The organism is Aquimarina aggregata (assembly GCF_001632745.1).
Taxonomy (GTDB): Bacteria; Bacteroidota; Bacteroidia; order Flavobacteriales; family Flavobacteriaceae; genus Aquimarina; species Aquimarina aggregata.
In genome coordinates this window covers 288,358-346,028 of the sequence record NZ_LQRT01000058.1, presented here as the reverse complement: position 1 = coordinate 346,028, position 57,671 = coordinate 288,358, and the positions used below count along the sequence as shown (strand labels likewise).

At 32.6% G+C, this 57,671-nt stretch carries 54 protein-coding genes (2 of these 54 only partly in view); 28 read left to right on the top strand and 26 right to left on the bottom strand.

Annotated features, from left to right (window positions below; translation table 11 throughout):
- From AWE51_RS24635 to AWE51_RS24585, 11 genes are all read left to right on the top strand, one after another.
- A protein-coding gene (locus AWE51_RS24635) for a hypothetical protein (protein WP_147405081.1) crosses the window boundary here: on the top strand, window positions 1–474 show its 3' portion. It extends 153 nt beyond the left edge of the window; only the last 474 of its 627 coding nucleotides appear in the window; its start codon lies beyond the left edge, outside the window; the stop codon is at window positions 472–474.
- A 122-nt stretch (window positions 475–596) separates the two neighbouring features.
- The gene (gene scpA / locus AWE51_RS24630; protein ID WP_066319623.1) at window positions 597–2,729 is read left to right on the top strand and encodes a methylmalonyl-CoA mutase; all 2,133 of its coding nucleotides are present in this window, start codon (window positions 597–599) and stop codon (window positions 2,727–2,729) included.
- A gap of 73 nt (window positions 2,730–2,802) precedes the next feature.
- A complete protein-coding gene (locus AWE51_RS24625) occupies window positions 2,803–3,684 on the top strand; it encodes an SDR family oxidoreductase (RefSeq protein ID WP_066319622.1) in 882 nt (293 codons plus the stop codon).
- 141 nt (window positions 3,685–3,825) lie between these two features.
- Window positions 3,826–4,590, top strand: coding sequence for a ParA family protein (locus tag AWE51_RS24620; protein ID WP_066319620.1), 765 nt, complete (start codon window positions 3,826–3,828; stop codon window positions 4,588–4,590).
- Window positions 4,591–4,596: 6 nt separating this feature from the next.
- On the top strand, window positions 4,597–5,505 hold the full coding sequence (locus tag AWE51_RS24615) for a ParB/RepB/Spo0J family partition protein (protein ID WP_066319618.1): 909 nt from the start codon (window positions 4,597–4,599) through the stop codon (window positions 5,503–5,505).
- Entirely contained in the window at window positions 5,495–6,133 is a 639-nt protein-coding gene (locus AWE51_RS24610; protein WP_232517451.1) for a DUF5683 domain-containing protein, read from the top strand. Before AWE51_RS24615 ends, AWE51_RS24610 begins: the two co-directional genes overlap by 11 nt.
- Before the next feature lie 30 nt (window positions 6,134–6,163).
- Window positions 6,164–6,868 carry a 4-hydroxy-tetrahydrodipicolinate reductase gene (gene dapB, locus AWE51_RS24605; protein ID WP_066319617.1) on the top strand — a complete coding sequence of 235 codons (705 nt, stop codon included), beginning with the start codon at window positions 6,164–6,166 and terminating at the stop codon, window positions 6,866–6,868.
- 51 nt (window positions 6,869–6,919) lie between these two features.
- Complete coding sequence (gene lepB, locus AWE51_RS24600) at window positions 6,920–8,491, top strand: signal peptidase I (protein ID WP_066319616.1); 1,572 nt, start codon at window positions 6,920–6,922, stop codon at window positions 8,489–8,491.
- Window positions 8,492–8,527: 36 nt separating this feature from the next.
- The gene (locus tag AWE51_RS24595; RefSeq protein ID WP_066319608.1) at window positions 8,528–9,151 is read left to right on the top strand and encodes a WbqC family protein; all 624 of its coding nucleotides are present in this window, start codon (window positions 8,528–8,530) and stop codon (window positions 9,149–9,151) included.
- Window positions 9,151–9,459, top strand: coding sequence for a DUF6122 family protein (locus tag AWE51_RS24590; RefSeq protein WP_066319606.1), 309 nt, complete (start codon window positions 9,151–9,153; stop codon window positions 9,457–9,459). Before AWE51_RS24595 ends, AWE51_RS24590 begins: the two co-directional genes overlap by 1 nt.
- Before the next feature lie 228 nt (window positions 9,460–9,687).
- The gene (locus AWE51_RS24585) at window positions 9,688–10,449 is read left to right on the top strand and encodes a M949_RS01915 family surface polysaccharide biosynthesis protein (RefSeq protein ID WP_066319604.1); all 762 of its coding nucleotides are present in this window, start codon (window positions 9,688–9,690) and stop codon (window positions 10,447–10,449) included.
- A gap of 14 nt (window positions 10,450–10,463) precedes the next feature.
- On the opposite strand, the gene AWE51_RS24580 is transcribed toward AWE51_RS24585, so the two are convergent.
- From AWE51_RS24580 to AWE51_RS24550, 7 genes are all read right to left on the bottom strand, one after another.
- Window positions 10,464–11,483 carry an endonuclease/exonuclease/phosphatase family protein gene (locus AWE51_RS24580; protein WP_066319597.1) on the bottom strand — a complete coding sequence of 340 codons (1,020 nt, stop codon included), beginning with the start codon at window positions 11,481–11,483 and terminating at the stop codon, window positions 10,464–10,466.
- Window positions 11,484–11,493: 10 nt separating this feature from the next.
- Complete coding sequence (locus AWE51_RS24575) at window positions 11,494–12,390, bottom strand: rhomboid family intramembrane serine protease (RefSeq protein ID WP_066319592.1); 897 nt, start codon at window positions 12,388–12,390, stop codon at window positions 11,494–11,496.
- A gap of 1 nt (window position 12,391) precedes the next feature.
- Entirely contained in the window at window positions 12,392–13,144 is a 753-nt protein-coding gene (locus tag AWE51_RS24570; RefSeq protein ID WP_066319591.1) for a rhomboid family intramembrane serine protease, read from the bottom strand.
- A 7-nt stretch (window positions 13,145–13,151) separates the two neighbouring features.
- Complete coding sequence (gene mutL, locus AWE51_RS24565; RefSeq protein ID WP_066319590.1) at window positions 13,152–15,032, bottom strand: DNA mismatch repair endonuclease MutL; 1,881 nt, start codon at window positions 15,030–15,032, stop codon at window positions 13,152–13,154.
- The gene (locus tag AWE51_RS24560) at window positions 15,032–15,373 is read right to left on the bottom strand and encodes a riboflavin synthase subunit beta (protein ID WP_317041854.1); all 342 of its coding nucleotides are present in this window, start codon (window positions 15,371–15,373) and stop codon (window positions 15,032–15,034) included. The genes mutL and AWE51_RS24560 overlap by 1 nt, the downstream gene beginning before the upstream one ends.
- A gap of 72 nt (window positions 15,374–15,445) precedes the next feature.
- Entirely contained in the window at window positions 15,446–15,949 is a 504-nt protein-coding gene (gene ribH, locus AWE51_RS24555) for a 6,7-dimethyl-8-ribityllumazine synthase (RefSeq protein WP_066319588.1), read from the bottom strand.
- Window positions 15,950–16,004: 55 nt separating this feature from the next.
- Window positions 16,005–16,778 carry a tetratricopeptide repeat protein gene (locus AWE51_RS24550; protein ID WP_066319587.1) on the bottom strand — a complete coding sequence of 258 codons (774 nt, stop codon included), beginning with the start codon at window positions 16,776–16,778 and terminating at the stop codon, window positions 16,005–16,007.
- Between the two features lie 136 nt (window positions 16,779–16,914).
- Here AWE51_RS24550 and recF point away from each other — a divergent pair, with 136 nt between their 5' ends.
- The 3 genes from recF to AWE51_RS24535 are packed head-to-tail and all read left to right on the top strand — an operon-like array spanning window position 16,915 to window position 18,760.
- Complete coding sequence (gene recF, locus AWE51_RS24545; RefSeq protein WP_066319586.1) at window positions 16,915–18,021, top strand: DNA replication/repair protein RecF; 1,107 nt, start codon at window positions 16,915–16,917, stop codon at window positions 18,019–18,021.
- On the top strand, window positions 18,018–18,464 hold the full coding sequence (locus AWE51_RS24540; protein ID WP_066319583.1) for a lipocalin-like domain-containing protein: 447 nt from the start codon (window positions 18,018–18,020) through the stop codon (window positions 18,462–18,464). Before recF ends, AWE51_RS24540 begins: the two co-directional genes overlap by 4 nt.
- Window positions 18,464–18,760, top strand: coding sequence for a DUF721 domain-containing protein (locus AWE51_RS24535; protein ID WP_066319581.1), 297 nt, complete (start codon window positions 18,464–18,466; stop codon window positions 18,758–18,760). The genes AWE51_RS24540 and AWE51_RS24535 overlap by 1 nt, the downstream gene beginning before the upstream one ends.
- 109 nt (window positions 18,761–18,869) lie before the next feature.
- On the opposite strand, the gene AWE51_RS24530 is transcribed toward AWE51_RS24535, so the two are convergent.
- The 3 genes from AWE51_RS24530 to AWE51_RS24520 form a co-directional block, all read right to left on the bottom strand.
- Complete coding sequence (locus AWE51_RS24530; protein WP_066319579.1) at window positions 18,870–20,309, bottom strand: hypothetical protein; 1,440 nt, start codon at window positions 20,307–20,309, stop codon at window positions 18,870–18,872.
- Window positions 20,310–20,523: 214 nt separating this feature from the next.
- The gene (locus AWE51_RS24525) at window positions 20,524–21,930 is read right to left on the bottom strand and encodes a hypothetical protein (protein WP_066319576.1); all 1,407 of its coding nucleotides are present in this window, start codon (window positions 21,928–21,930) and stop codon (window positions 20,524–20,526) included.
- Between the two features lie 404 nt (window positions 21,931–22,334).
- On the bottom strand, window positions 22,335–23,507 hold the full coding sequence (locus AWE51_RS24520) for a hypothetical protein (RefSeq protein WP_066319574.1): 1,173 nt from the start codon (window positions 23,505–23,507) through the stop codon (window positions 22,335–22,337).
- A 176-nt stretch (window positions 23,508–23,683) separates the two neighbouring features.
- On the opposite strand from AWE51_RS24520, the gene AWE51_RS24515 reads away from it, so the two are divergent.
- The 3 genes from AWE51_RS24515 (at window position 23,684) to AWE51_RS24505 (ending at window position 27,777) form a co-directional block, all read left to right on the top strand.
- Window positions 23,684–24,205, top strand: a complete 522-nt coding sequence (locus AWE51_RS24515) for an RNA polymerase sigma factor (RefSeq protein WP_066319572.1) — start codon at window positions 23,684–23,686, stop codon at window positions 24,203–24,205.
- Window positions 24,206–24,314: 109 nt separating this feature from the next.
- The gene (locus AWE51_RS24510) at window positions 24,315–25,220 is read left to right on the top strand and encodes a FecR family protein (protein WP_066319571.1); all 906 of its coding nucleotides are present in this window, start codon (window positions 24,315–24,317) and stop codon (window positions 25,218–25,220) included.
- 4 nt (window positions 25,221–25,224) lie between these two features.
- The gene (locus tag AWE51_RS24505; protein WP_066319569.1) at window positions 25,225–27,777 is read left to right on the top strand and encodes a FecR domain-containing protein; all 2,553 of its coding nucleotides are present in this window, start codon (window positions 25,225–25,227) and stop codon (window positions 27,775–27,777) included.
- 74 nt (window positions 27,778–27,851) lie between these two features.
- Here AWE51_RS24505 and AWE51_RS24500 read toward each other — a convergent pair whose 3' ends face one another.
- Both AWE51_RS24500 and AWE51_RS24495 read right to left on the bottom strand, forming a co-directional pair.
- Window positions 27,852–28,271 carry a nucleoside-diphosphate kinase gene (locus AWE51_RS24500; protein WP_066319568.1) on the bottom strand — a complete coding sequence of 140 codons (420 nt, stop codon included), beginning with the start codon at window positions 28,269–28,271 and terminating at the stop codon, window positions 27,852–27,854.
- A 169-nt stretch (window positions 28,272–28,440) separates the two neighbouring features.
- Window positions 28,441–29,475 (bottom strand): alkaline phosphatase D family protein, encoded by a 1,035-nt coding sequence (locus tag AWE51_RS24495; RefSeq protein WP_066319565.1) that lies wholly within the window; start codon window positions 29,473–29,475, stop codon window positions 28,441–28,443.
- A gap of 151 nt (window positions 29,476–29,626) precedes the next feature.
- Between AWE51_RS24495 and AWE51_RS24490 the strand changes: the two genes are divergently transcribed.
- The 3 genes from AWE51_RS24490 to AWE51_RS24480 are packed head-to-tail and all read left to right on the top strand — an operon-like array spanning window position 29,627 to window position 32,331.
- Window positions 29,627–30,634 carry a DHH family phosphoesterase gene (locus AWE51_RS24490; protein WP_066319563.1) on the top strand — a complete coding sequence of 336 codons (1,008 nt, stop codon included), beginning with the start codon at window positions 29,627–29,629 and terminating at the stop codon, window positions 30,632–30,634.
- Window positions 30,631–31,182, top strand: coding sequence for a gliding motility-associated peptidyl-prolyl isomerase GldI (gene gldI / locus AWE51_RS24485; RefSeq protein ID WP_066319560.1), 552 nt, complete (start codon window positions 30,631–30,633; stop codon window positions 31,180–31,182). Before AWE51_RS24490 ends, gldI begins: the two co-directional genes overlap by 4 nt.
- Window positions 31,183–31,194: 12 nt before the next feature.
- Entirely contained in the window at window positions 31,195–32,331 is a 1,137-nt protein-coding gene (locus AWE51_RS24480) for a peptidylprolyl isomerase (RefSeq protein WP_066319558.1), read from the top strand.
- Between the two features lie 87 nt (window positions 32,332–32,418).
- Here AWE51_RS24480 and AWE51_RS24475 read toward each other — a convergent pair whose 3' ends face one another.
- Window positions 32,419–33,879, bottom strand: coding sequence for an aminoacyl-histidine dipeptidase (locus AWE51_RS24475; protein ID WP_066319551.1), 1,461 nt, complete (start codon window positions 33,877–33,879; stop codon window positions 32,419–32,421).
- Between the two features lie 191 nt (window positions 33,880–34,070).
- Between AWE51_RS24475 and AWE51_RS24470 the strand changes: the two genes are divergently transcribed.
- Complete coding sequence (locus tag AWE51_RS24470) at window positions 34,071–35,129, top strand: DUF3810 domain-containing protein (RefSeq protein ID WP_066319549.1); 1,059 nt, start codon at window positions 34,071–34,073, stop codon at window positions 35,127–35,129.
- 10 nt (window positions 35,130–35,139) lie between these two features.
- Here the strand turns inward: AWE51_RS24470 and AWE51_RS24465 are convergent, their stop codons facing one another.
- Window positions 35,140–35,832 (bottom strand): hypothetical protein, encoded by a 693-nt coding sequence (locus AWE51_RS24465; RefSeq protein ID WP_066319547.1) that lies wholly within the window; start codon window positions 35,830–35,832, stop codon window positions 35,140–35,142.
- A gap of 146 nt (window positions 35,833–35,978) precedes the next feature.
- Here AWE51_RS24465 and AWE51_RS24460 point away from each other — a divergent pair, with 146 nt between their 5' ends.
- Entirely contained in the window at window positions 35,979–38,969 is a 2,991-nt protein-coding gene (locus tag AWE51_RS24460) for an amidohydrolase family protein (RefSeq protein WP_066319546.1), read from the top strand.
- A gap of 10 nt (window positions 38,970–38,979) precedes the next feature.
- Entirely contained in the window at window positions 38,980–40,278 is a 1,299-nt protein-coding gene (locus AWE51_RS24455; RefSeq protein ID WP_066319545.1) for an amidohydrolase family protein, read from the top strand.
- 218 nt (window positions 40,279–40,496) lie between these two features.
- Here the strand turns inward: AWE51_RS24455 and AWE51_RS26745 are convergent, their stop codons facing one another.
- The 9 genes from AWE51_RS26745 to tgt form a co-directional block, all read right to left on the bottom strand.
- Window positions 40,497–40,652, bottom strand: coding sequence for a hypothetical protein (locus AWE51_RS26745; protein WP_157766218.1), 156 nt, complete (start codon window positions 40,650–40,652; stop codon window positions 40,497–40,499).
- A 360-nt stretch (window positions 40,653–41,012) separates the two neighbouring features.
- Window positions 41,013–42,134 (bottom strand): pyridoxal-phosphate-dependent aminotransferase family protein, encoded by a 1,122-nt coding sequence (locus AWE51_RS24450; RefSeq protein WP_066319543.1) that lies wholly within the window; start codon window positions 42,132–42,134, stop codon window positions 41,013–41,015.
- A gap of 289 nt (window positions 42,135–42,423) precedes the next feature.
- Window positions 42,424–43,221, bottom strand: a complete 798-nt coding sequence (locus tag AWE51_RS24445; RefSeq protein ID WP_066319541.1) for a DUF6503 family protein — start codon at window positions 43,219–43,221, stop codon at window positions 42,424–42,426.
- A 69-nt stretch (window positions 43,222–43,290) separates the two neighbouring features.
- Entirely contained in the window at window positions 43,291–44,547 is a 1,257-nt protein-coding gene (locus tag AWE51_RS24440) for an asparagine synthetase B (RefSeq protein WP_232517450.1), read from the bottom strand.
- 109 nt (window positions 44,548–44,656) lie between these two features.
- Entirely contained in the window at window positions 44,657–46,201 is a 1,545-nt protein-coding gene (gene dnaB / locus AWE51_RS24435) for a replicative DNA helicase (RefSeq protein WP_066319538.1), read from the bottom strand.
- A gap of 168 nt (window positions 46,202–46,369) precedes the next feature.
- Window positions 46,370–47,323: an acetyl-CoA carboxylase carboxyltransferase subunit alpha gene (locus tag AWE51_RS24430; protein WP_066319535.1), complete on the bottom strand. Its 954-nt coding sequence runs from the start codon at window positions 47,321–47,323 to the stop codon at window positions 46,370–46,372.
- Window positions 47,324–47,374: 51 nt separating this feature from the next.
- A complete protein-coding gene (locus tag AWE51_RS24425) occupies window positions 47,375–48,307 on the bottom strand; it encodes a DMT family transporter (RefSeq protein ID WP_066319534.1) in 933 nt (310 codons plus the stop codon).
- Entirely contained in the window at window positions 48,294–49,364 is a 1,071-nt protein-coding gene (locus AWE51_RS24420) for an LptF/LptG family permease (protein ID WP_066319532.1), read from the bottom strand. Before AWE51_RS24420 ends, AWE51_RS24425 begins: the two co-directional genes overlap by 14 nt.
- Before the next feature lies 1 nt (window position 49,365).
- A complete protein-coding gene (tgt, locus tag AWE51_RS24415) occupies window positions 49,366–50,496 on the bottom strand; it encodes a tRNA guanosine(34) transglycosylase Tgt (protein ID WP_066319530.1) in 1,131 nt (376 codons plus the stop codon).
- 177 nt (window positions 50,497–50,673) lie between these two features.
- On the opposite strand from tgt, the gene AWE51_RS24410 reads away from it, so the two are divergent.
- Together AWE51_RS24410 and AWE51_RS24405 are read left to right on the top strand one after the other, a co-directional pair.
- Window positions 50,674–51,519: a transketolase gene (locus tag AWE51_RS24410; protein ID WP_066319523.1), complete on the top strand. Its 846-nt coding sequence runs from the start codon at window positions 50,674–50,676 to the stop codon at window positions 51,517–51,519.
- Between the two features lie 22 nt (window positions 51,520–51,541).
- A complete protein-coding gene (locus AWE51_RS24405) occupies window positions 51,542–52,495 on the top strand; it encodes a transketolase family protein (protein WP_066319520.1) in 954 nt (317 codons plus the stop codon).
- An 87-nt stretch (window positions 52,496–52,582) separates the two neighbouring features.
- Here the strand turns inward: AWE51_RS24405 and AWE51_RS24400 are convergent, their stop codons facing one another.
- Window positions 52,583–54,127, bottom strand: coding sequence for an RICIN domain-containing protein (locus AWE51_RS24400; protein ID WP_066319517.1), 1,545 nt, complete (start codon window positions 54,125–54,127; stop codon window positions 52,583–52,585).
- A gap of 384 nt (window positions 54,128–54,511) precedes the next feature.
- Between AWE51_RS24400 and AWE51_RS24395 the strand changes: the two genes are divergently transcribed.
- The gene (locus tag AWE51_RS24395) at window positions 54,512–55,120 is read left to right on the top strand and encodes a porin family protein (protein ID WP_066319516.1); all 609 of its coding nucleotides are present in this window, start codon (window positions 54,512–54,514) and stop codon (window positions 55,118–55,120) included.
- Window positions 55,121–55,178: 58 nt separating this feature from the next.
- On the opposite strand, the gene AWE51_RS24390 is transcribed toward AWE51_RS24395, so the two are convergent.
- Window positions 55,179–56,366 (bottom strand): FKBP-type peptidyl-prolyl cis-trans isomerase, encoded by a 1,188-nt coding sequence (locus AWE51_RS24390; protein ID WP_066319513.1) that lies wholly within the window; start codon window positions 56,364–56,366, stop codon window positions 55,179–55,181.
- An 86-nt stretch (window positions 56,367–56,452) separates the two neighbouring features.
- On the opposite strand from AWE51_RS24390, the gene AWE51_RS24385 reads away from it, so the two are divergent.
- Window positions 56,453–56,842 carry an RNA-binding S4 domain-containing protein gene (locus AWE51_RS24385; RefSeq protein ID WP_066319511.1) on the top strand — a complete coding sequence of 130 codons (390 nt, stop codon included), beginning with the start codon at window positions 56,453–56,455 and terminating at the stop codon, window positions 56,840–56,842.
- 147 nt (window positions 56,843–56,989) lie between these two features.
- Window positions 56,990–57,490, top strand: a complete 501-nt coding sequence (locus AWE51_RS24380) for a phosphoribosyltransferase family protein (protein ID WP_066319509.1) — start codon at window positions 56,990–56,992, stop codon at window positions 57,488–57,490.
- Here the strand turns inward: AWE51_RS24380 and AWE51_RS24375 are convergent.
- Window positions 57,482–57,671, bottom strand: the 3' portion of a protein-coding gene (locus AWE51_RS24375; protein ID WP_066319507.1) for a shikimate kinase. It continues 332 nt past the right edge of the window; 190 of the gene's 522 nt are visible here — the last part of the coding sequence; the start codon falls outside the window, past its right edge; the stop codon is at window positions 57,482–57,484. The genes AWE51_RS24380 and AWE51_RS24375 overlap by 9 nt on opposite strands.

Sequence of the window (57,671 nt, the reverse complement as noted above, 5' to 3'; positions counted from 1 at the left end):
TATTACAAATTTGGGAATGACTCTATAAAGACATATAGAACTTTTTTAGCAGAAGTTGCTAGTTTATCATTAGACTTAAGAAAGCTTCCGTCGACTAATTCAATTCAGTTAGCAAGAGAGTTTAAGAAAATTGCAAATAATAAAAATTCTCTTTGGATAAAATTAAGCGAATACGAGAATCAAGAAGCTACAAAGAAATCTGGTCCTTCTACTTCTGGTAAAAATCAAGAAGAAGTTTTAATTTTTAATTACAGAGGAGGCTTTATACAATGCTTAAAAAACACAAGTGACAGTGACGACTTCAAAGACATTGTAAATACTTTAGAAGAAGATGGAAATGTTAGTACTTCATTAATCTCACAAAGAATATACTATATACCAGATAAAGAGTTTTGCGCAATCGAAATCAAAAACTTTATCGCCTTTGACGTATATTACTCCATCTTAATGGTTATCGAAAAAGCGTTTGGATAGTTTTTTATGATATTCATATTAAAAACAGCAAATAGAATCCATTTTTTGAATAAAAATCATTTCTAAAACCTTAATTTTATAGCCTTGTTAATTTAACATGATTTAAAGTGAAGCTTTAAGTAATGAATAGAAAAGACATTCAAGGGATAGAATTACCCAAAAAATCAAAAGTCCACAGTACTCAAAAAAGTTCTGTTTTTACTACTTCCGAAGGAATAGCTATTAATTCATCTTATAATCAGGATGATATTAAAGATTTAGAACACATTAATTTCTCGGCAGGGCTACCTCCTTATTTAAGAGGTCCATACTCAACAATGTATGTTCGAAGACCCTGGACAATACGGCAATATGCTGGTTTTTCTACTGCAGAAGAAAGTAATGCCTTTTATCGCAGAAATTTAGCTGCAGGTCAAAAAGGACTTTCTGTTGCCTTTGATTTGGCAACTCATAGAGGATATGATAGTGATCATGAAAGAGTATTTGGAGATGTAGGAATGGCAGGAGTTGCCATTGATACTGTAGAAGACATGAAAGTACTTTTTGATCAGATCCCTCTAGATAAAATGTCTGTCTCTATGACAATGAATGGTGCTGTATTGCCTATTATGGCATTTTATATCGTAGCTGCAGAAGAGCAGGGTGTTTCAAAAAACCTTCTGTCTGGAACTATTCAAAATGATATTTTAAAGGAGTTCATGGTACGTAATACCTATGTATACCCTCCTACTCCATCTATGCGCATTATCGGAGATATCTTTAAGTATTGCTCTAAGAATATGCCTAAATTTAATCCCATCAGTATTTCCGGATATCATATGCAAGAGGCCGGCGCTACTTGTGATATAGAACTGGCATATACTTTAGCAGATGGCTTAGAATATATAAGAAAAGGAATAGAAGCCGGTATGGATGTTGATGCTTTTGCTCCAAGATTATCCTTTTTCTGGGCCATAGGGATGAATCACTTTATGGAAATTGCAAAAATGAGAGCTGCCAGAATGCTTTGGGCAAAATTAATTAAACAATTTAATCCGCAAAATCCTAAATCCTTAATGCTACGAACGCATTGTCAGACAAGTGGATGGAGTTTAACCGCACAAGACCCTTTTAATAATGTTGCTCGTACATGTATAGAAGCTAGTGCTGCAGCTTTTGGAGGTACCCAAAGTTTACATACTAATGCCTTAGATGAGGCCATAGCGTTACCTACAGATTTTTCTGCCAGAATAGCAAGAAATACTCAAATATATTTACAAGAAGAAACGCAAATAACTAAAACTGTTGACCCATGGGCAGGAAGCTATTATGTAGAATCTTTGACTAATGATATTGCCCAAAAAGCATGGGAACTTATTCAAGAAGTTGAAGAATTAGGTGGAATGACTAAAGCTATCGAAGCTGGTATTCCTAAAATGAGAATCGAAGAGGCTGCCGCTCGCAAACAAGCCAGGATAGATAGCGAACAAGATGTTATTATAGGCGTTAATAGATACGCTTTAGAAGAAGAAGAGGCTATTAGTACTTTAAAAGTTGATAATAATGCCGTTCGATCACAGCAAATAGCAGGTTTAGAAAAAGTAAAAGCATCAAGAGATAATGACGCTGTTCAAAACGCCCTACAAAACCTTACAAAAGCTGCAGTTAATGAAGATCAAAATTTACTAGAGTTAGCCGTAGAAGCTGCTAAATTAAGAGCAACTTTAGGTGAAATCAGTGATGCTCTAGAAAAAGAATTTGGAAGACATAAAGCGCAAATAAAAACATTTACAGGTGTGTATGCTAAAGAAATAAAAAATGATGAATCTTTCGAAAATGCTAGGAAGCTAGCCAATAAATTTGCCGAATTAGAAGGTCGTAGACCAAGAATTATGATTGCTAAAATGGGGCAAGACGGTCACGATCGTGGTGCAAAAGTTGTAGCAACAAGCTATGCTGATGTTGGATTTGATGTAGATATTGGACCACTGTTTCAAACTCCATCTGAAGCAGCAAAACAAGCTGTAGAAAATGATGTACATATCGTAGGAGTCTCCTCTCTTGCAGGAGGACACAAAACACTTGTACCTCAAATTGTGGCAGAGCTTAAAAAATATGGTCGAGAAGATATTATGGTTATAGTAGGAGGAGTAATTCCTCCTGATGATTATGAATACTTATTTGAAGCCGGAGCAGTAGCTATATTTGGACCTGGAACAAAAATTAGTGATGCAGCAATTACAATTTTAGAAATTTTAATCTCAACCTTTGAATAAAAAATACTATGCACGCATAGTATATATAAAGTATTAATTGTAACTTTCACCAAATATTGACAATCATTCACTTATGAGTTATACAGACAAAATGCTTCGCGATGGGGCTCTAGAAGGAAAAAATATAGTTGTTACCGGTGGCGGTAGCGGTTTAGGAAAATCAATGACAAAATATTTCCTTGAACTCGGGGCTAAAGTAGCCATAACATCCAGGAATCTGGAAAAATTAGAAAACACTGCGAAAGAACTCGAAGCAGAAACAGGAGGTACCTGCTTAGCTGTGCAATGTGATGTAAGAGAATATGATCAGGTTGAAGCAATGAGAAATAAGGTTATTGAAACTTTTGGTACCGTAGATGTACTACTTAACAATGCAGCAGGAAACTTCATCTCCCCTACAGAACGATTATCACATCGCGCTTTTGATATTATTATTGATATTGTATTAAAAGGAACTAAAAATTGTACGCTAGCTTTCGGAAAACACTGGATAGATACGAAATACACTAATACCTCTGTACTTAACATAGTTACTACCTACGCATGGACAGGTTCTGCATATGTTGTTCCAAGTGCTACTGCAAAAGCTGGTGTTCTGGCAATGACAAGATCCTTAGCTGTTGAATGGGCAAAATACGGTATGCGTTTTAATGCTATTGCTCCAGGTCCTTTTCCTACCAAAGGTGCTTGGGATAGATTAGTACCCGGTGACTTGGCCGAAAAACTCGATTTCGCCAAAAGAGTACCATTAAGCCGTACAGGTGAACATCAAGAACTTGCAAACCTTGCCGCTTATCTAGTATCCGATTTTTCAGCCTATGTAAACGGAGAAGTAATTACAATAGATGGTGGTGAGTGGATCAAAGGAGCTGGACAATTTAACCTGTTAGAACAAGTACCCGAAGAAATGTGGGATCAATTGGAAGCAATGATACGTGCTAAGAAAAATAAATAACTATTTATTAACAATTCATAAAGTACACTAGACCATTCCTAAAGGGGGATGGTCTTTTTTAATTTCAACTGTTAACATTTTTCATTTTTATAATATATAATTAATTGTATTTTTATCGCTTGTAAATCCAAATCTTCCCCTATGGGTAAAATAATAGCAATTGCCAATCAAAAAGGTGGTGTAGGTAAAACTACTACCTCAGTTAATTTAGCAGCTTCTTTAGGTGTTCTAGAGAAAAAAGTATTACTTATCGATGCAGATCCGCAAGCAAATGCAACTTCGGGACTGGGATTAGATGTTGATACCATAGAGAAAGGTACATACCAAATTCTGGAACATACAGTAAAAGCAGAAGATGCAATTCTGGAAACTAGTGCCCCTAATGTAGATATTATTCCTGCGCATATTGATTTAGTTGCAATTGAGATTGAACTTGTAGATAAAGATTCTAGAGAGTATATGCTAAAAAAAGCAATGGACAATCTAGTATCTAAATACGATTACATTCTTATTGACTGTGCTCCTTCTCTAGGATTGTTAACACTTAATGCTCTAACAGCAGCTAACTCTGTTATTATTCCTATACAATGTGAGTATTTTGCATTAGAAGGATTAGGAAAACTATTGAATACTATTAAAAGTGTACAAAAAATACATAATAAAGAATTAGATATAGAAGGATTATTACTTACAATGTATGATTCTCGATTAAGATTATCAAATCAGGTAGTAGAAGAAGTACAAAAGCATTTTAGCGAAATGGTTTTTAAAACCATTATACAAAGAAATATAAGATTAAGTGAAGCTCCTAGCTATGGTGAGAGTATAATTAATTATGACGCCGCTAGTAAAGGAGCTAGTAATTACTTAAGTTTGGCTCACGAAATTATTAAGAAAAATAGTTAAGGATTCATGGCGAAGGCAACAAAAAAACAAGCATTAGGAAGAGGTTTATCAGCACTTTTAAAAGATCCCGAAAATGATATAAAATCGGTTGAAGATAAAAATGCAGATAAAGTAGTGGGTAATATTATCGAATTAGAACTCGAGAGTATAGATGTTAACCCATTTCAACCACGTACTAGTTTTAATGATGAAACTCTTAGAGAACTTGCAACCTCGATAAAAGAAGTTGGCGTTATCCAGCCCATAACGGTTAGGAAATTAGATTTTAACAACTTTCAATTAGTCAGTGGAGAAAGACGATTTCGTGCATCTAAATTAGCTGGATTAAAAACAATTCCTGCCTATATCCGTATTGCTAACGACCAAGAGTCTTTAACAATGGCTTTGGTAGAAAACATCCAAAGACAAGATTTAGATCCGATCGAAATAGCATTATCTTATCAAAGACTTATTGACGAAATTAGCTTAACACAAGAGCAGCTAAGTGATCGCGTAGGTAAAAAAAGATCAACTATAGCCAATTATCTTAGATTATTAAAATTAGATCCAATAGTACAAACAGGAATGCGTGATGGATTTATATCTATGGGGCATGGACGCGCACTTGTTAATGTTGACGACCAACAACAACAGCTTGAAATATATGAGAAAATTATAGGAAATTCTCTATCTGTTCGTAACACTGAGAGTTTAGTACGGTCTTTAAATAACAAAACTGAAATTTCTGATACCGGAAAACCCGAAAGTTCAGCTGCTCCCAAATATATTTTAAAAGGAGTTAAAGAATTTTCTGAGTACTTTGGTGCTAAAATTGATGTAAAAGTGACTAGTAAAGGAAGTGGTAAGCTCATTATACCATTTTCTTCGGAAGAAGATTTTAAACGTATTAAGAAACTCATCGATAGTGAAAATTAAATGTTGCTATATCATCCTATTTTTTATACTTTTTTCATTTCAAAGTATACATTCACAGGAAAATGACGAATTAAAGGTCACCTCCGAGGAAGTGGCTGTAAAAAAGAAAAAAAGAAAGAGAAAAAAAGAAAAGAAAAGAAATAAGGTTCGTCCATATGAACCATTAGCACCAGCTAGAGCAGCATTTTACTCTGCAGTACTTCCTGGTTTAGGACAGATTTATAATGGAAAAGGATTGTACTGGAGGTTACCAGCAGTTTACGGAGCAATTGGAACAGGCATTTATTTCTACGTTCAGAATAACAATAGATATAATGAATTTAGAGACATCTATAAACGTAGACTAGCAGGGTTTACAGATGATCGATTTATAGATCAAACTACAGGAGAAATATTAGTTTCTAATGATCAATTAATTGATGTACAAGATCGATTTAGACGTGAACAAGAATTATCATTACTTTTAACTGTAGCGGCATATCTTTTAAATATTGTAGACGCAAACGTAACCGCGCATTTACAACAATATAACATTACAGATGATTTATCTTTTAAACCTAAAGTAAACTTCGAAGAATTTAATTCTACTGGACTTAACTATGGAGTTTCGTTAAATTATAGTTTTTAAAAGAATATATTAGACAATAACCACCAAAACATGAAAATTGCACTATTAGGTTATGGCAAAATGGGTAAAACCATAGAAAAAATTGCTACAGAAAGAGGCCATACCATTATACTTAAAGTAGATAAAGACGATAACGATTACGACCTTTCAGAAGTCGATGTTGCTATAGATTTTAGTATCCCCTCTGCTGCCGTACAAAATATTACTAATTGTTTTAATACCAATACTCCAGTTATTTCAGGTACTACTGGATGGCTAGATCAATATGAAAATATGGTTGCACTGTGTAATGAAAAAAAAGGTGCATTTATTTATGCCTCTAATTATAGCCTGGGAGTTAATCTTTTCTTTGAGCTCAATAAAAAATTAGCCAAAATGATGAATCCTTTGGATACTTATGGGATCACTATGGAGGAAATTCATCATACTCAAAAATTAGATGCCCCAAGTGGCACTGCTATTACTCTTGCAGAAGGAATTATTGAAAATAGTAACAAGAGTGCATGGGAATTAGATAATGGAAATGCAAATGGCAATACAATTCCTATTACTGCAAAAAGAATAGAAAATGTTCCAGGTACGCACACCGTTTCATACACTTCTGAAGTAGATGATATAGAAATTAAGCATACTGCACATAATAGAAACGGATTTGCATTAGGAGCCGTTGTTGCCGCAGAATGGATAAAAGACAAAACTGGTGTTTTTAACATGAAAGATGTTTTAGGGCTCTAAAAGTGTAACACTTTACGAATAAAAAATACTTATACTACAAAATACAATAAGATGACACTTACAGAATGGTTTATTTTTTTCCTGATAGTACAGGTAATTCATTTTTTAGGAACATGGAAGTTATATGTAAAGGCCGGTAGAAAAGCTTGGGAGGCTCTTGTGCCTGTATATAATGCTGTGATCTTAATGAAAATCATAAATCGACCATGGTGGTGGGTAATTTTACTTTTCATCCCAGTAATTAATGTCATTATGTTACCTGTTCTTTGGGTAGAAACTATTAGGAGTTTTGGTCAAAACACTACAAAAGATACTATTCTTGTTGTGGTAACACTTGGATTCTATATTTTTTACGTAAACTACATGTTAGATGTAAAATATATTGAAGATAGAGACCTTAAACCTACAACAGCTAGCGGAGAGTGGACGAGTTCTATTTTATTTGCAGTAGTAGCCGCTACTATTGTGCATACCTATTTTATGCAACCTTATACGATACCAACAGGATCTCTAGAAAGAACATTATTAGTAGGTGATTTTTTGTTTGTAAGCAAATTTCATTATGGAGCACGAACTCCTATGACGGCAGTTTCATTTCCGATGGTGCATGATACTATTCCTGTTGTCAGAAAAAAATCGTATTTAAGCAAACCGCAGTACCCATATTTTAGACTTCCTGGGTTTCAGAAAGTAAAACGTAATGATATTGTAGTATTTAGTTGGCCAGTAGATACCGTAAGTAAATTTAGAGATCAATCAAATCTAGGTCACTACAAACCCATCGATAAAAAATCAAATTATGTTAAACGTTGTGTCGGAGTACCAGGCGATTCATTAGCGGTAATTGATGGTTATGTGCATATTAACGGGCAAAAAAATCAATTACCAGATCGTGCACAAGTACAGTTTTCTTATGAAGGAACTGTAAAAAACAGAAATTTTAATCCACAAAACCTGTACAATCGTTATAAAATAAAGCCAAATGAGTTTGGATTCGTTAGTAATACAGAGTTTCGAGCGGCGGGAATGACTAATGATGCTGCTAAACAGTTTAAAAACCATCCAAACGTATCTAGCATACAACGAAGTATCAGTCCGAAAGGCCAAAAAGAATTTGGAATTTTCCCTAACAATGGAAAAGTAAATTGGAACAGAGACAATTTTGGAGCAATCTATATTCCTGAAGCCGGGAAAACAGTAAAAATGAATCTTAAGAGCTTTTCTTTGTACAGAAGAATTATTGAAGTGTACGAAGGTTCAGAACTAGGAATAGATAATAAATTATCTGTAAACGGCACCCAAATATTACTTAACGGAAAACCAATAGATAGTTATACTTTTAAACAAGATTACTACTGGATGATGGGTGATAATCGTCATAATAGTGAAGACAGTCGTGCATGGGGGTATGTGCCCGCAAATCACATTGTAGGTAAACCTGTATTTGTATGGTTTAGCTGGGATACAAATGCCAAAGGATTATTTAATAAAATTAGATGGGAACGTATGTTTACTACAGTAGGTGGTAGCGGAAAAAGTGTTTCTTATTTCAAATATTTCTTAATTCTTTTGGTAGGTTGGATTATTTATGGTCAATATCGTAAAAGAAAGAAAAATGCTTAGTAAAGCATATTGTTATCTAAAATTTGATTTCTAAAATTGAAGACTACTCTACTTCACCCAATGTATTTCGGATCTATAGCGCAGTTTGTGGCTATAGCACAAGCTGAAAATGTTGTTTTTGAGAATGAAGATAATTTTCAAAAACAAACGTATAGAAACCGAACTTATATTTATGGAGCTAACGGAAAACTATTATTAACAGTACCTATAAAGCATTCTGGTAAAGAAATCAGGCAGCACTATAAAGATATTCGCATCGAAAACGATTTTGAATGGCAACAATTACATTGGAAATCTTTAGAAACGGCTTATAGAACCTCTCCCTTTTTTGAATATTATGAAGATGAACTCGTTTCTCTTTTTCAAAAAAAGAAAGAATTTCTTTTAGATTTTAATTATGAATGTATGCAGATTCTTTTTGATTGCCTGCAATTAGATATTTCATTTTCTAAAACAAAAAGCTATCACAAAAATCCCGAAAATCTTATTGATCAGCGACAACTTGTAAATGCACGAAGAGAAAATGAATATCCTTTAGAGTCGTACATTCAAGTTTTTTCAGAAAAATATGGTTTTCTACCTAATCTGTCGATTCTTGATTTATTATTTAATGAAGGAACCAACGCTTTGACTTATCTGGAGCATCAAGTTATTTTTTAATGGTTCGACCCATACTGCATTACGGATTACATCTTGCGATACCATTGGTGATAGCCCTCTTATTATTTCCAAAACAATGGAAAAAAGTATACTTTATTTTTATAGGAGCTATGCTTATTGATTTAGATCACCTACTAGCCCATCCTATTTTTGATCCCAATCGCTGTAGCGTAGGATTTCACCCTTTACATAGTTATTATGCCATCTTTATATATTGTATATTGTTGTTTTTCAAAAAAATCAGAATAGTTGGTATAGCCCTTCTGTGGCATATAGTTGTAGATCAGGTCGACTGTTGGATGATGTAACAAATTGTCAACTTAAATTAGTAACAAATCAACCGTTTTGACAACACAATTCACAATAAGTCAACGTTATTTCACACACAAGTTTATCAAGTATTGAGTAATTTTAAAAACCCAATCACCGTAATTTCAGATTTCAATAAAGGTTATATTCAGCATATTTAGGAAATATTGATTACATTTAGTATTCAACTAATATTACTAAGTCTATTTTTAATCAATTTTTTATCTATGAATAAACTTATACTTTCTGTTTTAATTCTAGCGTTATTTTCTTGTGGAAAACAATCCAAAGAACCTAAAAAAGAAGAACAACAACCTATTGCTATTATCGATCTTAAAAGAAATGACCCCATTACGATCAATCCAGAACTAATACATAAACTTTCAAAAAAAGAGATCACTAAAACCTTTACAAAAAGAATAAAAAAAAAGGTAGGGGCCGAGTTTGAAATTTATCAAGCCTATTCTTACAATGATCAATCAGAACAATACTACTTACTCTTATTAGAAGATTTCAAAGGAATAAGTGAGGAAAATGATACTTTGAATAATCGAATACAGGCACTTAGACTAAGTTATAAAGATAAGCAGTTCAAAAAAAAATCTTCTATTAAGGATGATATAGATCAAGATTGGGAAACTTCAATCGATTTTTGGAACAATTACACCGAATTATCAGACATAGACAATGACGGCTTGACTGATCTTATATTGGTTTATGGTACCAAAGGACAAGATGGATACGTAGATGGTCGAGTTAAGATCATGATATATCATAATAAAAAAAGAGTAACTATAAGACATCAAAACAGTGGTTCTAGTGATGGGCGACTAACCAAAATAAACAGTAAATTTTATACCTTACCTGTAGAGATTCAAAAAGCAGTAAAAGAAAAGATTCAAAAAATGATCAAAAACAAACATGCTGCTTTTGCTGGAGATTGGGAAAAAGAAATGTCAAAAGAAGCTACTAGGCTAGAAGAGAAATAATATTTCGATCAAACCTAATTCAATCGCATTTTTGTACTAATTGGATAATGATCAGAAAAATTCACATTAAAATTCTCAAACATTAACACTTCATAATCTTCAGGGATTAAGATAAAGTCTATACGTACAGGAAAAAGTTTAAATTCAAACGTTTTGCCAAATCCTTTTCCTGCAATCTTAAACGTGTCTTGCAAATTTTCTGAGGTAACCTTATTGTAGACATAAGAATAAGCAGTATTGTTAAAATCACCCATCACTATATTTTTGTATGGTGATTTTTGCATATGTGCTAGTAGTATTTCCATTTGTTCTTGTTGCTTCACAAAAGAAATTTGTATTCTCTTTACTAGCTTTTGAGAAGCTTCTTTTGTTAACCCATCTGTTTTTGGATTTATTTTATGAGATTGTAGATGTACATTATACACTCTCACGGTATCCGTATGAATTACGATATCGGTATAGATCGTATTATTAGCAGTTTTCTTAAAATGCAATGAGCCTTTTTTTATAATCGGAAATTTTGAAAAAACCGCCAAGGCTAACTCTCCGTTATCGTTATTAAAATCTTGATATTTATAGGGGTATTGATCAAAATTAATATCAGGATTATTATAAAACTCCTGCGCACAAAATATATCTGGATTTTCTTTATGTACTAATTTCGAAATGTCTTGGGGTATGCTTTCTGAAGGTATCCAATCAAAACGGTTAAAGCTATGTACATTATAACTCATTAATGATATTGTATTATCGGCTTCATCGGTAGACTTACCCCTTATTTTATACAGTGATGAAACGTGTGATACTCCTATAATTAAAACAACAAGGGAAAGAATTCCTTTTTTATTTAACAGAATAAGCCAATATAATAAGAATAGCACATTTATTACAATAAGAATAGGCACTGCCAAGCTTAAAACAGATAATAACGAAAAAGTTTTAGGAGAAACATAAGGCAACAAGTACGATAGCAACAAGGCAAAAGCTGCTATAGAATTCATCACAAAGACGATCTTATTGATTATTTTCCTCATGTTTGCTTACTTACTCCTTTCCTGCCTTAAACAAAAAGTCTTTTTCCTCTTTGGTTAAGCTTTCATAACCACTTTTACTAATTTTATCAAGTATAGCATCGATTTTTCCTTGGTTTGGGTTTTTTATTTTACTTCCTGAAGATGTAGTTCTTTTAGAAGATGCTGCGTAGGTTTTTGATTTATGTACTGTTTTTAAAGGACTTTTCTTTTTAGGTTTAAATAAATTAGCAAATCCATCCATGAGCTTTTCAAACCAAGCACCTATATCATTTCCTTTTTTAAGTTGTGTAGCATAAATGAACCCAAACAATGCACCGCCAATATGCGCGATCATACCTCCTGCATTTCCTGTTTCTGGAGATTGATTTGGTAATTGTATCAAATCCATAAGCACCATAAAAACACCAATTTGCCATAGTTTCACATTAAAAAAGATAACTCTTACCTCTGCATTAGGCGTATACGTCGCAATAAAGATTACTATTGCTAACACCGCAGCTGATGCTCCTATAATGTAGCCTGGTCTCGCATTTAACGCTGGTAAAAAATTATATGCCAAAACAAAAAGTATACCTCCACAAACGGCACCTAATAAATAGATTGTAAGAAATCGTTTTTCTGTAAACAAATTAAGTACAAACTGTCCGAACCAATATAACAAAAGCATGTTCCAGAAAATATGCCAAAATCCAAAATGAAGAAAACTATAGGTTACTACACCCCAAATTTGTAAAATCAGAGCATTAAACTCTGTTGGCAACACAAACCACCCCATTAAATCATCGGGACGCATCTGTAAACCCCATCCACCCAAAGTGGCAAATAAGAATAATGCTGCATTGATAACAATTAGCTTAATAATAATATTAGCTGTCTTAAACTGATATGTCAAATTATTAGTTGCCATACTAATTCCAACGATGTTGATTAAACGAATTTTTTTTCCAGTACCACATGGTAATAAAACCAATAACGGCACCACCAATATGTGCCCAATGTGCTACGTTTGAAGGTCCTAAAAGTGCTTGACCCGTAATTCCTGAATATAAATCCAAAAGAAAATACCCCCCTATAAGATACTTTGCTTTTATAGGAATAGGTATAAACATGATATACAACGGTAAATTAGGATATAACACGGCAAATGCTGCTAAAACACCAAAAATAGCACCTGAAGCTCCAACCATCGGAGTTGCGTATGCTCCAATCATTTTTTCTGTAACATCTCTGGGAATTTCTGGATAAACACTATACTGTCCCGCCGCGATAGTCTCTTGAATAAAAGTAATAACCTCAGAGGATGAAAAACCAGCTTCTATATACGCTTGATAGCCTGGATTAAATTGAAAATAAGTAAACAAAATCTGAAACCCAACAGCTCCTAGCCCAGAGAAAAAATAAATAAAAAGAAACTTATTTTTGCCTATCGAGTTTTCGAGATGACTTCCAAACATAAATAAAGCAAACATGTTAAAGAATATATGACTAATACCGCCATGCATAAACATATGTGTCACAATTTGCCATACCTGAAAATTATCATTTTTAGGGAACCATAAAGCAAACCATTCATAAGCATTATCTCCTAGACTCGTTGAGCCTACAAAAAATATAATATTAATAATTAATAATACCTTTACCGTATCTGTAATTCTCCCCATATAGTACTTAAAATTTCTTATCTATTTCATCTACTGTTAACGTGATGAAAGTTGGCTTATTATCTGGTGTTATTGTAGGCTCTGTACAAGCAAAAAGACTATTAGCCATATATCTTTGCTGCTCCGGGACTAATTCTACCCCTGATCGCACAGCAATACTTTTAGACATGGACTTTGCCAATAGATCTGTCTGAGAAAAACCACTATCAGGAACTTCATTTTCTAAATCACTTAACAACTGCTCTAATAAAGTAGCTACTTCTTTCTCTGTTACTACCGAAGGTATAGCTGTTATTTCAATTTCTCCTAAATCAAGCTTTCCAAATATAAACCCAGTGTTCTCTAACTGTTCTTTTACGGTTTCAAGTAGTGTTATTTCAGTTTTAGAAAAAGATAATACTAACGGAAACAACAATTGCTGACTAACAGCACTTGCCATCGTAATACTTTTTAGTAATTCTTCGTATACAATTCTTTGATGTGCACGATTTTGATTAATGATCACCATACCACTTTTAATAGTCGTAACTATATATTTTTTACGAAGTTGGTATGTTGTATGATGTTCTAAATCTTTTTTATCATCGGTTTCGAATAGTGAACCCGTTTGCTCTTCACTTTCAAACTCTACTGTAGAAAACGATGTTTGTTTCACATCGTTAGATGATACTTCGGATTCTAACCCTGTATATAAGTTTTCCCAACTACCAGGTGCTTCTTTTTTAAACGCACTATAATTCTTTTGCGTATTACTAGTAGCCGTAGTTCGTTGTTTTTCTTCTTTAAAAGGATTAAAATTTCTGTCTACTTCAATAGTTGGAGCCTGTGCTATTTTACTCTTATACTCATAAGGTGTATCCATAGAAGCGTCTCTATTAAAATCTAATACTGGCGCTACATTAAATTGACCTAAACTATGTTTAATTGTAGAACGTAACATCGCATAAAGCGCATGCTCGTCTTCAAATTTTATTTCTGTTTTAGTGGGATGAATATTAATATCTATAGATTTAGGATCTACTTCTAGATAAATAAAATAACTTGGATGTGCTTTATCTTTTAGCAAACCTTCAAAAGCCGCTGTTACAGCATGATTTAGATACGCACTTTTAATAAATCTATTATTTACAAAGAAAAACTGTTCGCCTCTTGATCTTTTGGCGTACTCAGGTTTACCCACAAAACCATGAATAGTAACAAGATCAGTCTCCTCTTTAATCGGAACTAGTTTTTCATTAGTCTTTCCTCCGAAAATATTTACAATACGTTGCCTATCATTAGATACTGGTAAATTAAAAACTTCACTACCATTATGATACATATCAAACCGAATACCGGGATGTGCCATGGTAACTCGATGAAATTCATCTATAATATGACGTAATTCTACTGCATTAGATTTTAAAAAATTTCTTCTGGCGGGTATATTATAAAACAAGTTTTTAACACTTATCGAAGTGCCTTTAGGATTTACACAAGCCTCCTGGGATAGCACTTTACTTCCTTCTATTTTAATTTCTGTACCAACCTCATCTTGCTCTTGTTTTGTCTTTAAATCTACGTGGGCAATTGCTGCTATTGAGGCTAAAGCTTCTCCTCTAAATCCTTTTGTATTTAATTCAAAAAGGTCTTCGGCAGTTTTAATTTTTGAAGTAGCATGTCTCTCAAAACTAAGTCGAGCATCGGTTACACTCATTCCAACACCATCATCAATAACTTGAATTAAAGTTTTACCAGCCTCTTTAATAATTAACTTGATATATCCAGCTTTGGCATCAATTGCATTTTCTAACAATTCTTTTACTACAGAAGCAGGTCTTTGTACAACCTCTCCGGCAGCAATTTGATTAGCAACGTGATCTGGTAATAATTGTATGATATCCGACATCAAGAAGGGCTAAAGAAAATTGATAAATCAAAATCTATGAAAAATAGGAAAACAAAAAGAAGTATTAGAAAAATCCATAATACGCGCATGTTCACTTTTTTATCTGAATGATGCTTTAATTCATCCCATGCGGTCTCTATCTTATCCTTGAAATTTCCATTTTTTCCAACAGTACTTCGATATTTATCAAACCTTTGTTCCATTTGATATGGACTACCTTCTCCATTATCATCCCAATATCGAGGTGAATAATTGTATTTTTTATTTTTTCTTGTCTTGAAGATTCCCATAATAAACTCAAAGGTACTTAAAAATGTCTTGTTATATGCTTCTTTTAGCATTACAATAACATCAAAATATTAACAACAAGGATTATGCCGTTACCGTTGAAATAAGAATATGACAGCTAATTTTTATTTGTAAAAGGTAGCGTCTTTGCGTAACTGAGCCATCTTAATTGCGGCAATTGCAGCTTCGGTTCCTTTATTACCATGTTTACCACCAGAACGATCAATAGATTGTTGCATTGTATTATCTGTTAATACACAAAAAATAACAGGTATATCCTTAGTAACATTGAGATCTTTAATCCCTTGAGTTACACCTTCACAAACAAAGTCAAAATGCTTAGTTTCACCTTGAATTACAGAACCAACAGCTATAATAGCATCAAGCATATCGAAAGATTCCTGCATTTTTTTACATCCGTAGATTAATTCAAAACTACCTGGAACATTCCACCTAACAATATTTTCTTTTAACGCTCCACAATCAATAAATGCATCAAAAGCGCCTTGAAAAAGTCCTTGTGTTATGGTTTCATTCCATTCTGAAACAACAATCCCAAACCGAAAGTTTTTCGCGTCTGGGATTGTTGTCTTATCGTAATGTGATAAATTTTTATTCTCTGTAGCCATTATGCCATTTTAGGTTTCAGATTTCGAGTTTCTTTACTAAACTTGAAATGTTGGACTATTTGAGCATTGCTTGAGCTTGACCTAAATGTACATCTACCTGATTAGCTTCTACACTTTTAGGGAACTCTTCTTTAATACGCTCTAAGTATGGAGTTGCAACAGCCGGTTTCTTTAAAGACAAAGCTGTAATAGCTGCTTTTAATAAAAACTTCGGAGTTGTATAATCGTTTGTTTTAGCTTTTGCAGCCTTTTCATAATATCCTAATGCTTCTTCTACTTGCCCAAGTTGAGAGAAAGCATCTCCAATACCTCCTAAAGCCAATGGGCCAAGCATTTCATCATCACTTTTAAAATCATCTAAATATGAAATTGCTTCCTGATATTTATTCATATTTAAATATGAAAAACCAGCATAATAATTTGCTAAGTTAGCAGCTTTTGTGCTACCATAGTTTTCAATAATCTCTAGAAAACCATATTTACCTTCACCACCATTAAGTGCTAAATTATATAAAGAATCTCTAAGTGTTGAGTTACCGTTAACAGCATTATCAAAATACTGCTGAGCTTTAAACATTTCATTTGCCGCCTCTTGTTCTTTTGGTTCCTGAATAAATTTCTGAAAACCAAGATATCCTAATATAACAAGTGCTACTACACCTACTGTACCGAGTATATATTTTTGATTGGCAGCAACCCATTCTTCAGTTTTTGAGGCTCCTGCATCTAGGGTGTTAAATACCTCTGCAGTTGTTGAGTTATCTTCGATTTGTTCTACCTCTTCAACTTTGTTTTTTGGTTTGTGTCCGCGTTTCTTATAAGTTGCCATAAGTTTAAGTTAATGAACGGCAAAAATAAAATTTTTATTCATAATTAAAAGCACAAGTATTTATTATTTTTCAATATTTTGCGCAAAAAATTTACGAATTTTACCAAAATCATGATCACTTGATCATCAGCGTTTTATGATTCTAAAATCCCTTTCTTTAATCAATTATAAAAATTTTGAAGCCATCAACTTTGAGTTTGATGACAAGATAAATTGCTTAGTAGGAAATAATGGGGTAGGAAAAACGAACATTTTAGATGCTATTTATCATTTATCCTTCGGAAAAAGTTATTTTAATCCAATTACTAGTCAAAACATCAAACATAATACCGATTTTTTTGTTGTTGATGGGCTTTATCAAAAAGACAATCGTGATGAAAAAGTAATTGTAAGCGCCAAAAGAGGACAAAAAAAAGTGATTAAACGTAATGGAAAAGTTTATGACACGTTTAGCGAGCACATTGGGTTTTTACCCTTAGTAATTATCTCACCCGCCGATAGAGACCTTATTACAGAAGGAAGTGATACCAGACGAAAGTTTATTGATGGTGTTATCTCACAAAGTGATCAAACCTATTTATCTATCCTATTAAAATATGCCAAAATTGTATCGCAACGTAATGCCTTATTAAAATATTTTGCGGTTAACAACACCTTTGATCCTACTCAATTAGACATTTATAATCAACAATTAAATGAATACGGAAGTAGTATTCATAAAAAAAGAGCTGATTTTTTAGAAATATTTATACCAATATTTATTGATCGATATCATGCCATTAGCTCTGGGAAAGAAAAAGTATCCTTAACCTATCAAAGTAAATTATCTGATACCGATTTGTTAACCTTACTTGAACAAAATCTAGGCAAAGATAGAATGCTACAATATACTAGTGTTGGGGTTCATAAAGACGATCTATCCTTTGAAATAGAAGGATACCCTATTAAAAAATTTGGAAGTCAAGGTCAACAAAAATCATTTCTTATTGCTCTAAAGCTTGCACAATTTGATTTTATAAAAAAACAAAGTAAAGTAAACCCTATATTATTACTTGATGATATTTTTGACAAGCTAGACGAAAAACGTGTAGAACATATTATAAAACTAGTAGATGATCAGATTTTTGGACAGTTATTTATTAGCGATACACATGCAGATCGTACAGAAGGAGTAGTAAAAAAAATATCTCAATCTTACAAGATTATTAAATTAGACCCCACTATAACTACGCAAGAAGAATGAAATCGAAAATAACTTTAAAATCCATACGTCTTAGCTATGTAATGATCCTTATCATTCTTCTACATATTTTTGGTTGTTCTAAACCAAATCCTGATGAATTTGCAGATAAAATGAATGGTTATTGGGAAATAGAAAAGGTAACCTTATCCGACGGCACAAAAAAAGAATATAACTTTAATCAAAGTATCGATTTCTTTGAAATAAAAGACAGTATAGGTATTCGTAAAAAGGTACAGCCTAAATTAGATGGTAGTTTTATCATCTCTAAAGATGTCGAAACATTTACTTTAAAAATAGAAGGTGAGCAATTAAAAATTTATTATAAAACTACTTTAGCAAACTGGGTAGAAATCATAGAACTTGTAGAAGAAAACAACATGGTTATTAAAAATGAAGCTGGAAATGTTTACTTTTATAAGCGATATCAAAAGATACAATTATAATGGCCAAACGTCATCAAGAACATCAAAGTTTAAGCGAAGTTTTAAAAGATTTTGTGACAAATAATAAACTAGAGAAAGGTCTAGATAAAGTCGCGGTACGTGATGTTTGGGAGAACGTAATGGGACCTGCCATTCACAAATACACTCAAGATATCAAGTTAGATCGTGAAACACTGTATATACAACTCACTTCTTCTGTGCTTAGAGAAGAACTTAGTTATGGTAAAGAAAAAATTATTGCAAACCTAAATGAAACATTGGGCAAAGAACTTATAAAAAAATTAGTCCTACGATAGTTTAACTCTCTCTATATATCATATTTCTCAAAAGAAAGATTTCTAAGTTTTAATATAACGTCTTTTAGGTTTAATTTTTTTAAAGTAAAATTTTAGCTTGCATCAATCACTAAGGTACAGTAATATCCTCGCAAAATAGCGTCCCACTAGTACATCCTTCTATTTCTGTAGTAATACAAACTTGATATGTTGCTCCCGCAGCAAATTCAAAATTAAAAACATTATCTCCATTTGCTCCCCCATCACTTTCTTGTACCTGCTCATCAATAGTCCATTGATAATTTACGTTTTCTATTCCTAGAAAGTCCGCAGTAAATGTATAAATAGCAGTATTTCCTTCTTGCTGAGAAGTAAATGACAACTCTGGACAAACTTCTATCTCTTCACATTTTTCTGTTCCTTGTGGACATTGTGGAGTTTCTGTTCTAATACAAACTTCATGTTTTCCGAAACTAAGTTCTGTAGAATACTTATTGTCCCCATTAGGTCCTCCATCTCCTGCTTCTACCACCTCATTATCTACAACCCAATCATAATTAATTTGTTCAAATCCAGGAAACTCTGCAACAAAATCGTATATAAAACTACCTTGTTGTTGCGAGAATGTAAATAAAAGCTCTGGGCAGATAGGTTCTACTATTAATGTATCGCATACCTCTTTACCATTTGGACAATCGGGAGTGACTACTTTGATACAAACATTATATGAACCTGGTATAAGTTCTCGAGTAATTGTAACTATATTTCCGTCTAAGGTAAAATCAGATATTTCTTCTTCATTAATTTTTAGAGATAATACATATCCTGGTTTGGCTTCAAAATTAGTATTAAATTGATATACATTATTAGGCAACTGTTGAATATCAAATCGAATTGCAGGACACCCCACACACGAGCTTAAAACTTCATAAAATTGAAAATATGTTGAAATAAGAGTACGCTCAAGATTAGGTCCTACTAAAAGAGTTATCGGAAATTTAAAATCTGGTTGATAGTTATTTCCTTGAGACGCAAAAAATTGATCAAAACTTTCTTCATTATCAATTGTAACATCTCTACTATTATTATCTTTTAAAACAATAGGATAATCAAGCTTAAAACACTGTCTAAATAGCTCATTAAAATCATCTCTAAAAGTATCAAATTCACATTCTTTCAACACATCAAATAGTGCATCTTCATTTTGAACTGTAGTTACTATTTCGCTTCCTTTAAATTTAATTTCTATAGGAAATTGAAGTCCTGTAACATTAAAGTTTGTACTTTGACTAGAAAGTACATTAAGTAGTCCCCTAAAGTCATCGACTTTTATAGTTGAAGTGGTATTATATCCTAATGTGATTGGATATTGAAATGTGAAGCACAAATCGTTTTCGTTAATAGTACCGTTTCCTGAATTAAAGTTATTAAGTAAAGATACTATAGCAATGGTCGATGTGATTTCATTATTTTCATTTTCAGGAAATGATCCGTCATCACTAACACATGAACTAATAGTAAATAAAATTATCAGTAAACAACTCTTAAAATATGTAATTAAATTTTTCAATACAGTTTATCTTATACTATTATAACGCTTTACATTTTACAAACCCTACCCTAATATCTTCAATTAATTTCATACTATCAGGCAATTATAAAGAGTGGAATGTATAAAAATTTAATCAGAAACAAAAAAACTTAATATAATCAAAAATAAAATCCCCTAAAAGTATGGCTGCTTTCAGGGGATTTAACCTAATTAATCTAACCTAACAATCTTGTTATTCTATAATAATTTCTTTACAGTATTTTACTCCGTTAGGGCAGTCAGGAGTCTCAGCAATCATACAAACCACATATGTTCCTGGATTGTATCCTTCTAAACTTAATTCATTATCTCTATTGTTGCCATTTAAGTTCGACTCTGTTTCTGCCACCTCATCATTAATCAACCACTCATACACCTCAACATCTTTCACACTATCAAAATCAGCAACCATTGTATTTCCATTTCTGGTGAAAAACAATTCAGGACATTCTGTAGTATTATTTTCTTCAATTACGATTTCTTTACAAAACTCTACTCCATTTGGACATTCTGGCGTTTCTATAGCAAGACATATTTTGTAGATCCCAGCCTGTAAATTTCGTAGAGAAAATTCTCTTCCATTATCAAGAATTACTTCTTGATCATCAATAACTTGCCCATTAAGAGTCCATACATATTCACGCTGTTCTCCACTTCTTTCATATAGTGAATCACCATCTCTACTAAACTCTATACTAGGACAATCACCATCTATCCTAATTTCTTTACAATAGGTCACTCCTTCTTCACAATCAGGTGTTGTTACTTTTAAACACACTGTATACTCGCCTGAAGCGAATTGATAAAACAAAGTTCTGTTTCCATTTTGTTGATCTGTAGTATTTTCGATTAAGTCGTTATTTACATACCACATTAATTCACTTGCTTCATCAACACCTTCTATATTGGCTTCAAAAACATAAGTATTAACACTTCCCTGTTCTATTTCTTTTGAAAAAGACACCTCAGGGCATGCTTGGTTTACTTCGGCTACTTCTATTACTTTACAATAAGATGTACCATTAGCACAATCTGGTGTTTCTGCTTTAATACATACTTCGTATCGTCCTGGCTCTTTAAAATCCCATATCAAATAATTATCTTCGTTCGGAGAAGAATCTTCTACAAACTCTCCATTAATAAACCATCCATAACTTATTTCATTAATCCCTCTAAAATCAGCAATAAATTTATATTGTGAAGGACGTTCATATTGTCTTGACTCAAAGAAAAGATCTGGACATGGGTCATTTTCATCTCTCTCTACCTCTATATCTGTACATACTTGTATTGGGCAATCCTCACTAGCTACTTTTACACAAATTGTATGCTTACCTGCCTCGAATCTATAATCTAAAATTTGACCAGCAAGATCATTAAGATTTCCTGTATCAATATCTTCTCCATCTACAGACCATGTAAACCTTAAGTCTTTTACCTCATCTAGTTGCGCTACAAAACGATATACTGCACTTCCAGTTTCGTTTTCTACATTTATATTAATTTCTGGACACTGCTCAAAGTTTTCATTTTCTTCGCAAGAAGTAAATCCAAACACAAGTGTAATAATCAATAAAAACCAGTTAGTAAGTTTTTTCATCATATAATAATTTAGGGTTATTCAATTTTGTTTAAAAAAAGGAAATATAGCCTCTCTTATATATGAAACGCAGTTCGGGGAAATCACCCTACCCCTTTCTCTTAAAAAAAACAAAAAAAACACGGTAACAACCTAAAAACAAACCCACAACCATAGTAAACAAAATTATAAAACAACATTCAACAGTTAAAGTATTACGGTACTATGACCTTATATCTGTATAGAATATCATTTTTTTGAGATGTATTTTTTTGAACCATAAAAACAGAGTTATGATTTTTTTATATGAACTAAAAGTTAATTTTAAAGCAAAAAATAAGGTCGCAAAATATGCGACCTTATTCATTGACCTATATAAATTTTAACAACTACAATATATAGATCACGAAGTATAATCCTTAAGATTACTGCTTATAATTTACCTGAACACACTTCTCTAATACTCCACAAGTTTGCGAAACTGATTTATAGCAAATCTCGTATGTACCATCTTGAGTAACGTGATCTTGAAGTCTAGCTACTCTTGGTGTAATTGGTGTAATTACATTTCCATCTAAAGTCCAAACTACAGAGTTAGGATCAATATCTGTAATAGTAGGTTTATTCACACCTACAACTTTATCTCTAAACTTAATTAGATCAAACTTAGTACAATCTATTTGTTGTGGTTCTGGAACTACAACATCTACGCAAAACTCTACTCCGTTTGGACAATCAGCAGTTTCTGCCTTGATACACACAGTGTATGTTCCTGGGTTGTATGAACTTATATCGAATGAATCGTCACGATCTTGTCCCTGTAAATCTTCAGTTTCTACAGATTGACCATCTACGAACCACTCATAAACTCCTAATTGATCGATTCCTGGGAAATTTGCAAATAGAACTGTTCCTTCTACTATAAATTTTAACTCTGGGCAAGATCCATTGTTATTGTCATTATTAACCTCTATATCTTTACAAAAAGGCTCTGCTTGTGTACATGTTGGACTTTCGGAAATCAAACAAATAGTGTAAGTTCCTGATCTCAAATCTTTTAAAGAAAACTTATTATCTCCTTGAAAGTCTACCCCTTCGTTTTCAATAATAGTCTCATTATCTAATTGCTCGCCAGTAACTTGCCATGCATAAAAACCAATTGTTTCTACACCTTCGAAATTAGCTATTAAATAATCTCCATCTCTCTCATATTTAAGAGTAGGACAAGATTCATCTGTGGTTGTATCCTCAACAACTATTTCCTTACAAAACTCTGTTCCTTGAGCGCAATCAGGTGTTTCTGCTTTAATACAAACATTATAAGTTCCTGGGTTATACCCCTTCAAACTTAACATATTATCTCTCTGATTATCATTAAGAGTGCTTTCTGTTTCAACTAATTGATTATCAATAAACCACTCGTATACTTCTAAATTTTCAATACCTTCAAAATCTGCTATCAAGTTTTCTCCATCTTGTTTAAAAGATAACTTTGGACATTCTGAATTTTCATCTGGAGTATCAACATCTTCTTCACAAGAAGCAAACCCCAAGATTAATGTAAAAAGATACACCCATAAAAATTTCTTATTATTCATTTTAAATTGTTTTAATTAATGTTTTTTTTTGAATTCGTGAATTGGTTTCTTTTGTTATAACAATTGTAAAACGCCTTATCTTAACAATACCCCACCTCTATTTATTTTTTTTTCATTTTATATTTTTCTTCCCAAGAAAAAAATATAGATTTGAAAAATTAATTTTTATACCCTAAATGCCTAATAACAAAAAATCTACATGTGATGAAAGAGCTTTTGATGAATTTTTCAAAAGCCATTCAAAGCTTTTAAGAAATTATGTCTATTATAAGTTTGGTGATTTGCAACAGGCAGAAGACATTGTCCAAGATGCATTTATTAAATTATGGCATAATTGCTCTAAAGTACCTCTTGACAAAGCCAAAAGCTATGTATATACTATAGCTACAAACCTTGGAATTAGCGATACAAGGCATCAAAAAGTACGTTTTAAGTATAAAGATTATATAACACAACGCAAATCAGATGTTAATAATGAATCTCCTGAGTTTATAGCACTCGAAAAAGAATATATGGAGACTCTTAAGAATGCAATTGCAGAATTACCTGAACGACAAAGAGAAGTTTTTCTCTTAAGCAGAATCGATAAAAAAACATATAGAGAAATTGCAGAGTTATCTAATGTATCTGTAAAAGCAATTGAAAAATTAATGCATAAAGCATTAGTAACATTAAGAAAAAAAATAGGAAACATCTAAGATAAATAGGTGTTAAAATACCCTTTTTCAGTATTATTAAATAAAAAAAACAGAAAAAGAGGTAGGGTAATTATAAAATCAAACGTTTATATTATATAGAGCTTGAATTATGCTAGACGATAAAAAAGACGACATATTCTTATCACGTTGGGCTAACGGAGAACTTTCTGAAGATGAACTTCTTGAGTTTAAAGCCCATCCTGAATACCAGCATTATGAAAAAATTATTGCAGGAGCAGATGCTTTGGACTTAAAAGATTTTGATACTACAAACGCATTATTAGCGATTAAATCAAATCGTAGTACTAAAAAATCCAAGCCAACCATTAAATTATGGCCTTATATGGCTGCCGCAGCTTCGATAGCAATTATTTTTGGATTATTTTTATTTAGTCCTAAAGAATCTTTTACTACTGGTTTTGGAGAAAAACTAACGGTTACATTGCCTGATGGATCAGAAATGATATTAAATGCTAAATCTAATGCCATTTTTGACAAAAATAATTGGGAGGATAGTAGATTAGTTACTTTAGAAGGCGAAGCTTTTTTTAAAGTTAAAAAAGGAAGTAAGTTTACTGTGACCACTAAAAATGGAGAAGTATCTGTTTTAGGAACTCAATTTACTGTAAATTCTCATAAATCATTTTTTGAAGTAAATTGTTTCGAAGGTAAAGTGAGTGTGAGTAACAATAAGTATAATGAGGTTTTGACAGCAGGAAAAGCATATAGAAATTTTGGTATATCCCCAGAAAACTGGAGTTTTAAAAATCAAGAACCTTCATGGTTAACCAACACAAGTTCTTTTAGAAGTATCCCCGTTAAATATCTTTTTGTAGCGCTTGAAAAACAATATGATATCAAAATTAATCAAAATCACAATTTAGATCTTCAATATAAATACACTGGAACTTTTCCTAATGATAATATAAAAGTTGCTCTTAAAACGGTTTTTAGTACCTTAGGCATAAAGTATAGCCTATCACAAGACGGTAAGACTGTCGTACTAGAAAAGTAGTAGCATGATAAGACTTTTATGTGTTTGTCTTTTTTTATGGAGCATATCTGTTTTTTCACAAGAAAGAACAGCTCCCATTGTATTTAAAAATACGGCCTTATCTCAAGTATTACCAGTAGTAGAGAAACACTATGATATTAAATTTTCTTACTTAGATGCATTAATTGATGATAAAAACATCTCTATTACTATACTGTCTAAACAATCTAAAGAAGAAATACTTCAAATATTACAACAAAAAACGTCCCTAAAATTTGAGTTTACAGGTAACAATTATGTTACAATAACTAGTTTTAAGAAAAAAGATATAATTTCTGTTTGTGGATATGTTTTAGACGAGTCACAAAAGCCAATTAAAGACATTAGAATTTTCTTAAAAGCTACTCGAACGAATTTGACCACTAACGAAAATGGTTATTTCGAAAATTTAAACGTACCCTACAACTCAGCCATTTTAATTAGTGCTCCAGGATTTAGACAAAGAGTGTTAAATTCAAAGTCATTTTTAGATGAAGAATGTTCAAAAATATACTTAATTAATGTCAAAGAGGAAGTTCTCGACGAAGTACTCATTGAAGAATATCTAGCCAAGGGAATCACTCAAAACAAAAAGATAATTCATGTAAATCTTAAAGATGTAGAAATTCTACCAGGACGTACAGAACCCGATATTTTACAAAGCATACAATTAACACCAGGAGTAAACAATCCTAATGAAACAGCTACAGGGCTATTTGTAAGAGGAAGCACACCACATCAAAACTTAATTCTATGGAATGGTATTAAAACCTATAATCAAGGACATCTTTTTGGACTACTGTCTGCTTTTAACCCTTATGTAGCTAAAGAAGTAGATTTTTCTAAAAGTGGAGTTAGTGCACGGTATGGCGATAGAATTGCAGGTGTTATTGATATTAAATCAGAACAAGAAATTGCAAAACGTTTTACAGGAGGGGCTGGTCTCAATATGATAAATGCAGATGCAGTAATCCACGCACCAATCATTAAAGATAAAGTATCGCTTCAACTTTCTGGAAGACGATCATATACAGATGTATTAGAAACTTTTACCTACAAAAAATTTTCAGATAGGGTTTTTCAAAACACCAAAATTGCAGAAACCAGTCCATTAATAAATGAAGATAATAATTTCTTTTTTGCTGATTATAATGCCAATCTACTTATTCATCCGTCAGAAACTCAAAAAATAGAAGTAAATACCATTTATAGTAAAAATGATTTAAACTTTAAAAGAAGTGATGATGTAGACTCGTTTAGCGACGATCTTGTAACCGAAAATGAAGGGTATAATATAAAGTGGAAAAGTCAATATACTGATTATATCTCTCTTGATATAAGCGGATATTATACTAAATACCGTTTAAATTATGAATTTCAAACTAATAATCTAGGGGTATTTACAGAAATTGAAAACAAAGATAATATCGTTACGGATTACGGAGGAGAACTACATTTAAATTACAAATTCTCGGATTATCAGAATTTATCTGCTGGTTATCAATATTCTAATAATAACACAAAATATGCATTCATAACCACTACCCCATCATACGAGTTAGTTCTTGACGAAGATGATAGTTTTCTAAATATCCACTCTTTTTATTCTGAATATAAACTTGAAAACCCCAAGAATTTTTATGTTTCTCTTGGACTACGCTTAAATCATTATGCCGAACTAAACCAATCCTTTATCGAACCCAGAGTATTTCTACAAAAATATATAAACAAAAACTGGGAAATTAATACAAGTGCAGAATATCGTAGTCAAGCCTCTAGTCAAATTCAAGAATCTGTTATTAGTGATTTGACTTTAGAAAATGAAGTTTGGACATTGGCTAATGATGAAGTATTTCCTATTATCTCTAGTTATCAATTCACATTCGGAAGTAGTTTCAAAAAGAATAAATGGTATCTTGATATTGATACATACTATAAAAAAATTAATGATATCACATCACTTACAGCTGGTTTTATCAATCCCGTAAGCAACACCTATCAAAATGGTGAAAGTAGCGTTATTGGTCTAGATTTCTTTCTAAAAAAAAGATGGAGAAAATATAAGACATGGATAAGTTATTCGTACATCAATACTAGAAATAAATTTGAAAACATAAATGATGATGAGTTTTTTCCTGGTAATTGGAATATTGAACACACTGTAAAATGGTCACATTTTTATAAAATTAAAAATTTTCAATTCTCTTTAGGATGGCTTTGGCATACCGGAAAGGCATTTACAAATGCTACTGGGGTAGATAATACCGGTCAAATTGTAGCTATAGAATTTGATGAAATTAACGGAAACACACTTCCTATATACCACAGATTAGACTTTTCTGCCATTTATGATTTTAAAACCAGTACACAGTCAAATACTAAATATCGACTTGGTTTGTCTTTGCTTAACCTATATGATAGAAAAAATATTCTTAATAGAGAGTTCAGAACAACAAACTCCTTAAACAATCAACTTATTAACTCTGATATATTTTCTTTAGGTATTACTCCTAATATTAGTTTCAGAGTTTTTTGGTAAAAACTACAACTTCTTGAAAATAAAATAGCCTGTTAAAAAACAGGCTATTTAAATTATTATATAATGTTCTAAATCTAGAATTGCTCTCTTCCTGAGAAATGAAAAGCTCCTTCTATAGCAGCATTCTCATCACTATCACTACCGTGTACAGCATTTTCACTAATAGAAGTTGCAAACTTTTTACGTATTGTACCTTCTGCTGCCTCTTCAGGATTAGTAGCCCCGATTAATGTTCTAAAATCTTCAACAGCATTTTCTTTCTCTAAAATAGCAGCTACAATTGGACCACTAGTCATATATTCTACTAATTCACCATAAAAAGGACGTTCTTTATGAACCTCATAAAATGCTTTAGCGTCATTTGTTGTTAATTCTGTTAGTTTCATTGCCACAATTCTAAAACCTGAAGCTGTAATTTGCTCAAGGATTGCACCAATATATCCTTTTCTTACCGCATCCGGCTTAAGCATTGTAAAAGTTCTGTTTGTTGCCATCTTATTATTTTTTATTATCTATTTCTTTATTAATTCAGAAATATTTTTAATTATTCTATGGATAAAATATCCTGATTTTAAATTTTTGTGCAAAAGTATATATAAAAGCATCAAAAACAAGAATAATCATAAGAAAGTATGTTTATAAAAGATTATCAGGTTTTAAAAATTAATCTTTAGGATATTGTTTGTTAAACTCTTGCAACAAAATATTGTGATCACCTCGCATCTGCATAGAAACAGTATACGTATCAAAATCAAAATACAATACTCCAAAACTTGGTTTAGCAATTACATTGCCAAGTCTATATTGATTCGATTCACCTTTATAATTAGTATAAGCATGTGTTAATCCACTTGAGGTAAAATCTATTAGTGGATACTTTAACCCATTAACTTTGGTTGTAGAAAACTCAGAGATATGCCGATCTCCACTTAGTATGATGGCATTTCTCACTGATTTACTTACCAATAAATGCTTAAGGCGTTTAACTTCATGCGGAAAATTACCCCAGGTTTCGAAACCATGCTCTGAAGATAAAAATTGAATACTGCTTACAATAATAATGAAATCAGAAAAATTATTTTCTAGTTCTTTTTCTAACCATTGCCATTGTTCCTCACCCAGTATAGTACCTTCTTTATTATCGTATGGTACATAACGCCTATCGCTCACACTACTCTTTTTTAATGGGGATCTAAAATATCTTGTATCTAATGTTATTACTTTTATATTGCCTTTATCTATCTCAAAAAGCTGGGAATGATAGACTCCTTTTTGCATTCTTCTTGGACTATCTTTCGGGATTTCTAAAAAATCCAAAAATAATTGCTGACTTTGTTTTTTTAACTCCCATTCTGCACCTGCATCATTTTTACCATAATCATGATCATCCCATGTCGCCATAATAGGAATTGATTGCTTAATTTTTTGATATGTTATATTGTTATTTTGTATACTATATCCTTCTTGAATTTTTTTAGGATCACTAGAATCTGCATAAATAATATCTCCTCCCCATATAAAAAGATCTGGGTTATGTTTTTGAATTTCTTTCCAAAAAGGTTGAGCTACATTTTGCTTACTACAATTCCCAAAAACAAGACTAAAATCTACGTTTTTTGGTCTCACATTTTTCTCTTGACCAAAATGTATTTGTATTGATAACACATACAAAATTCCTAAAATCATTATTTTTTGCATATTCTTAATTTATATGGTTTAAAATTACGATTTATACTATTACCCTAATATTAAATCAACGGTTATACCATAACATATTTAAGTCTTATGGTTATTGATTTTATTGTTGGTTTTTTGGGGGTTATAGAGCTTTTTGTATATTCGCTGACTTATGGATGTTAAAGAAGTAAAAGAGTTATTAAACTCATCTAAAAAAATAATAATTACTGCTCACAAAAACCCCGATGGTGATGCAATAGGATCTAGTCTTGCATTGTATCATTATCTTAATGGGATTGGACATGATGTTACAGTCATCATGCCCAACGAATATCCAGAATTTTTAAAATGGATTCCTGGAGAGCATACTATTATTAAATTTAGTATGGATACTGAAATTGCTACAACAAAAATCCAAGAAGCCGATCTTATCTTTACGTTAGATTATAATCATTTATCAAGGAGTGGGGATATGGAAGAGACTCTTCAAAAGTCTGAAGCTACTTTTATAATGATTGATCACCACCAGCAACCTGATAGTTACCCAACATATATGTACAGTGATACTGATATGAGTTCTACATGTCAGATGATTTATCATTTTATTGAAAAGCTAGAAGACCTTTCTCAAATTACTGCCGAGATCGCCACTTGCATTTATATAGGGATCATGACCGATACAGGATCTTTTAGATTTAGATCTACTACAAGCACAACACATAGAGTTTTAGCTGATTTGATAGATAGAGGAGCTGATAATACAAGTATTCATGAAAGTATTTATGATACGAATACTTTATCTCGTTTACAATTAAAAGGGGTAGCCTTAAAGAATTTAAAAGTCCTACCGGATTATAATACGGCGTATATCACAATGTCCCAAAAAGAATTAGATACTCATAATTTTAAAAAAGGAGATACAGAGGGTTTTGTAAATTTAGGGCTCTCTATCCAAGGAATAAAATTAGCACTTATATTTATTGAAAATAAAAATGAGGGGATTATTAAAATCTCTTTACGTTCTAAAGGTGATTTTTCTGTAAATGAATTTTCGCGAAATCATTTTGAAGGTGGTGGACATCATAATGCCTCTGGTGGTAAAAGTAATCTTTCACTAGCCGATACTGTTGATAAATTTATTAGTATCTTACCGTCTTATAAAAATGCCTTGGATCAATGAGAATACTATTTCACACACTTTGCTTTCTCTTTTTATTCTCTTCTTGCAAAACTCCTGAAGCCAGAAGACCGGTAAATATAAAATCAGGTTCTTTTATTGACGAATCTATTAACCGTAATAAACAACTTGCCTCAAAAGAAGAAGCGAGAATTCAAAAAATTATTGCCCAAGACACTTTGCACGATTATATTACCTCTCAAGGGGGGTTCTGGTATTTTTATACTAAAAAAGATACAACAGCTGTACTCACTCCCAAATTTGGAGATATTGTAAACTTCAATTACAATGTGCAAGATCTAAATGGAAATATAATATACACACAAAAAGAATTAGATACAATCACATATCATATCGATAAACAAGAACTCTTTTTAGGATTAAGAGAAGGTCTAAAGCTTATGAAAGAAGGAGAAACTATAACTTTTTTGTTTCCATCGTATCAAGCATATGGATATTATGGTGATGATCATAAGATTGGCACAAATATTCCGTTAAAGACTAAAGTAACACTTAATAAAATCACACAAGAATCAACAACAAAAAATTAATTAATAACAAAAATGAAAAAACTAAATCTTTTATTCTTAGCCATTATTGCGCTTGCTTTAAATAGTTGTAATGAGAAATACCCAGAATTACAAGATGGTATTTATGCAGAAATCGTAACAAATCAAGGTTCAGCTGTTGCGCAACTTCATTATGATAAAACACCTATGACTGTAGCTAATTTTGTTTCCTTAGCAGAAGGAACAAATAGCATGGTAGATAGCACATATAAAGGAAAAAAATATTACAATGGTATTATTTTCCACAGAGTGATTAAGGACTTCATGATCCAAACAGGAGATCCATTAGGTACTGGTACTGGGGATCCAGGATATAAATTTCCTGATGAGTTCGTAGACTCTCTTTCTCACAAGTCAAAAGGAATTTTATCTATGGCTAATTCTGGCCCAGGAACTAACGGAAGTCAATTCTTCATTACATTAAAAGAAACACCATGGTTGAATGGAAAACATACTGTGTTTGGAGAAATTGTAATGGGACAAGATGTAATCGATAGTATCGGAACTACAAAAACTGCTCCTGGTGATAAACCTGAAAACGAAATTAAAATGTTAGAAGTAAATATCATCAGAAAAGGATCTGATGCTAAAGCTTTTGATACTAATGCAGAGTTTATAGATAAACTTAAAGCTATTGAAGAAGAAAAGGCTGAAAAAGAAAAAATAGCCAAAGAGCAGAGTGCAAAAAGCGCAGCTAGACTAGAAGAGTTTAGAGGCAAAACTACTAAACTAGAAAGTGGATTAGAAATTGCTTTTATTAATCAAGGGGATGGAGAACAGCCTAAGCCTACTGATTATGTAAATATTTTCTACGTTGGATATTTTACAGACGGTAGAGTATTTGATAGTAATAATCCTGAAAAAGCAAAAGAATTAGGGATCTTTAATGAAGATAGAGATAAAAAAGGTGGATATGCACCAATGCCAATGTCTTATTCTCCAGATGCACAGATGATCCCAGGTTTTAAAGAAGGTGTTCAAAAAATGAAAGTAGGTGATAAAGCAATATTATTTATTCCTCCTCATTTAGGATACGGCGAAAGAGGTGTTGGACCAATACCTCCAAATAGTGAATTAATTTTTGAAATTGATTTAGTTGACATTCGAAAGGAAGAAAGTCAAGCTAATTAATATTTTCAAATCAAAATAAACTAAAAATGCAGCATGTTAACATGCTGCATTTTTAGTTTAACTTAAAGTATAACACTTAAAACACTTTTACTTTTTAGGGATTTCTTTTAGAATTTCTAAAACGAATTTCCAATATTTTTGAGCAGAAGGTATACTTGCTCGTTCATCAGGAGAATGAGCTCCTAAAATTGTCGGTCCAAAAGAAATCATATCCATATTAGGATAATTCTGGCCTAAAATTCCACATTCTAATCCAGCGTGACATGCTGCTACATGTGCTTTTTCTCCATTTAAGGTTTCATATACGCTATCCAAAACTTTAAGAACAGGTGATTGCATATTAGGTGCCCATCCAGGATAATCTCCGCTAGTTGTTACTTCACACCCTGTTAACTCAAAAGTAGCTCTCAATTTATTAACTAAATCTGTTTTTGATGACTCTACACTACTTCTAGTTAAACATTCAATAGTAATTTCTCCTTCGGCTATAGTCACTTTAGCTATATTATTTGAAGTTTCTACCAAATCAGGAATCGACAAGCTCATCGTATACACTCCATTATGAGCAGCATACATTGCCTTTAAAATACCTTCTTGCACTCCTAATTCGAGTACTTTTTTAGGCAACTCTACTTTAGTTATAATAATATCAAGATTACTTTCAACCAAGGAAAGTTCTTCTTTAATAGTTTTAGAAAATACTTTCATCTCATATTCAAAAGCTTCAGATTGTACTGCATCTACAACAACAGTTGCAAAGCTTTCTCTAGGAATTGCATTTCTTAGACTACCACCTCTAATTTCACTTACTTGTAGGCCAAAATTTTCGAATCCATCAAACAGAAGTCTAGTCATAATTTTGTTAGCATTACCTAAACCTTTATGAATATCCATTCCAGAATGACCACCATTTAAGCCCGTAATTGAAATACTGTAGCCCACTTTTCCATTTTCTACCTTTTCTTCTTTGTAGGTACGTCTGGCTGTAACATCAATTCCACCTGCACACCCTACTCCTATTTCATCATCTTCTTCAGTATCTAGATTCAGTAATATATCTCCTTGCAACCATCCTCCCTCTAGCCCCATTGCTCCTGTCATACCAGTTTCTTCATCGATAGTAAACAAAGCTTCAATCGCCGGGTGTTGGATATTTTTAGCTTCAAGAATAGCCATAATAGTAGCCACACCTAGGCCATTATCTGCACCAAGAGTTGTACCTCTAGCTCTTACCCAACCATTATCAACATACATTTCTATACCCTGAGTATCAAAATCAAAATCAGTATCTGCATTTTTTTGATGCACCATATCAAGATGAGATTGCATAACAACTACTTTACGATCTTCCATTCCAGGTGTAGCTGGTTTTTTAATCAAAACATTTCCAACAGCATCAATTTCCGTTATCAATCCTAAAGATTCACCAAAATCTTTCATAAAAGCGATTACTCTTTCTTCCTTTTTTGAAGGTCTCGGTACTGCATTTAAGTCTGCAAATTTATTCCAAAGAGCTTTGGGCTCAAGTTCTCTTATTTCTGAATTCATATGTGTATTATGTTTATGCTACGAAATTCTAAATTTTATACTCCAAATCCCAATATAATTTCACAAAAGTATTGTTTTCTCTGGACTAGCTTTAGCCTAAAAAAAATGAAACCAATGGCATGAATAAAAGTCGTTACTAAAAAAATCTTAATTCTTCATTCTAAATAGAGAATTGTAAATATATTTACCCTATGCAGTCTAAAACAAAGTTACTACTTACAATAGCACTTCCTATTCAAATTATTTTAGTTAAGGTTCTTTCCTTTTTTCCTGAATTTATCGAACGTTTTTATAGTAATGGTTTTTTTATATATACTTCTAAAATATTGCGCTATGTTTTTGGATGGATTCCGTTTTCTTTTGGAGATTTACTATATACTTTTTTGATTATTCTGCTTATACGGTTTTTGATTACAAAAGTCTTTACTAGAAAAATTATCTGGAGAGAAGTTTTTCTTGATATCGGAGCTACTTTTTCTATCGTATATGCTTGTTTTCATATTCTTTGGGGAATGAATTATTATAGGCTACCGCTTCATGAAATATTAAAAATTGATGATCAATATACAGAACAAGAACTTATAGATGTTTCTAATCAGTTAATTAAACAAGCAAATATGCTGCACAAACAATTAGAACCCAATGATAGTTTATCTGTAAAAATGCCATACTCTAAAGAAGAGGTATTTCAAAAAACAATTCCTGCTTATGATCAATTAAACACAATATTTCCTGATTTAAAATATCACCCAAAAAGTATAAAAAAATCAATACTAAGTCTACCACTTACTTATATGGGGTTTAGTGGATACCTTAATCCTATTACTAATGAAGCTCAAGTAAACGGACTTATATTAAATTATAAAGCACCAACTACAAGTTGTCATGAAGAAGCTCATCAATTAGGATTTGCTAAAGAAAATGAGGCTAATTTTATAGCAGCCTTGGCTACTATCAAATTTGATGATATTTATTTTAAATATAGTGGAACTACATTTGCCTTAAAATTTTGTTTAAACGACTTATATCTTCGTGATGAACAAAAAGCAATCTGTTTAATCGAAGAATTACGTCCTGGTATTAGAAAAAATTACAGAGAAGTAAACGAGTTTTGGGAGTCTTATGAAAATCCATTTGAACCCATTTTTAAAGATACTTACGATAGTTATCTAAAAGCAAATAATCAACCAGACGGCCTAGAAACATATAGTTATGTTGTTGCACTACTGGTTAATTATTTTAAAATTTAGTAAGACAAAATTACAATGTATTATAATGACTAACTATTTTAACAAGGTCTCTTTCTTTCTTAAAGCTAAGCTTGTTTGAAGATGCAAACTTTTCTATTTCGCTCTTTTTATTACTTAATATTTGAAGGACTTCCTTTTTCTTTAATTTCACAGGTATAAGATTACCTGCTATATTTTTAATGAAATATTTATACTCTTTATCAAAGGTAGCTGGCATTTTTCCTCCAAAACCATTCTTTGGCTCTACAGGTTTTTTCAGAACAATTTTTGGCTGTAACACTAATGATGTATTTTTTCCTTCATGAAAATCAACATAATAACTTTTCTTGTTTGTGTTATCTCTTAAAATTTTAAAAGTATACTCATCCAAATTAACGGTTATATCTTCTTCATAATGGAGAGCAGATGTTTTACCATTTTGTAAAACTTCCACTTCATCATCGTAAGCGTTATATCTAACCTTATATTTTCCTAAAAGTTTATTTTTCACATAAACTGACCCCATAAGAAAAGTTTCTTTGTAATATTTACTCCCGGCAACAGATTCCTCTGTAATAGTAACTTTTGAAGAAGCCAGAGGTCTTAAAAACACAGACCTAGTTGTTGTGTTATATTCAACTGCATTATTTGAATTTGATGATGATTGTTGGGCATTAGACAAACAAAAGGAGGTCAATGCTACAATAAAAATGATTTTTCTCATGGCTAACTAGTTATTAATATGAAATGTAATTAATGAAATTGACTTATCATTAAAAAACAATTGCTGTTAAAAAAATATTAATTCTCTATCTTTTTATACCGCAACGGCTATCTTTAAAGCTTATTCACACACTTTACACAAACCATATGAAAAAAATTCTATCATCAATCATGGTGATATGTTGTGGCTTTACTTTTTATGCTCAGGAATATTTTCCTAAAAACGATGGAGTAAAATCTACCGATGTAAACTACACTGTTTTCAAAAACGCAACAATTCACACATCTCCAGATTCAGAAATAAAGAACGCCTCATTAGTAATACAAAAAGGTAAAATTGTTCAAGTAGGAGCAACAATATCTATGCCAAAGAATAGTATTGTTATTGATCTTAAAGGAAAACATATTTACCCATCTTTTATTGATCCATATACCAATTTTGGTATAACAAAACCAAAAGCACAAGGCGGAAGCATTTTTAGTCCAGGAGCTCAACCAAAATGGGAAGCCACCAGAGAAGGGTATTACTGGAACGATCATATACGTCCAGAAACTAATGCACTTACCGATTTTAAGTATGACACTAAAAAAGCTACAGAATATGTTAACGCAGGTTTCGGAGTAGTAAATACTCATATGCCAGATGGTATAATTCGAGGCACAGGATTACTTATTGCTTTAAATAATAACGGTAGTGAAGGTGAAAGATTACTTAGTGATCGCTCTGCCCAATTTTTTTCATTTAATAAGAGTAATAAAAGCAAACAAGTATATCCCACCTCATTAATGGGGGCTATGGCTTTATTAAGACAAGTATATCATGATGCTGGCTGGTATATTTCTGGTAATAGCGCTACAAAAGATTTATCGTTAGAAGCTTTCGATAGAAACAAAAACTTACCCCAAATTTTTGATGCCGGCAACAGAATAAATGGCTTTAGAGCTGATAAAGTCGGGGATCAATTTAATATACAATATACGATTGTCGGTGGTGGAGATGAGTATGCACGAGTTAATAGCGTAAAAGCTACAAATGCAACTTATATTATTCCTCTTGACTTTCCTGAAGCATACGACGTATCAAATCCATATATGTCAAATCTAGTAAGCTTAGGCGATATGCGTCACTGGAATCAAGCACCAACAAATCCATCTGTTCTATCAAAAAACGGGATTTCTTTTTCTTTGACAACTCATAAACTTAAAAAACTTACTGATTTTAAAAGTCGCATTATCAAAGCTATTCATCATGGTCTTGATAAAAAAACGGCACTTGCTGCATTAACAACAATACCAGCTAAAATTTTAGGAAAAAGTAATCTTCTAGGTAGTTTAAAAAAAGGAGCATATGCTAATTTCTTAATTACCAAAGGTGAACTCTTCTCAAAAGATAATATCATTTTTGAAAATTGGGTACAAGGTCATAAAAATGTAGTTAATGATATGACTATAAAAGATATTAATGGCTCTTACGATCTTACTGTAGCAGGAAAGATCTATGAGTTATCAATATCAGGAAAACCAGATAAACCGAAAGCTAACATCAAATTTGGCGATATCAAACTGGGGTCTAAAATTAATTATAAAAATGATTGGGTATCACTAACATTTACTGGAACTGATACAACTAAAACTGAATACACAAGAGTAGTCACTTCAATTGGTCAAAACCAAAATTTATGGAGAGGAAAAGCTATTCTTCCAAATGGTGCAGAAACAACTTTTACAGCAAAAAAGAAACCTAACGAGACTTCTGATAAAGAGAAAGAAAAAACTTCTGAACAAAAAGAACAACCCGAAGTGCTCCCTGTAGCTTACCCTAACATTGCTTATGGCAATTTACAACTCCCAAAATCCGAAACTCTGTTACTAAAAAATGCGACCGTATGGACTAACGAATCCGATGGAGTTCTAAAAGAGACAGATGTATTACTAAAAAACGGAAAAATTGCTGCTGTTGGAAAAAATCTTACTGATAGTACTGCTAGAACAATTGATGCTACAGGAAAACATGTTACAGCAGGTGTAATTGATGAACACTCGCATATTGCAGCAGATGCAATTAATGAAGCAGGACATAACTCTTCTGCAGAAGTCACTATAGAAGATGTTGTTTCTCCTAGTGATATCAATATTTATAGAAATCTTGCCGGGGGTGTAACTTCGATACAGATACTTCATGGTTCGGCTAATCCAATAGGTGGTCGATCTGCTATTCTAAAACTGAAATGGGGAGAGAATGCCAAAAACCTTATCTATAAAAACCCTCCTAAATTTATAAAATTTGCTCTTGGAGAAAATGTAAAGCAAAGCAACTGGGGTAGTACAACTCGTTTTCCTCAAACAAGAATGGGAGTAGAACAATTGTACGTAGATTACTTTAATCGAGCCAAAGCATACGAAAAACGGAAAAAAAGCGGTATACCTTATCGAAAAGATATCGAAATGGAAACACTTGTCGAAATTCTTAATCAAGAACGCTTTATTAGTTGTCATTCATATGTGCAAAGTGAAATCAATATGCTCCTAAAAGTAGCAGAAAGATTTAATTTTAAAGTAAACACTTTTACACACATTTTAGAAGGATATAAAGTAGCCGATAAAATGGCTGCTCACGGAGTTGGTGGCTCTACCTTTTCAGATTGGTGGGCATATAAGTATGAGGTTAATGACGCTATACCATACAACGCAACAATTATGCATAATCAAGGTGTAGTGACTGCTATAAATAGTGATGATAGTGAAATGTCTCGTCGATTAAACCAAGAAGCTGCCAAATCTGTAAAATATGGAGGAGTCTCAGAAGAAGATGCTTTAAAATTTGTTACACTAAACCCAGCAAAATTATTGCATATTGATGATAGAGTTGGCAGTATCAAAGTTGGAAAAGATGCCGATGTGGTAGTCTGGACCGATCATCCTTTATCTATTTATGCGAAAGCAGATAAAACCATAATAGAAGGTGCTATATATTTTGATCTTGATAAAGACAAAGCAATGCGAAAATCAATTGCAGCAGAGAAAAACAAACTTTCTGCTATGCTATTAAAAGCAAAAAATAGCGGCTTAAAAACACAACCTCCTAAGAAAAAAGAAAAGCAACATTTTGAGTGCGAAACTATAGAAACCATTCATTAAGAAACAAAACATGAAAAAAATATCATACATAATATTGTTGCTTACCTTTTCTATCGGAAATAGTAGTATAGCACAACAAACTCCAGCAAAAAAACAAAGTGAAACTATCTCTATTAGCGGGGCTATTGCGCACATTGGCACTGGAGAAATTATAGAAAATAGTATTCTTATTTTTAAAAATGGAAAAATAACTGCTATAGGAGTTCAAGGAAGCATCTCTGCTGAAGGAAAAACAATAGATGCATCAGGAAAACATATTTATCCTGGTTTTATAGCCCCTAATACTACATTAGGGTTAGTAGAAATAGGTGCTGTTCGTGCTACCGACGATGATAGTGAATTAGGAAATTACAATCCACATATTCGAAGTATTATAGCATATAATGCAGAAAGTAAAATTGTAGAAAGTATGCGTCCTAACGGTGTTCTGATGGCTCAAATAACGCCTCGTGGTGGCATTATTTCTGGAACCTCATCTATTGTACAATTAGATGCTTGGAATTGGGAGGATGCAGCACTAAAAACCGATGATGGCATTCATATGAATTGGCCAAATACAGTTACAAGAGGCCGTTGGTGGCTAGGAGAAGACCCAGGCTTTAAACCCAACAAAAAGTATGATGAACAAGTAACTCAAATCGAAGATTTTATCAATCAAGCTAAAGCGACTATTCAATCCTCGTCTCCTACAAAAAACCTACCTCATTTTGCAATGAAAGGTATTTTTGATGGTTCAAAAACATTATTTGTTCATGTAGCACATGAAAAAGCAATTTTAGATGTTATGTCTTTCGCTAAAAAACATGCTCTAAAGAAAATAGTTCTAGTTGGAGCAGATCAAGCATATAAAATTGCGAACCAAATAAAACAAAATAATATCGGGGTGCTATTAACAAGAACTCATTCTGAACCTAATTTTGAAGATGATGATTACGACCTGCCCTATAAAAATGCAAAGCTATTAATGGATGCAGGCGTATTAGTCGCATTACAAAATAGCGGTCAAATGGAACGTGCTAATGCTCGTAATCTTCCTTTTCAAGCTGGTACTGTTGCTGCACATGGTCTTGATAAAGAAAAAGCATTACAACTTATTACTGGTAACAGTGCTAAAATATTAGGAATTGATAGTATTGCAGGAACACTTGAAGTAGGTAAAGATGCAACCTTATTTATTAGTTTGGGCGATGCCCTTGATATGAGAACTAATCAAATAGAAAAAGTCTTTATACAAGGACGTGATATTAGTTTAGAAAGTCATCAAACCAAACTTTGGAAACGATATAGTTCCAAGTATGGTTCAAAATAATTGCAAAAACTCTTTCTAATTAAGAATGTTGAGAGTTTTATACTATGACTTAATCTTGGCTTTTTTGTACTAAGCCCCATTTTCAAAAAATAAAATGGTCATAATAAATTTAATCTAATAAAAAGAAGTCAGGCTTATACATCAAGCCTGACTATTTTATGGTAATTATTTTGTTTATTCTCAAAGTCAAGGAGTTTTAAAACTCCTTAAGTAAAAAATTAATAGCATTGTTGATTACCACATCTACTATGCAAAGCTGTTTGAGTACATGTAGGTGTGCATGTATGATGTTGTCCTCCTTTAATCGTTCTTTGATGTAACTTTGAAATAGTTTGCTTGTCAAGATTTAATTTTAAGCTCCTAGATTTTTTCATAATTAATTGTATTAATGCCTACATTTTATACAGGTTTTCGGCGATACCTTATTATTAGTTGAATAAGATCAAGTTATACAATATTCAACTCGATGAAAAACCATATTGCCCTAATTTGTACAATTTAGGGCAGCTTAAACTTATATTTCACCACACAACTACAAACTCTATAAAAACCTGCATATCAAAACATTAAACAATTACCGTTGTTGTTTTAAATTTATTAGATTTAGTTCTTATTTGTTTAGTTTTATCTAAAAACAATAGTTCTTATTTATGAGGGTTTTTAGTATTTAGAAATCAAAAAGGAGTTTCTTAATAGCAGAAACTCCTTTTTGACATAAGATAGTATTTGTTTTTTTATCTCTTAAATTCTTTCATATCTTCAAGTGCACTTATAAGCATATTTACATGGTTAAGTGTACAACTTTCTCCCATAATACCAATTCGCCATATTTTGCCCGCAAAATCACCTAAACCACCCCCTACTTCTATGTTATATTTATTTAGTAATATAGAGCGTAGCAATGCCTCATCATTTCCCTCAGGAAGAAATACAGAATTTAAATTAGGCAATCGATACTGCTCTTCTACTAAATATTCAAACCCTAAATTTTCGAGTTTTGTTTTTAATACTTGATGTACTTTTTGGTGTCTTTCCCAACGTTCTTCAATACCTTCTTCTAAAACAATTCGCAAAGATTCTCGTAAAGCATAAACAGATGACACTGGTGCTGTATGATGATAAGCTCGTTTTGCTCCTCCCCAATAATTTTTTACTAGACTTAAATCCAGAAACCAACTTTGTACTTTAGTCTTTCTATTTTCTAAAACTTTAACTGCCCTATCCGAAAAGCTAACTGGTGATAACCCTGGTGGAGCGCTTAAATTTTTCTGAGTTCCTGTATAAATTGCATCTATATCCCAATCATCAACCTTAAGTTCTACACCACAATACGAAGTCACTGCATCTACCATTAATAAAGCACCTGCATTATGCACTAAATTACTAATTTCTTTTAACGGCTGTAATGCTCCTGTAGATGTTTCTGCATGTACCAAAGCAACTAGTTTAGGCTTAGGGCAAATATCTAAAGCTTTCTTAATATCATTTGTAGAAATAATCGTACCCCAAGGAACTACAACTTTATGAACTTTAGCACCACAACGCTCTGCTATATCAGCCATTCTGCCACCAAAAACTCCGTTTATACCGATAATCACCTCATCACCAGGTTCAAGAAGATTTACTAGACAAGTTTCCATACCAGCACTACCAGGTGCGGATACTACAAATGTTAAATGATTCTTTGTTATAAATGTTTCTTGCACCATCGATTTAACCTCATCCATAATGGTTACAAATTCTGGGTCCAAATGACCAATCAAAGGAGTAGACATTGCTTTTAACACTCTAGGGTGTGCATCAGAAGGACCGGGTCCCATTAGAATTCTGTTACTAGTATTAAGTTCTTTATACATTATTAAAATAGGTGTTTACTGTCAACTATATCGTTTTCGTAATTAAATTTAAATAAAGGATATAAAGTTAGGTAATTCTAAAATTTGTAGTTTACAGCTCAATACAAGTTTTAGTTAAAATTCTCTTCAAGAATAATAATTATCAATTATTAGACTCAAAAGGCATCTAAGAAATATTAAATCCGAAAAAAAAGCAGTGTTTTTTTATGAAAAAAAAGTTTCGGTATTTTTGACCATAAAAAAACCTGTCTAAAATATTAGACAGGTTTTTTTTATATTTTCCATGCATTTACTGGGTAACAGGTTTTTGAAAAACTTTTATAGAGAGTTTTTCTTTACTTGCACTTGCATTCACAAAATTTCTTTCACTTTTAACCTCTCCAACTACTCCTTCATTATAGTCTCTCCATTTTAATGTTTTAGGTAATACAATACCATTTACATCATTCCAATCTGAATATTCTATTATGCTAATTTTTTGACTAGTCTCTTTACTAAAAAAAGTAACAGTATATCCTAAATACTTCATTTTCTTAGTTTCTTTATCAAAATAAATAAAGTAATTATCTTTAGGAGAATCACCAACACCAGCTCCATAAGATATTTTATAACCAGGATATGCAGTGTCTTCTACTTTAAGGTCTTCAACTTTTTCATAAGAAATGCCATCATCTCCCAAAACAAAGGGCATTGCATAAAAATAAAACATCAAATTGTGATAAAACCTTGGATTACCTTTAAAAGAAGTAGAATCTTCTTGTTCTAACCACGCTTCTTTGCCATCAAAACCTAAGGCAAATTTATCTGTTTCTATTCTAGCATATCTTGTTTTAAGATCTGTAGTATGCTTCTCATTTCCTTCTTTTTTTTCTAACTCAAAAACAAGTGTATTCATGTTATCAAATGCTTGAATACCTCCATGAGCTTTAAAAACTGCTGCTATGTCTTTAGGAAAATTGTTAGATCTGTCTGGTGTTACTGTTTCTTTTGGTGCTTCAGGAACTACAGCTTCTTTTTCTGATTTTACTTCCTGCTTACAGGATACTAAAATCGATATCGCAAAAAATAATGTAATTAGTTTTTTCATGAGAAAAGATATGGTATAAGTTAATTTAACCCATGTAGTCGTGTTACTCAGCTTACCTTACAATAAAAATCAAGTTTTTTGTTTTTTCTTTTTTGCAGCTGGAAAAAGAACATTATTCAAAATTAGGCGATACCCTGGTGAATTAGGATGTAACTCTAATTCTGTTTTGGGATCCCCTACTCTATGCGTATAATCTTCTGGATCATGTCCCCCATAAAAAGTAAAGAAACCTTTTCCTTTTATTCCATGAATATAGCGTGCTTCGCCATTTGTTTTATTTTCTCCTAAAACCAATACATTAGATTTAATCTCATTAGGATTATATGCTGTTGTTTGCCCCATGAAACCTTTTACTAAAGCTGTATGATTCTGACATAACATAGTAGGAACGGGGTCCCACTTTGCAGAAAAATCCATAAGTGTAAAATAATCCGTAGTTTTAGAAATACGACGACTGCGAGTCATATCAATAGATGAAAATTCATATACATTAGGACTGCGTTCTAATTTAAAATTCTTGAAAGCAAAAGTTCTGTTATAATCTATTTTTGATTGATATCCAGGTTCACTTGGATCTCCATCAAACATAGGTTCACATATATCAACTCCTTCTGCAGCCAAAGCTATCTCAAAACTATCTGTGGCACTACACATTGCAAACATAAAACCACCTCCTACAACATAATCTCTTATTTTTAAAGCTACTGCAAGTTTTTCTTCAGAAACTTTTTGATATCCCAATGATGTTGCTAATTTTTCTGCCGCTGCCTTTTCTCTTATATACCAAGGTGTTGCACGATATGTAGCATAAAACTTACCGTATTGACCGGTAAAATCCTCGTGATGTAAATGTAACCAATCATACAAAATAAGGTTATCCTCTAATACCTCTTTATCGTATATAGTTTCATAAGGGATCTCTGCAAATGTTAACACCATTGTTACCGCATCATCCCATGGTTGATTTCCTTTTGGAGAGTATACAGCAATTTTAGGTGCTTTTTCAAGAACTACCGCTTCCATATTTTGAGAAGGACTACTAATTTCTTCAAGCACTCCTTGCGCTTCGGCATCACTTAGTACTTCATAAGTTACTCCTCTAATTGTACATTCCTTTCTTATGCTTTCTGTATCTGGTAACAAAAATGAACCTCCTCGATAATTCAAAAGCCATTTTACTTTTAAGTCTTTACTTAATGTCCAATAGGTAATACCATAGGCTTTTAAGTGATTTTGCTGCTCATCAACATCCATTGGAATCAAGACATAAGACGCATATGATGGTAGTGCTGAAAACAAAATAACAACAACCATAAAGAGTCTCATATAACAGGATTTCACAAAATACATTGATTTTTTTTTAAATTAATTAAGTCTAATACTCAGACTATGAGTAAATACAACCTTGAAATATAGTTAAATTAACGCATATAGTCTAGAAAGGTACCTCATCATCATCATTTGTATCATTTATACTACTCCCAAAAGCTTCATCTGCACTAGGAAGATTACTAGTACTAAAAGGATCATTTTCTTCATCTTCATTCATTTTAGAATGAAACTCAAACGGAGTACCAAAGTCATCTAAGTTATCAAATTTACCTAAGTGACCAATAAACTTTAACCTTATATTTTCGAGACCACCATTACGGTGTTTGGCAACAATGAATTCTCCTTGCCCCTGAGTTGGTGATCTTTCTTCATCATCCCACTCATCTATTTTATAATATTCTGGTCTAAATATAAAAGCTACAATATCGGCATCTTGCTCAATCGCACCTGATTCACGAAGGTCACTCAATAAAGGTCTTTTACTTCCCCCACGTGTTTCAACCGCACGTGATAACTGAGATAAAGCAATTACTGGAATATTTAATTCTTTTGCTAAAGCCTTTAAGTTACGAGAAATTGTAGAAATCTCTTGTTCACGATTTCCATTTTTACCGCTTCCTCCAGCTGTCATTAATTGAAGGTAATCGATAACAATCATCCTAATACCGTGCTGAGATGCCAAACGACGCGCCTTAGCTCTAAGGTCAAAAATTGACAATGAAGGTGTATCATCAATAAACAATGGAGCCTTCTCTAGATCTTTAACTTTGACATTAAGCTGTTCCCATTCATGTTTTTCAAGTTTACCGGTACGTAATTTTTCTGAAGAAAGACCAGTCTCAGAAGATATTAAACGTGTAATCAATTGGACTGATGACATCTCCAGAGAGAAAAAGGCAACAGGTATATTACTACCAACAGCCATATTTCTGGCCATAGATAGGGTTAATGCGGTTTTACCCATACCTGGTCGAGCAGCTACAATAATTAAATCACTTGGTTGCCATCCTGAAGTAAGTTTGTCAAGCTTATCAAAACCAGAAGGGACACCACTCATTCCCTCTTGATTAGATATTTCTTGAATCTTCTTTTTTGCTTGAATAACTAAACTTTGTGCTGTCTCTGTAGATCTTTTTATATTTCCTTGTGTAACTTCATATAATCTTGATTCTGCCATATCTAACAGGTCAAAAACATCTGTAGTTTCATCGTATGATTCTTCAATAATTTCATTTGAAATTTTGATCAAACTACGTTGTATGTATTTCTGTAGAATAATACGAGCATGAAACTCAATATGTGCTGAAGAAGCTACTTTTTGGGTTAACTGTATCAAATAATAATCCCCGCCGGCTAATTCTAATTTCGAATCTTTCTTAAGTTGACTAGAAACCGTTAATAAGTCGATTGGCTCAGAGTTTTCGAAGAGTTTATAAATCGCTTCAAAAATATATTGATGCGACTCTCGATAAAAAACATCTGGATTAAGAATGTCAATAATTTCATCGACTCCTTTCTTATCTATCATCATTGCCCCAAGCACAACTTCCTCTAAATCAACTGCTTGCGGAGGTATTTTTCCTTTTTCCAGCGAAATTACGTTCCCCCGACCGTAACTTGTTTGCTGCGCTTGCTGTACTTTTTCCATGACTACGAATGTAAAAAAATTGTAAAGAGATGTACCTACTTACAAAGATACGAATGTCCACCGGTCTTTAACAAATGAACTGTTGATAACTAAATTTTATTGTTAATAAGCATAAAAAAATCTGAAGTTCCAAACTTCAGATTTAGGTAGTAAGTGATTTTTTAGGGGTTAGTCTTTAAAGACTCCCATATTCGCATATTTATCCATACGTTTTTCAATCAATTCTTCTGGTGATAAGTTTTTTAATTCGTCATACGATGCAGAAATTATATCTCTTACCGTCTTAAAAGTAGTTTCTCGATCACTATGAGCACCTCCAAGAGGTTCTCTTACTATTCCGTCAACTACTTTAAGCTTAACACCATCTTTGGCTGTAAGTTTTAATGCTTCTGCCGCTATTTCTTTTTGTTCCCAACTTCTCCATAAAATAGAGGAGCAATTTTCTGGTGATATTACAGAGTACCAAGCATTTTCTAACATTAATACTTTATCTCCAACACCAATTCCTAACGCTCCACCACTTGCACCTTCACCAATAATAACAACAATTATAGGTACTTTAAGACGTGTCATCTCAAGGATATTTCTAGCAATTGCTTCTCCTTGACCTCTTTCCTCGGCTTCCAAACCTGGATAAGCACCTGGTGTATCGACGAATGTTACTACAGGAATATTAAATTTTTCTGCACTTTTCATTAAACGAAGTGCTTTTCGGTATCCTTCAGGATTTGCCATACCAAAATTTCGATATTGCCTTGTCTTGGTATTATATCCTTTCTGTTGGCCAATAAACATAAAGCTTTGGTCTCCAATTTTACCAAGTCCTCCGATCATCGCCTTATCATCTTTTACATTACGATCTCCATGAAGTTCTAAAAAAGATTCTCCACAGATTGCGTCGATATAATCTAATGTGTAGGGCCTAGAAGGATGCCTAGATAGCTGTACACGTTGCCAAGCTGTAAGATTTTTGTATATCTCTTTCTTGGTTTCTTTCAGTTTCTTTTCGATCTGCTTACACGTGTCTGTAACATCTACTTCACTTTCTTCACCTATAGCGCAGGCCTTTTGAAACTGTTCTTCAAGCTCTTTAATGGGGAGTTCAAATTCTAAATATTCCATACTCGAGAGTATATTTATGTTAACTAGGGTTAGCCGACAAATATAAAAACTTTACTTTGTAATGTTACCTAAAGTTGACGGTCTTTTTCTTTTTTTAGCATTTTTAAAGATTCCATTCAATATTACAGTGCTTAGAATAATCAAAGCGCCATAATAAAATTGAGGGTTCATTTTTTCAGCATCTCCAAAAATCATATACGCCAATATGATCCCATAAACAGGCTCTAAGTTTATAGTTAACATGACGGTATAAGGGCTTAAATACTTCATAACCTGCACGGATCCAATAAAAGCATATGCCGTACAAACAGAAGCCAATATCATAATATATAACCAATCTGAAGTTGATAATTGAAAAAATGAAATTGTAAATCCAGCTGTTGGCTCTCCAAAAAAAGTGAGCCCTAAGAGGTATATAGTAATAAATAAGACTCCACTCGACAATTCGTAGAAAGAAATCATTGAAGGATTGTACTCTTTTGCCATTTTTCCGTTAATTATAGAGAAGACAGAAGATAAAAAAGCCGAACACAAGGCATAGATAATTCCGGTTGTATACTCCCCTTCTACTTTAAAAATTAGATAAAGGCCTGAGATTACTAATATTCCGAAAAAAACTTCGTACCAAATTAGTTTTCTTTTATAAAAAATGGGTTCTAAGATAGAAGTAAAAAATGCACCTGTAGACAACATTGCAAGTGTTATGGAGACATTTGAAACTTTGATTGCTGCAAAAAAGGTAATCCAATGAAGTGCTATTATAATTCCCGCAATAAAAAGTGTAATCAGTAATTTTCTTGAAACTATTAATGCTATTTTTTTGATGTAGATATACAAAAAAATAAATCCAGATGCCAAAAGCATTCGATACCATACAAGCGGTAGTGCTTCAATGGTGATAAGCTCTCCTAAAATAGCTGTAAATCCCCATACAAAAACAATAAAGTGTAAATGCAGGTAGTTTTTAAGCTTAACGTTTGGCATTATACAATAAATAAATTGCTAAAATTCCGAATGAAAAATTAGGAAACCAAACAGCAATGACCGGGGGGAAATCAGACTGATTAGCCAATGTTCCTAATACTTTATCAAAAAAGATGAACACAAAAGCTAGTGAAATCCCTACGGCGAGATTAACTCCCATACCCCCACGCCTTTTCATCGAAGATACAGCTACCCCAATAATAGTAAGAATAAATGCTGATATCGGAAGACTCCATCTTTTATACGCTACAACTTTGTATCTATTTATATCAGACGAACCTCGTTTACTTTCTTTTTCAATAAATTCACTTAATTCTGTATAGTTTAGTGTTTCTGCAACATAAGTTACTGGTGTAAATTCGTCTATATTAAAAGGAAGTAAGGTATCCTTTTTGGTTTCTTTTTCAAGAATATCTTTACCATCCAATATTTTTCGCTTTACAAAATCTGTAAGTTCATAAATGCTATCTTTAAATTTAATTTTTCTTGCAGAAATCTTAGTTTTCAACACATTACCACTAAAATATTCTATAGTAAAGTTATTTGCTGATTTTTCTAAAGGGTTAAACTTATTAGCATATAAAAACACGCTATCATTAAGTTGTCTATAAATATTTCTTGTTTCTTGTACCTTTTTCCCTTTTTTAAGATACGTATATTTAAATTCATTAAACCCTTGACTTGCCTTTGGTGCCAAAAACAATCCCATGGCCAATGCTCCAACACAAATAATAACCGCACCAATCATATACGGTCTAAGAAATCTCCAAAAAGAAACACCAGAACTTAAAAATGCAATAATTTCGGTTTTATTGGCTAGTTTAGAGGTAAACCAGATTACTGATAAAAATACAAAGAGTGGAAATAACAAGTTAGCAAAATACACTGTGAAATCTAGATAATATCCTATAACCGCACTAAAAGGCACTTTATGCTCTAACATATTATCTATTTTCTCGGAAACATCTACTATAATCCCAATAGGAATAAATAGTAAAATCATCGTAAAAAATGTCCCTAAATACCTTTTAAGTATGTACCAGTCTAGTATTTTCAATTTATAATCGTTTATCCATTTGTTTAACCATCATATTTTTCCAACTATAGAAATCTCCTGCTAATATATGTTTTCTAGCTTCTCTAACCAACCACATATAAAAACCTAAATTATGTATTGTGGCTATTTGTTTTCCTAACAACTCATTTACCGAGAACAGATGTTTTAAATACGCTTTAGAATATTCGGTATCAACAAATGTAATACCCATTTCATCTATCGGTGAAAAATCATCTTCCCATTTTTTATTTTTCATATTGATCGTACCGTGTGCTGTAAATAACATTCCGTTACGAGCATTACGCGTAGGCATTACACAATCAAACATATCTACACCTAAGGCTATATTTTCTAATATATTAATAGGAGTACCCACCCCCATTAAATAACGAGGTTTATCTTCTGGCAAAATATCGGTAACTACTTCTGTCATAGCATACATTTCTTCTGCTGGCTCTCCTACAGACAATCCTCCTATTGCATTTCCAACAGCTCCTGCGTTGGCAATATACTCTGCCGACTGTTTTCTTAAATCTTTATAGGTACTTCCTTGTACTATTGGAAAAAAAGCTTGATCATATCCATACTTAACCGGAATTTTTTCGAGATGTTGCATACAGCGATCTAACCATCTATGTGTCATATGCATGCTTCTCTTGGCATAATTGTAGTCACAGGGGTATGGGGTACACTCATCGAACGCCATAATAATATCTGCCCCTATAGTACGCTGGATCTCCATTACGTTTTCGGGAGTAAATACATGATATGAGCCATCTATATGCGATTTAAACTTTACCCCTTCTTCTTTTATTTTTCGATTAGCAGAAAGTGAATACACCTGATAACCACCACTATCTGTCAAAATATTTCTATCCCAATTCATGAATTTATGCAGTCCACCAGCTTTTTCTAGAATTGTCGTTTTAGGTCTAAGATATAAATGATAAGTGTTTCCTAGAATTATATCAGGATTGATATCATTTTTCAATTCTCTTTGATGCACACCTTTCACAGTTGCTACTGTCCCTACGGGCATAAAAATTGGAGTTTCTATAACACCGTGATCTGTAGTGATTTTTCCGGCTCTAGCCTTACTTTGAGGGTCTTTAGATAAAAGATCGAATTGCATATTTTTTATTTGATAGAGCGCAAAGATAACTAACTAAAATTACATGAATCACCTTAAGATTTCGAAAACTTTTCGTTATTAACAATCCTTTCTTAATTAAAAGCTATATATACATTTTGTCACCGTATACAAAACCTGTATTTTTGAGCCTTTATTATAAAGATAATAGCTACCGTAATGCCAAAAACAAAACAATTAGAAGATTTTGCAACCCAAGTTCGTAGAGATATTCTGCGACAAGTACATAAAGTAAACTCTGGACACCCAGGAGGTTCATTAGGATGTACTGAATTTTTTGTCGCTCTTTATCAAGAGATTCTAGAAAGAAAAGATGGATTTGATATGGATGGAATCGGAGAAGATCTCTTCTTTTTATCCAATGGACATATATCACCTGTATACTACAGTGTTTTAGCTCGAAGCGGATATTTTCCTGTAGAAGAGTTAAATACATTCAGACTCATCAATAGTAGATTACAAGGACATCCTACAACTCATGAAGGACTACCTGGAATTCGAATCGCTTCTGGATCACTCGGACAAGGAATGTCTGTAGCATTGGGTGCTGCGCAAGCAAAAAAATTAAACAATGATGATAATTTAGTTTATAGTTTACATGGTGATGGTGAGCTACAAGAAGGTCAAAATTGGGAAGCTATTATGTATGCTGCAGGAAAAAAAGTAGATAATCTTATTGCCACCATTGATCTAAATGGGCAACAAATAGATGGATCTACAGATGATGTACTGTCTATGGGTAGTTTAAAAGCAAAATTTGAAGCTTTTGGTTGGGATGTTATGGAAATCAAAGAAGGAAATAATCTAACTGCGGTTATTGAAGGGTTAAAAGAAGCTAAAAGTAGAACAGGAAAAGGAAAACCTGTATGTGTATTATTATACACTATAATGGGTAACGGTGTAGATTTTATGATGCATACTCATGCTTGGCATGGTAAAGCTCCTAATGATGAGCAATTAAAAATCGGTTTAGCTCAAAACCCTGAAACTCTAGGAGATTATTAATTTATCCAAATCAAAAAAGAAAATGAAAAAATATATAGATACAGGAAAAAAAGACACCCGTTCTGGTTTTGGAGCTGGTCTTGAAGAATTGGGTAAAACAAACGAGAATGTAGTTGCACTATGTGCGGACTTGATTGGTTCTTTAAAGATGGATGCTTTTATTGCCAATAATCCAGAACGCTTTTTTCAAATAGGAATTGCAGAAGCAAATATGATGGGGATTGCGGCTGGTTTAACTATAGGAGGTAAAATACCTTTTACAGGAACATTTGCTAACTTCTCTACAGGACGTGTTTATGATCAAATTCGACAATCTATCGCTTATAGTGGTAAGAACGTAAAAATATGTGCCTCTCATGCAGGATTAACACTTGGTGAAGACGGTGCTACACATCAAATACTAGAAGATATTGGTTTAATGAAGATGCTACCTGGTATGACCGTTATTAATACCTGTGATTACAACCAGACGAAAGCAGCTACAATTGCTATTGCGGATCATCAAGGGCCAGTATATTTGCGCTTTGGAAGACCAAAAGTAGCCAATTTTACTACAGAAGATCAAACTTTTGAGATCGGAAAAGCAGTACTTCTTCAAGAAGGTACAGATGTAACGATTGTTGCTACTGGACATTTGGTATGGGAAGCATTACAAGCTGCTGAAACATTACAAGAACAAGGTATCAGCGCTGAAGTAATTAATATTCATACAATTAAACCTTTAGATGATGAAGCTATTTTAAATTCTGTTAAGAAAACAGGATGCGTTGTAACTGCTGAAGAACACAATATCTTAGGTGGACTGGGGGAAAGTGTATCACGAGTATTGGTTAAAAACCACCCTACTCCACAAGAATTCATTGCTACTAATGACACTTTTGGAGAAAGTGGGACACCAGAACAACTTATGGAGAAATATGGATTAAACGCCGCGGCAATAACTAGCGCTGCTCAAAAGGTAATTAAAAGAAAATAGTTTTTTACTAAAATTAAATAGTAAGACCGTCTAAAAAGTTTTTTAGACGGTCTTCTTAATTATTAGTATAGCCTAATAGTACGATATTTACTTAATAGCAAATTTCACTGTTTTAACTTGATCATTAGAAATTACTTTAGCTATATACACACCAGTTGCTAACCCTACACCTTTTCTAAAAGGAATAGAAACCTCAGATGTATTTGAAATAAAAGAATCATTATATACATAATTACCTCCTAGATCATATACATTTACTGAGACTGCTCCAGCTTTTTCTAAATTTATTTTTAAGGTATTGCCAATTGCCTGTAATTTAAAATCTAAAGTAGCAATACCTGCAGATTTACTACTTGCGTTTTGGAATTTCCACTGGGTGTAATTTCCCCCATAAGAAGTTGGCCTTTGAATCATCTTATCGTTATTATTATCTCCAGTAGGTCTAAAATACATTCCTGTTTGTCTATTTTGCAAATAGAAAAACCCATTTGAAGTGTTTATTTTTTTCCACTGGGTATAGTTTCCTGAATAACTTGTAGGGCGTTGTTCTATATCTGCCCCATCATTATCACCAGCAGGTCTAAAATATTTACCTGTCTGAACGTTTTTTAAATAAAAATATCCTCCAGAAGTATTCACTTGCTCCCATTTTACATTATTATCGGTTGCATTTGAGGCTACCTGAATAATCTTAGATGCATCCGCACTATTTTGTGGACGAATTTTCTTCTGAGTTTGTCTATTTACGATGTAAAACGCATTATCATTACCTGTTGGATCGGGATCTGGATCCGAGCCTCCTCCTCCTCCATTAACCAATTCATAAGTATGTACCCAGTCATATTGAGCAGTATTACGATTGTTGTTATTTAACTCATTATTATCGGCAACACCTGGACCCCATGTAAATGCTTCCATGTCAAAATACATCCACATACCTTCGTTAAAATTATAAGGCAGTCTTACCTCTGCTACAGGGTTGGCTCTATTCTTAGGGTTTTTATACCATAATATCGTTCTAGCATCTTTCCACCAGACCCCATAAACATTAAAATTGTCTGCATTTCGGGTTCCATCATTAAAATGTTTTTGGGTTGTTCTATCACAATCAAATCCACAAGGTTGAGGAAAATAATGAGTATTCATTTCCATGGTAGTCTCTAAATTCTTCCATCTTTGATTCTTAACTGTTCCCCAATTTTCTATTACATCTATTTCACTAAATCGACCTTGCATCCAAAAAGACGATACTATTGTCATATCTGCATTTTTAACACTGGCTTCTGCATACATTCCCGGTTTAAAAGAAGCTTTATCAGAACGCAAAATACCAGTCCAAATGCGATCTCCTATTCTTCCTACATTTGGATCTTTAGGAGTTCCTTTAATTTTAAGTTTTCCATTACTTACAGAAACATTATTTGGATTAAACTGACTTGGACTTCTTCCTTTCCAATTTACATGACTATTCTTTTTCCATTTGTTTCCATCGAGTGAATTAAATTCATCTGATAAGGCATTTACACGTTTCCATGATTTTCCAGATGGTGGTGTGGGTTGAGCAAACAATACTGTTGTAAACAATACTGTTAAAAGAATAGAGAAAACTATTCTTAAGTTGTTGTTTTTCATTGTTAAAAGTGTTTGTGTTATTAAATGTCAAATTTACAATTAATAACAACTCATAAAGATAAATATGTATTTTTTTAATAAAAAAAATAAATTATAATCAATTAATTAACTTAATAACTACCAATAAACACATATTAATTCACAATAAACCATTATACATAACTTTCAAATTTTAATAAGTTAATACCTCAAACCTAATATTTACATTTAAATTTTGTTTCACAATTGCAATTAAAACACTGCTAGCATATTTATATAAAAAAAATACTTTGGCAGGCTTTTTGATATTTCAAGCAGAATAAAAACAGGCTATAATCGTTTTACAATACACTAGCCTTCACCAAATCATTTAATTAGTATTTATTAATCAAAAATTATTTCAAAATGAAAAATGTATTTGTTTTATTTATGTTATTAGCTTCTTGCACAATATTAGGGCAGGATAAGCGACTAGCTTTTGGGGTTAAGGCTGGACTTAATTATGGAGACAATGGTAAAATTGAAATCTCTGATTTAACAGGTCCAGGTAACAATATTTTATCAGAAAGAGCCGATGATCGAGTTGGATACCACTTAGGAGTATTTTTAAGAGGAAAATTAACAGACAACATCTATATAAAACCCGAATTACAATACACAGTTAATAATAGTACATATGATGATGTTTCTGGAGCAAACTTAGACTATAATATCAAAAAATTAGATTTGCCAATTCTTGTTGGAATTACGGTTTTAGGTCCTATACATGTTTTTGGAGGGCCTGCACTTCAATATATCGTAGAAAATGACCTCGAAGACGTAAGACTAGGAGATGTTAAAAATGAGTTTACTGTAGGGCTTCAGTTTGGAGCTGGAATTCAATTAGGGCGTCTTAACGCAGATATTCGTTACGAGCGTGGCTTAAGTAAAAATCGTGCAGAATCGATAAACGAAGGGATTCGAGTAGACTCTAGACCTAATCAAATTATATTAGGATTAGCTTTAGATTTATAAGACAATAGTTTTCTTAAAACAAAAAACTCCGATAATTAATTATCGGAGTTTTTTGTTTTTATTCGTTTTTTGGATCTCTATCATCTCTATCCAGATGGTTTTTAATACCATCTCCATCATCATCATAAAAAGTTATCTCATCCAAGCTAATAAATCCATCGTTATTTGCATCGTTAACCGTGATTTCATCTCTGGTAAGTGTACCATCGTTATCATCATCATTATCAAGATAGTCTGGTATTAACTCACCCGTATCACTATCAGAATTATCATCTGAATCCGCAACAAGTCTATCGTTATCTAAATCTTCAAGATAAGAAGGAATCCCATCGGCATCGTGGTCAGCTTCATTAACGGCATATAATTGAATATTAAAAACAAGTGACTTATATCTTCCTATTCCTGAACCAATTGGAGGGTTATTAAAATATGCCAATCCAGAAGGCATAAAGACAGTTACATTTCCAAAGTCATCATTATAATCAACAGTACCATCAGTGTTAATAGTAAACCCAGAAGCTCCTGTAAAATCGACTAAAGTTTCTCTCCAACCTTCGATAGCTGCAGACTGATCAAACCAAAAAGGCGAAACTCTATCATCAAAAACTTTTCTGTTAACATCATTATTATCTACTGAATCTTTTTCATCGATTATACCATCGTTATCAGAATCAGGTTCTCCTGCTAATTCAGGATTATCTACATCACTATCATCTGCGATTCCATCATCATCAGCATCTGTTCTAACCTCATCGTTTAATGTATCAGGGTTACCATCACCATCGGCATCTACATCTGCCGTATCAGGAATACCATCACCATCTTGATCTAAATTATCATACAATTGTTCTCCTCTATATGTGACTCTAGTCGAGTCTGCAAAAGTAGGACTTCGCATTCCTGGAGCTCCTTTTCTAAAACTTAATATATGTAAAGTATAATCTACACCATCTCTTGTAATCACTTTAGTAGATAAAAACTCTGATTGGCTTATCGGTGTACGATCACTATTCACTCCCGCAATAGTATCTAAATTTACAATTTGAAAATCTGGATTAATGGGATTATCTACGAACTCATAGAAATGAGTATCTAAATAATTTTCTAACAATACAGCTTCATTAACTTGCTGTTCTGCACGATCTCTTGGTGGCTCGATAGAAGGAGCATCGTCATCGTCGTTATTACATGCATATAAAGCTACCAAAGCTAATACAATGGCGCAACTATATTTTCTTACATTCATCTAATTACTTTTTTAAAGGTGCAAGATACGATTTTCTCGTACTTTTGTTTCATCTGTTTATAATTTTTGTCTATTAATATTTTTTTATGCGTGTTGATAAATATTTATGGTGTATTCGTTACTTCAAAACCAGAAGCATTGCTACAAAAGCCTGTAAAGAAGGGAAAGTTCGTGTTAACGGAGACCTTATAAAACCGTCTCGAGAAGTTTATCCAATGGATAAAATTACTGTTCGTAAAAACCAAATAAACTATGAACTCTCTGTTCTTGATACGCCCGATAATAGAATCGGAGCAAAACTTGTTGATTTATATCGTAAAGACATCACACCAAAGGAATCGTTGCAAAAATTAGATCTTTTAAAATATTCTAAGGATTATTATCGAAAAAAAGGTACAGGAAGACCTACTAAAAAAGATCGAAGAGATATAGATGATTGGTACACCGATGGCAATAATGATGACAGTGAAGAATAAAACTGTTTGTAGTTATTAAATGTTGCTAAATTATTTTAATAGTATCAACATATTCATAGATTACCAACTCTTTTATATATTTGATAATTGCTATCATTAATTAAAATCTCTGCGTATATTTTATAATCGCAATCAACAATTCTAAGCATGCATACGGATACTAATATTATACTAACCCATGAGCAAATACAACATAAGATAAAGCGTATTGCTTATCAGATTTATGAGACGAATATTAATGAAGAAGAAATTGTAATTGCCGGCATTGCAGAAAACGGATACATTTTTGCTAAACGATTAAAAGAAATTCTAGAAAACATTTCTGATATTAATGTTATTTTATGCGAAGTAACAATGGATAAAAAATCACCACACAATACGGTACAAACTTCTATCAGTGATAATATCTACACAAATAAATCTATTGTACTTGCCGATGATGTTTTAAACTCTGGTACAGCACTTGTTTACGGAGTTAAACATTTTTTAGAAGTGCCTCTAACAAGATTTAAAACTGCAGTACTAGTGAATCGAAATCACAAAAAATATCCTATCAAAGCTGATTTTAAAGGCATCTCTTTATCTACTTCATTACATGAACATGTAGAGGTATCATTTGGTAGTAAAGACTCTGCTATTTTAAAATAATAGCGTAATTATCTCTTCACTAATCTGATCAGGCTCCCTATCATCTGTGATAATATTGTGATCTGCCTGATTATAATAAAATGAACGTTCAAATAAATGTTTTCGAATAAAATCATTAAGAAGATCAACAGTAGAGAGATGAGATATTAATGGTCTTTTATCACGTTCTGCAAACAACCTT

Excerpts from the sequence above, each read along its gene's own strand:
- AWE51_RS24590 (WP_066319606.1), top strand. The coding sequence starts at position 9,151 with ATGGTTCGACCCATACTGCATTACGGATTACATCTTGCGATACCATTG.
- AWE51_RS24495 (WP_066319565.1), bottom strand. The coding sequence starts at position 29,475 with ATGCAAAAAATAATGATTTTAGGAATTTTGTATGTGTTATCAATACAA.
- AWE51_RS24510 (WP_066319571.1), top strand. The coding sequence starts at position 24,315 with ATGCTAGACGATAAAAAAGACGACATATTCTTATCACGTTGGGCTAAC.
- AWE51_RS24470 (WP_066319549.1), top strand. The coding sequence starts at position 34,071 with ATGCAGTCTAAAACAAAGTTACTACTTACAATAGCACTTCCTATTCAA.
- AWE51_RS24575 (WP_066319592.1), bottom strand. The coding sequence starts at position 12,390 with ATGGCAACTAATAATTTGACATATCAGTTTAAGACAGCTAATATTATT.
- AWE51_RS24475 (WP_066319551.1), bottom strand. The coding sequence starts at position 33,879 with ATGAATTCAGAAATAAGAGAACTTGAGCCCAAAGCTCTTTGGAATAAA.
- AWE51_RS24455 (WP_066319545.1), top strand. The coding sequence starts at position 38,980 with ATGAAAAAAATATCATACATAATATTGTTGCTTACCTTTTCTATCGGA.
- recF (WP_066319586.1), top strand. The coding sequence starts at position 16,915 with ATGATTCTAAAATCCCTTTCTTTAATCAATTATAAAAATTTTGAAGCC.
- AWE51_RS24400 (WP_066319517.1), bottom strand. The coding sequence starts at position 54,127 with ATGAAAAACAACAACTTAAGAATAGTTTTCTCTATTCTTTTAACAGTA.
- AWE51_RS24625 (WP_066319622.1), top strand. The coding sequence starts at position 2,803 with ATGAGTTATACAGACAAAATGCTTCGCGATGGGGCTCTAGAAGGAAAA.
- AWE51_RS24440 (WP_232517450.1), bottom strand. The coding sequence starts at position 44,547 with ATGAGACTCTTTATGGTTGTTGTTATTTTGTTTTCAGCACTACCATCA.
- tgt (WP_066319530.1), bottom strand. The coding sequence starts at position 50,496 with ATGCAATTCGATCTTTTATCTAAAGACCCTCAAAGTAAGGCTAGAGCC.
- AWE51_RS24465 (WP_066319547.1), bottom strand. The coding sequence starts at position 35,832 with ATGAGAAAAATCATTTTTATTGTAGCATTGACCTCCTTTTGTTTGTCT.
- AWE51_RS24425 (WP_066319534.1), bottom strand. The coding sequence starts at position 48,307 with ATGCCAAACGTTAAGCTTAAAAACTACCTGCATTTACACTTTATTGTT.
- lepB (WP_066319616.1), top strand. The coding sequence starts at position 6,920 with ATGACACTTACAGAATGGTTTATTTTTTTCCTGATAGTACAGGTAATT.
- mutL (WP_066319590.1), bottom strand. The coding sequence starts at position 15,032 with ATGTCGGATATCATACAATTATTACCAGATCACGTTGCTAATCAAATT.
- AWE51_RS24405 (WP_066319520.1), top strand. The coding sequence starts at position 51,542 with ATGAAAAAATATATAGATACAGGAAAAAAAGACACCCGTTCTGGTTTT.
- gldI (WP_066319560.1), top strand. The coding sequence starts at position 30,631 with ATGAGAATACTATTTCACACACTTTGCTTTCTCTTTTTATTCTCTTCT.
- AWE51_RS24395 (WP_066319516.1), top strand. The coding sequence starts at position 54,512 with ATGAAAAATGTATTTGTTTTATTTATGTTATTAGCTTCTTGCACAATA.
- AWE51_RS24385 (WP_066319511.1), top strand. The coding sequence starts at position 56,453 with ATGCGTGTTGATAAATATTTATGGTGTATTCGTTACTTCAAAACCAGA.
- dapB (WP_066319617.1), top strand. The coding sequence starts at position 6,164 with ATGAAAATTGCACTATTAGGTTATGGCAAAATGGGTAAAACCATAGAA.
- AWE51_RS24580 (WP_066319597.1), bottom strand. The coding sequence starts at position 11,483 with ATGAGGAAAATAATCAATAAGATCGTCTTTGTGATGAATTCTATAGCA.
- AWE51_RS24430 (WP_066319535.1), bottom strand. The coding sequence starts at position 47,323 with ATGGAATATTTAGAATTTGAACTCCCCATTAAAGAGCTTGAAGAACAG.
- scpA (WP_066319623.1), top strand. The coding sequence starts at position 597 with ATGAATAGAAAAGACATTCAAGGGATAGAATTACCCAAAAAATCAAAA.
- AWE51_RS24525 (WP_066319576.1), bottom strand. The coding sequence starts at position 21,930 with ATGAAAAAACTTACTAACTGGTTTTTATTGATTATTACACTTGTGTTT.
- AWE51_RS24480 (WP_066319558.1), top strand. The coding sequence starts at position 31,195 with ATGAAAAAACTAAATCTTTTATTCTTAGCCATTATTGCGCTTGCTTTA.
- AWE51_RS24450 (WP_066319543.1), bottom strand. The coding sequence starts at position 42,134 with ATGTATAAAGAACTTAATACTAGTAACAGAATTCTAATGGGACCCGGT.
- AWE51_RS24560 (WP_317041854.1), bottom strand. The coding sequence starts at position 15,373 with ATGCTAAAAGAAGCATATAACAAGACATTTTTAAGTACCTTTGAGTTT.
- AWE51_RS24620 (WP_066319620.1), top strand. The coding sequence starts at position 3,826 with ATGGGTAAAATAATAGCAATTGCCAATCAAAAAGGTGGTGTAGGTAAA.
- AWE51_RS24540 (WP_066319583.1), top strand. The coding sequence starts at position 18,018 with ATGAAATCGAAAATAACTTTAAAATCCATACGTCTTAGCTATGTAATG.
- AWE51_RS26745 (WP_157766218.1), bottom strand. The coding sequence starts at position 40,652 with ATGAAAAAATCTAGGAGCTTAAAATTAAATCTTGACAAGCAAACTATT.
- AWE51_RS24390 (WP_066319513.1), bottom strand. The coding sequence starts at position 56,366 with ATGAATGTAAGAAAATATAGTTGCGCCATTGTATTAGCTTTGGTAGCT.
- AWE51_RS24550 (WP_066319587.1), bottom strand. The coding sequence starts at position 16,778 with ATGGCAACTTATAAGAAACGCGGACACAAACCAAAAAACAAAGTTGAA.
- AWE51_RS24505 (WP_066319569.1), top strand. The coding sequence starts at position 25,225 with ATGATAAGACTTTTATGTGTTTGTCTTTTTTTATGGAGCATATCTGTT.
- AWE51_RS24500 (WP_066319568.1), bottom strand. The coding sequence starts at position 28,271 with ATGGCAACAAACAGAACTTTTACAATGCTTAAGCCGGATGCGGTAAGA.
- AWE51_RS24585 (WP_066319604.1), top strand. The coding sequence starts at position 9,688 with ATGAATAAACTTATACTTTCTGTTTTAATTCTAGCGTTATTTTCTTGT.
- AWE51_RS24445 (WP_066319541.1), bottom strand. The coding sequence starts at position 43,221 with ATGAAAAAACTAATTACATTATTTTTTGCGATATCGATTTTAGTATCC.
- AWE51_RS24380 (WP_066319509.1), top strand. The coding sequence starts at position 56,990 with ATGCATACGGATACTAATATTATACTAACCCATGAGCAAATACAACAT.
- AWE51_RS24515 (WP_066319572.1), top strand. The coding sequence starts at position 23,684 with ATGCCTAATAACAAAAAATCTACATGTGATGAAAGAGCTTTTGATGAA.
- AWE51_RS24460 (WP_066319546.1), top strand. The coding sequence starts at position 35,979 with ATGAAAAAAATTCTATCATCAATCATGGTGATATGTTGTGGCTTTACT.
- dnaB (WP_066319538.1), bottom strand. The coding sequence starts at position 46,201 with ATGGAAAAAGTACAGCAAGCGCAGCAAACAAGTTACGGTCGGGGGAAC.
- AWE51_RS24490 (WP_066319563.1), top strand. The coding sequence starts at position 29,627 with ATGGATGTTAAAGAAGTAAAAGAGTTATTAAACTCATCTAAAAAAATA.
- AWE51_RS24520 (WP_066319574.1), bottom strand. The coding sequence starts at position 23,507 with ATGAATAATAAGAAATTTTTATGGGTGTATCTTTTTACATTAATCTTG.
- AWE51_RS24570 (WP_066319591.1), bottom strand. The coding sequence starts at position 13,144 with ATGGGGAGAATTACAGATACGGTAAAGGTATTATTAATTATTAATATT.
- AWE51_RS24410 (WP_066319523.1), top strand. The coding sequence starts at position 50,674 with ATGCCAAAAACAAAACAATTAGAAGATTTTGCAACCCAAGTTCGTAGA.
- AWE51_RS24535 (WP_066319581.1), top strand. The coding sequence starts at position 18,464 with ATGGCCAAACGTCATCAAGAACATCAAAGTTTAAGCGAAGTTTTAAAA.
- ribH (WP_066319588.1), bottom strand. The coding sequence starts at position 15,949 with ATGGCTACAGAGAATAAAAATTTATCACATTACGATAAGACAACAATC.
- AWE51_RS24615 (WP_066319618.1), top strand. The coding sequence starts at position 4,597 with ATGGCGAAGGCAACAAAAAAACAAGCATTAGGAAGAGGTTTATCAGCA.